Origin of the sequence: Ideonella flava, assembly GCF_051857595.1 — a bacterium.
GTDB lineage: Bacteria > Pseudomonadota > Gammaproteobacteria > Burkholderiales > Burkholderiaceae_C > Ideonella.
In genome coordinates, this window is sequence record NZ_JBPZHD010000002.1 from 109,117 (window position 1) to 166,787 (window position 57,671).

Below are 57,671 nucleotides of genomic sequence, written 5' to 3' on the forward strand. Positions count from 1 at the left end.
CTCGGCGACGTCCGGGTTGCGCTTCTGCGGCATGATCGACGAGCCGGTGCAGTAGCGGTCCGACAGGTCGATGAAGCTGAAGTTCTGGCTCATCCACAGCACGATCTCTTCGGCCAGGCGCGAGACGTGCACCATGACCAGCGAGGCGAAGGCGGTGAACTCGATCGCGAAGTCGCGGTCGCTCACCGCATCCAGCGAGTTCTGGCAAACGCCGTCGAAGCCCAGCGCCTGGGCCACGCTTTCGCGGTCCAGCGGGTAGCTGGTGCCGGCCAGGGCGGCGGCGCCCAGTGGCAGGCGGTTGACGCGCTTGCGCACGTCGGCCAGCCGCTCGCCGTCACGGGCGAACATCTCCACGTAGGCCAGCAGGTGGTGCGCGAAGCTGACCGGCTGCGCGACCTGCATGTGGGTGAAGCCGGGCATCACCGTCTCGGTGTGGTGCGAAGCCACCGAGATCAGCGCGCGCTGCATGTCGGCCAGCAGGGTCGCGATGGCATCGATCTCGCCGCGCAGCCACAGGCGCACGTCGGTGGCGACCTGGTCGTTGCGCGAGCGGCCGGTGTGCAGGCGCTTGCCGGCATCGCCCACCAGCTGGGTCAGCCGGGCCTCGATGTTCAGGTGGACGTCCTCGAGCTCGTCCTTCCAGACGAACTCGCCGTTCTCGATCTCGCTCTTCACCTGCGCCATGCCGCGCTCGATGTCGGCCAGGTCCTGCGTGGCGATCACCCCCTGGCGCGCGAGCATCGCGGCGTGGGCCAGGCTGCCCTCGATGTCGGCCCGCCACAGGCGCTGGTCGAACGAGACACTGGCCGTGTAGCGCTTGACCAGCTCGCTCATCGGCTCCGAGAACAGGGCTGACCAAGCCTGGGACTTTTTGTCGAGTTGGGTCATTGGAGCCCCTCGTCCGATGAGTACATCGGCCGATCCCCCGAGGGGATGCCGGCCGGCTGGGGAGCGGCCCGGCGCTCGGCCGGCGTCGCGCTGATGAGCGTTGCGGTGGGCATGTGATGTTCCGTCAGGGAAACCCTGGATTCTAGAAGTCGCGGGGACGAGCGGCCTGGTCCCGCCGACGACAATGGCCGCCGTGAGACCGACGCAAGACACCGGCACCGCCAGCACGCTCTTCGATGACCTGCGCGAGGCCGTCACGGCCCCTGACCCCTCCCGGCCCGAGCCGCTGCCCCTGTGCCGCAGCGGCACGATGTTGAGGGCCCTGCTGCTGGTCGTGGTGGTGCTGGGCACGGCCCTGCTGTTCAGCGCCCACAGCTTGTTCGGCTGGCTGGAGGAGCTGGCCTCGGCCGCCACCGTGGCCGTGCCGGCCACCTTGCTGTGGGTGCTGGTGGCCTGTGCAGGGCGCCGCGTGATCGCTCGGGCCGCAGCTCCTTTGCAGGTGGGCGTGGCCGCTGCGTTCGGCGCCGCCGCCGCGCTGGCCCTGTGGTGGCCGCTGGCCTCCGTCGGCATGGCGCCTTCGCCGGCCTCCCACCCGCTGGCGCCGGCCTTGGCGGGCGCCTTGATGGCGGCGCTGGTGTTCCAGAACGAACGGTGGCGTGAACGCGCTCGCCTGCCGGCCGCGGCCGCGGCCCGCCTGGCAGACCTGCAGACCCGCATTCGCCCGCACTTCCTGTTCAACACGCTCAACACCGCGATCGCCCTGGTGCAGCTGGATCCGCAACGCGCCGAGGAGGTGCTGGAGGACCTGTCCGACCTGTTTCGCGCCGCGCTGGGCGCGCTGGACCAGGCGACCACGCTCGGCGCCGAGATCGAGTTGAGCCGGCGCTATCTCGCCATCGAGCAGCTGCGCTTTGGCCGCCGGCTCGACGTCGAATGGGATCTCGATGCCAACGCGACGGCGGCCCGGCTGCCGCCGCTGGCCCTGCAGCCGCTGATCGAGAACGCCGTGCGCCACGGCATAGAGCCGGCCGACAAGGGCGGAACGATAGAGATCCGCACCCGCCGCCGCCGCGACCGGGTGCTGATCTCGGTGACGAACACCGTCGCGTCCGGCCCCTCGAAGGCCGGCCATGGCATCGGCATTGCCAGCGTCCGCGAACGCCTGCGGCTGATGCATGATCTGGACGCCGATTTCCGCAGCGGCCTGACCGAGGACGGCCGCTACCGCGTCAGCATCGGGATACCCGTCTGAACATGGATCGACTACGCGTCCTCATCGTCGACGACGAACCGCTGGCCCGCATGCGGCTGCGGGGTCTGCTGGCCGACTGCGTCCACCCGGGCGCCACGGTGGTCGACGAAGCCGGCAGTGCCGCCGAAGCGCTGCACGCCCTGGCCCGGCTGCAGGTCGACGCGGTGCTGCTGGACATCCACATGCCGGGCATGGATGGCATGGCGTTGGCCCAGCGCCTGCGCGACCAGCCGGTCGCTCCGGCGGTGGTGCTGGTCACCGCGCACGCCGAGCATGCGCTGCAGGCCTTCGAGGTCGATGCCGTCGATTACCTGACCAAGCCGGTCCGGCGCGCGCGCCTGCAGGAGGCGCTGGTGCGCGTGGAGCAGCGCCTGGGCCGCTCGAGCTCTGTGGCCCCGCCCGTGCAGACGGTCGACGTGCCGACGCTGGTGGTGAGCGACCGCGGCCGCGTGCTGCGCATCCCCGTGTCCGAGGTGGTCTACCTGCGCGCCGAGATGAAGTACGTGACGCTGGTCACCGCCAGGCATCGCTACGTGCTCGACGACGCCTTGTCGGATCTGGAGCAGCGCCTGGGCGAGGCGGTGGTGCGCATCCACCGCAGCATGGTGGTCGCGAAGTCGGCGGTGCGGGCCCTGGAGCGCCGGGCGCCGGTCAACGGCGAGGCGGACGAAGGCGGGGAAACCTGGGCCGTGCAGGTCGAGCCCGGCGGCGAGTGGCTGCAGGTCTCGCGCCGCCAGCTGCCCCAGGTGCGCGAGGTGCTCGCGCGTGCCGGCTGAAGCCTCGCGCCGGCGGCGGCGCGCGGCCTGGGCCGCGGGCGGCGTGCTGGCGTTGGGACTCGGCTGGCTCGCCATCGTCGCGCTGCGCGATGACTCGCAGACCGCCTCGTCGGTGCCGTCCGGGCCGGGCATCGACATGGCAGCGGCAGCCCTGGGCGCCGTGGCGGCTCAGCTGGCGGCGTCGGCCGCGTCGGCTCCGGCCTCCATTCCAGCGGCGGCATCGGGCACCGCTGCCGAGCCGGTCGACGCCGCCTGCCCGCCGGCGTGGCGTGCCCTGGCCGGCCAGCCGGCCGATGCAGTGGACCGCGCCTTTCGCCGCCTGCGGCCGGCGGCGCTGGCGCACGCCTCGCGCCTGCTCATGGCTTCGTCGGATCCGTTCGAGCGTGTCTCCGGCCAACTGCTGGGCGCCCGGGCGAAAGCGCCGGACGAGGCCCCCCCGCCCGAAGCCTTTCTCAACCTGGTGAGCGAAGCGCTCGCCGGTTCGGATCTGCGGGTCGCGGGCCTGGCCGCGCAGATGTGCGCCAGCCCTTCGACCGAGCCGCCCGCCGCCTGCTCCTCCTTCACGCCGCAGCACTGGGCCGCCGCCGATCCGGACAACATCCAGCCCTGGCTGGCGCTGGCGGCGCACGCCCAGGACAGCGGTGACGTCGCCGGTGTGCGCGAGGCCATGGCGCGGGCGACGCAGGCGGGCGCGAACCGGCTGGTCAGCGCCGAGCTGCCCCGCCTGGCACGCAGCCCCGCGCTGCAGGCGCTGTCGCCGGTCGAGCGTGAAGTGCTGGTGATCGACCTGCTGGGGGTGGGCAATGCCCTGACGGCGGTCGGCTCGCTCGAGGTGTCCCGCCTGTGCCCTGCCCAGGGCATGGGCACATTGCGCGAGCAGCAGTGCGGCCTGATCGCCGAACGCCTGGTCGACCAGGGCCAGACGCTGATCGAACGCGGCATCGGCATCTCCATCGGCCGCCGGACCGGCTGGGATGCCGACCGCGTGACCGCGCTGGACGCCGAGCAGCGCGAACTGCTGGAGGCCCTGGGCGATGCGACCGGATTCATCTCGCCCTCGGAGGGGCCGATGACGCTCGCCCAGGCCTGCGAAACCTGGCGCCGTATCGATGCCGTGACCGCGCTGATCACCACCGACACCGAAATCGCGCTGGCACGCCATGCGCTGCAGCAGCAACAGGCGACTTCACCGACGGATCGGTGATCCGATGGCGGGTTTCATCGAGCGCGCGAAGCGCCGCTCGCCTCCAAGGGCGTGCGCGGATCCGGCTACGCCGGTCCGCTGCGCGGCCCCCCGGGGGGCAGCCCCCGGCAGGGGGCGTGGGGGCCCCATTCAGCCGGTGTTTCGCAGGCCAGCGGCGATGCCGTTGATGGACAGGTGGATGCCGCGCTGCAGGCGATCGTTCGCCGGGTCGCCCTCGCGGCGGCGGCGGTAGCGCCGCATCAGCTCGACCTGCAGGTGGTTCAGCGGATCCAGGTAAGGGAAGCGGTGCTCGATCGAGCGCGCCAGCGCCGGGTTGCTTTGCAGGCGCTCGGCCTCGCCGGTGATCAGCGCCAAGGCATCGTGCGTGCGGTCCCACTCGGCGCGCACGGCAGCGAAGATCCGCTTGCCCAGGCGCTTGTCCTCGACCAGCTCGACGTAGCGCGCGGCGATGCGCAGGTCGCTCTTGGCCAGCACCATGTCCAGGTTGGACAGCAGGGTGCGGAAGAAGGGCCACTGCTTGTGCATGCGCTGCAACAGCTCCAGCCGGGTCGCGCGCTCGGCGCCGTCCCCCAGGAAAGCCTCGACCGCCGAGCCGAAGCCGCACCAGCCGGGCAACGCCACGCGGCACTGGCCCCATGAGAAGCCCCAGGGGATGGCGCGCAGGTCCTCGATGGCCCGCGTGGCCTTGCGCGAGGCCGGGCGGGAGCCGATGTTGAGCTCGGCGATCTCGCGGATGGGCGTGGCGGCGAAGAAGTAGTCGGTGAAGCCATCGGTCTCGTAGACCAGGTGCCGGTAGGCCGACATGCTGGCCTGGCTCAGCGCCTCTGCCGCTTCCAGGAAGGCCCTGGGCGCGGCCTTGGTCGGATGCAGGAGGCTGGCCTCCAGCGTGGCGGCGACGAGCGTCTCGAGGTTGCGCCGGCCGATCTCCGGGTGGGCGTATTTCGAGGCGATCACTTCGCCCTGCTCGGTCAGGCGGATCTGGCCCTTCACCGTGCCCGGGGGCTGGGCCATGATGGCCTGGTAGCTCGGGCCGCCGCCTCGGCCGACCGTGCCGCCGCGGCCGTGGAACAGGCGCAACTTGATGCCGTGCTCCTCCTCCAGGGGGTCGAACATCTCGACCAGCGCGATCTCCGCGCGGTAGAGCTCCCAGTTGCTGGTGAAGAAGCCGCCGTCCTTGTTGCTGTCGGAATAGCCCAGCATCACGTCCTGCTCGCCGCCGCCGCGCGCCACCAGCGCGGTGATGCCGGGGAGGGCGTAGAACTCGCGCATGATCGATACGGCATTGCGCAGGTCGGCGATGGTCTCGAACAGCGGCACGACGATGAGGTCGGCCACGCCGTGGTCGTTCAGGGTGCCGCGCATCAGCCCGGCCTCCTTCTGCAGCAGGAGCACCTCCAGCAAGTCGCTCACCGTCTCGGTGTGCGAGATGATGTAGTGGCGGATGGCGGCCTGGCCGAAGCGCCGGCGCATCTCGGACGCCGTCTCGAAGATGGCCAGCTCGCCCTGGGCCAGGGCGGAGTAGTCGGCCCCCCGCACGCGCAGCGAACGGGCGTCGTCGAGCAGGCGCAGCAGCAGGGAGCGGCGCTCCTCCTCGCCCAGGCTCGCGTAGTCGGGCTCGACGCGCGCGATGCGCAGCAGCTCGGCCACCACGGCTTCGTGCTGGTCGGAGCTCTGGCGCAGATCGACGGTGGCCAGGTGGAAGCCGAAGACCTGGACCGCACGCTGCAGCGGCGCCAGGCGCGGCGCGACCAGCGCGTCGGCATGGTGCGATCGCAGCGAACGTTCGATGACGGCCAGGTCGGCCGCAAAGGCCTCGGCGTTGGGGTAGGGATCCTGCGGGGCGACCGCGTGGCGAAGGGCCTCGGTGCCCGTCAATTCATGCAGGGTGGCGGCCAGGCGTGCATAGACGCCGATCAGCGCGCGCCGGTACGGCTCGTCCTCGCGGTGCGGGTTCTTGTCCGGCGAGCTTTCGGCCAGGGCCTGCATCTCGGGCGTGACCGGCGCCAGCATGGCCGACATCGACATCTCGGCGCCGAGCGAGTGCACCTCGGTCAGGTAGTGGCGCAGCGCGGTTTCCGACTGGCGAGCCAGGGCCAGCCTCAGGGTCTCGGCCGTCACGTTCGGGTTGCCGTCGCGGTCGCCGCCTATCCAGTGGCCCATGCGGAAGAAGGACGGCACCGGATGGCCCTGCAGCGCCTCCTCGATCTCGCGGTACATGCGCGGGATCTGGCGCAGGAAAGTGGCGTGGTAGTAGGACAGCGCGTTCTCGATCTCGTCGGAGACCCGCAGCTTGGCGGTGCGCAGCATGCGCGTCTGCCACAGCTGGGTGACGCGGGCGCGGATCATCTGCTCGTTCTCGTGCAGGTCGCGCTCGCTCTTGAGTTCGTCGCGCTGGCCGATCAGGTTGGCGATGCTGCGCTCTGCGTCCAGGATGCTGGTGCGCTGCACCTCGGTGGGGTGGGCGGTGAGCACCGGCGAGATGTAGGCCCGCTCCAGCAGGGCCGCGACGTCGGCGCCGCGGTGGTCGGCCTTGGCCAGCCGCTCGAAGCAGTAGGCGAGCGAGCCCTCGTGCAGGTGGCCCTCGGCCTCGTGGTGGGTGCGCCGGCGCACGTGGTGGCGATCCTCGGCGATGTTGGCCAGGTGCGAGAAGTAGCTGAAGGCCCGGATGACGCTCACCGTCTGGTCGGCCGAGAGGTTCTTCAGCAGCCGGTCGAGCACGCGGCCGGCCGAGGCATCCTTCTTGAGCCGGTAGGCCACCGAGAGCTGGCGTACCCGCTCGATCAGCTCGAAGGCCTGGCGGCCCTCCTGCTCGCGGATCACGTCTCCCAGCACCCTGCCGAGTAACCGAATATCCTCTACGAGAGGCCGATTCTTCTCCGCGGCGTCGGCCGCCGAGCGTGCCGCCCCAGAGGAGGAAGGTACCTTCGCCGGGCTGCGGCGGGTGGAGGGCGCGGGGCGGGCGTCGCGAGGCATGGTGGCTCCAGGCTTCAGGTAACCAAATTACCAATGACCTATGGTATCAGTTCGGGCGCTGGCTTTCGAGGCCTGTCCCGGGGCTGGCGATAATCCTGCGCATGTCTGCCGAAGCCGCCTCCCCAGCCGCCCAGCCCATCGTCATCGCCACCCGCGAGAGCCGCCTGGCCCTGTGGCAGGCGGAGCATGTCAAGGCCCGCCTCGCTTCGGAGCTGGGCTTGGCCGCCGAGCTGCTCGGCATGACGACCCGGGGCGACCAGATCCTCGACCGCACGCTGTCCAAGGTCGGCGGCAAGGGCCTGTTCGTCAAGGAGCTGGAGTCGGCGATGGAGGCCGGCCACGCGCGCCTGGCGGTGCACTCGCTGAAGGACGTCCCGATGGACCTGCCCCCGGGCTTCGCGCTCGCCGCGATCCTGGAGCGCGAGGATCCGCGCGACGCCTTCGTCTCGACGAGGTACGAGCGACTGGCGGCGCTGCCCGAAGGCGCGGTGGTCGGCACCTCCAGCCTGCGCCGGGTGGTGCAGCTCAAGGCCCTGCGTCCTGACCTGCGCATAGAGCCCCTGCGCGGCAACCTCGACACGCGGCTGCGCAAGCTGGACGAAGGCTACTACGACGCGATCGTGCTGGCCGCCGCAGGCTTGAAGCGGCTGGGCCTGCCGCATCGCATCCGTGCGGTGTTCGAGCCCGACGAGATGATCCCGTCCGCCGGCCAGGGCGCGCTGGGCCTGGAGATCCGTTCCGACGATGCCGAGCTGGCCTCCGCCCTGGGCCGCCTGTCGCACCGCCCCACCTGGCTGGCGGCCCATGCCGAGCGCGCAGTCTCGCGCTCGCTCGGGGGCAGCTGCTCGGTTCCGCTGGCGGCCCATGCGCGCTGGGACGAGGCGGGCGGCGAGTTGCGCCTGGCCGTGGCGCTCGGCCATGGCGCGGATCCGCTGCAGCCGCTGCTGATGCTGGAGGTGCGCGGGCCAGTGGCCGACACCGAGGCCGCCGAGTCGCTGGGCCGGCATGCGGCCGCGCGCCTGGGCGAAGCCGGCGCGGCACGCTACCTGGCGGCGGCCACGGCAGGCTGATGGCGACAGGTCGGCTGGCCCTCGTCACCCGCCCGCGGGCGCAGGGGGAGGTCTGGCGGCGCCGGCTGCAGGCGCTGGGCGTCCAGGCCGACCTGCTGCCGCTCATCGACATAGCGCCGGCGCCCGATGCCCCCGGGTTGAAGCGCTGGGCCGGGACGCTGGCCGGCGGCCCCCCCGGACCCGCGGCGCTCGTGATGTTCGTCAGCCCGAACGCGGCGCAAGGGTTGTTCGACGTGCTGCCGCAGGGATGGCCATGGCCTGGCACGACCTGGGCCGGCGCGACCGGCCCGGGCACGGCTTCGGCCCTGCGTGCGGCCGGCGTGCCCGAAGAGGCCATCGTGGTGCCGGCCGCCGACTCGGCGCAGTTCGACTCGGAAGCGCTGTGGGCGCTGCTCGAGCACAGGCGTTCGTGGGCCGGCGCGCGCGCGGCCATCGTGCGAGGCGACGGGGGGCGCGACTGGCTGGCCGAGCAACTGCGCGCCGCGGGCGCCCAGGTCGAATTCGTCCAGTCCTATTCGCGCCGGCCGCCGCAGCTCGGCCCGCACGAAACACAGCTGCTGGAGCGCGCGCTGGCCGAGCCGACCGCGGTGGCGTGGCTGCTCAGCAGCTCGGAGGCGGTCGACCACTTGCGGGCGCTGGCGCCCACGGCAACCTGGGCCGGCTCGACCGCCCTGGCCTCGCATCCGCGCATCGCGAACAGCGCCCGGCAACTGGGCTTCGGGCGCGTGGTCGACGTGCGGCCCACGCCGGAGGCCGTGGCCGAGGCTCTGGCCGGGCTCTGAGTCCCGCCGTCACCGATCCTCACCATTCGGACATCGCCACTGTGGCGCGGACGCTGCGGCCGCATCGGCCCTGCGGACCCGTCGATACAATCCTTCGACACCGTGAATGCCCCTGAATTGCCCTCGCCGACCCCGGCACCGGCAGCCGCCGCACCCGCGGTGACAGCGCCCTCCGGCCCTGCTGCTTCCCCGGCCGTCGCCTCCCGCCCCACCACGCCCGATGCGCATGCCCTGCGCGGCCTCGTGCTGCCTGTGGGCGCCTTGCTGCTCACGGTCGCGTGCGTCGTGAGCCTGTCGCTCGTCTGGAGCACCCAGCAGCGCGTCAAGGCGCTGGAGCAAGAACTGGTGCGCCGCCAGCAGAACACGCAGGAGCAATCCACCGAGGCGCGCCTGCTGGCCCGCCAGGCGCACGACACCGCGGCCGACGCGGCCGGCAAGCTGGCCCTGCTGGAGGCCCGGGTGGCCGAGACCGCGCTGCAACGCAGCCAGGTCGAGGAGCTCATCCAGTCGCTGTCGCGCTCGCGTGACGAGAACGTGCTGGCGGATGTCGAGGCAGCCTTGCGCGTCGCGCAGCAACAGTCCGCCATCACCGGCAGCGCCGAGCCGCTGGTGGCGGTGCTGCGCCAGGCGGACGAAAGGCTGGCGCGCTACAACCAGCCCCGGCTGGAGCGGGTGCGCCGCGCCGTGGCGCGCGATCTCGACCGTGTCCGCGCCGTCTCCGTCGCCGACGTGCCCAGCCTGTCGATCAAGCTCGACGAGGCGGTCCGCCTGGTCGACGAACTGCCCTTGCTCGTCAACCCCGAGCGCAAGCCGGCATCGGCCGGCGGCCCCGCACGCGCCGTGGCAGCACCGGCACGAGAAGCGCAAGCCGCCTCGGCTGCCGGCTTCAGCGGCTGGCTGGGCTGGGTCGACCAGGCCTGGCAGCGCAGCGCGAGCGAAGTGTGGGCCGAGGTGCGGTCGCTGGTGCGGGTGACCCGCATCGACCAGCCCGAGGCCATGCTGGTCGCCCCCGAGCAGGCGTACTTCCTGCGCGAGAACCTCAAGCTGCGGCTGCTGAACGCCCGGCTGGCCCTGCTGTCGCGCCAGTTCGACCAGGCGCAGAACGACCTGGCCCAGGCGCAGGCGGCACTGGAGCGTTACTTCGACCGCAGTTCGCGGCGCGTGTCCGGCGCGATCGAGGTGCTGCACCAGGTGGCCGGGCAGACGCGCCAGGTGAACCTGCCGCGCCCGGACGAGACGCTGGCGGCGCTGGCCGCAGCGTCCGCTGGACGCTGAAGGGCGGTTGACGGATGCGCTCGGTCATCTGGCTGGTCCTGCTCTTCGCGGCCGCGGTCGTCGCCGCGACGGTGCTCGGGCAGAACGACGCGCTCGTGTCCCTGTTCTACGGCCAGTGGCGCGTGGACATGTCGCTCAACCTGTTCCTGCTGGTGCTGATCGGCTCGATCTTCATCGTCTTCGCGGCGATGCAGGCGACCCAGGCCTTCCTGAGCCTGCCGACGCGGGCGCGCGAGTGGCGTGAGCTCAAGCGCGAGCGTGCGGCCGGCGCCGCCTTGAGAGAGGCCCTGGCCGAGCTGTTCGCTGCTCGCTATGCGAGAGCCCAGCGGGCGGCCCAGCGGGCGCTGGATCTGCAGGCCTTGTGCGGCGTGCTGCGCAACGACCTGCAGTTCACGGTGCTGGCCGAGATGATCGCCGCCTCGGGCCTGCACCGGCTGCAGGACAAGCGCGGCCGCGACGAGCGCATGGCCGCGGCGCTGGCGATGGTGCGCGGCCGCGTCGGATCGGGCACGGCCTTCGATGGCTTGCAGCTGCTGGGCGCGGACTGGGCCCTGGAGGACAGGGATGCGGAGCGCGGCCTGGCGCTCCTGGCCGAGCTTCCCCCGGGCGTCGCCCGCCGCACGCAGGCACTGCGGCTCAAGCTGCAGGCAGCGCGGCAGCAGCGGCGCCCGCTGGACGCCTTGCAGACGGCCCGGCTGCTCGCCAAGCACCAGGGTTTCTCGGCGCCGGCTGCGCAATCCTTGCTGCGCTCGCTGGCCATCGAGGCCATCGAACAGGCGTTCGACATCGAGCAACTGCGCCGGGTCTGGTCCGAGCTAGACGCCGTCGACCGGCGCGATGCCTTCGTCGTTTCTCGCGCCGCGCGCCGTGCCCAGGCGCTGGACCACGCCGAACAAGGCCGCCAATGGCTGCAGCCGGCGTGGGATGCGATCGGGAATGCCGGCGCCGACGACCGCCGCGAACTGGCGCTCGCGCTGGTGGCCTGCGCGCCCGGCATCGGCAGCGACTGGCTGCCCCGCATCGAATCGGCGCTCGCGGTGCATGGCCACGAGCCGCCCCTGGTGGCGGCGGCCGCGATGGCCTTCGCCGATCGCCAGCTCTGGGGCAAGGCCATGCGCCTGCTCGAGCAGACAGCCACTGCGGCGTCCCTGCCGGCCCCCGTGCGCCGCCAGGCCCTGCGCTGCCTTTCCGCCATCGCCCGCGAAGAGGGCCGCAACGAGCATGCGCAGGGCTACGACCAGCGCGCGGCTGCGGTCGAGTGACCGCCGTCCGGCGCGGACGTTCGAAGCGATTTTCGCCACGCATTGCAGAATACTGAAAATCCTTGCTATACTGCGAGGCTCAGCGGCTGTAGCTCAGTTGGATAGAGTACTTGGCTACGAACCAAGGGGTCGTGGGTTCGAATCCTGCCAGCCGCACCAATCAAGACAACGGGTTAGCTCTCTCAAGGGGCTAACCCGTTTGTCTTTTCAGGCGCCAGTGGGCCACCCAGGGACCCACCCGGTGGGAGGAAGGCGAGGCATCGCCAGGGACCGCCTGGGATGACATGCCGTTGACTTTCAAAGTCACGTCCGGACGGGGTGCGGCTAGCGTTGACCGTACAACCGCGCCAGCAACCGCTCGAAGGCAGCCTGCCGCTGCGGCGAGGGGGCCAGCACCATCCCCTGCTGCTGCAGCACCTCGATCAGCTTGTTCGGCGCGATGTGCTTGTCACCGACGATCTCGACATGCCCGGCGGCGATCTAGACGCGGGTGACACGAGGATCGGCGTCGGGCACCGGGCAGCGCTGTTCGGCCAGCGAGAAGATCTCGTCGCTGTCGATGCAGCGACCATCGGCGTTGGCCCGGCATGTGCCGCGCTCGTCGGTGTCGATCTTCAGGTGCTGGCTGACGCGGTTGGACAACGTATCGGGCTCGAGGATGAAGGGCGACGAGAAAGTGATGTCGCCCCATTTCGGCCCGGTTGCTATCAGGCAGCTCAGCGGCACCTGGCCCAGTGACAACGGGTAGAGCCAGCGCCGGCCGCAGGTGCGCGCCGCCTCGATGCCCGAGAACGGGCCCGACACGGTGACCAGGCGCAGGTCGATCGGCGCGCCGGGCAGCGGCGCCGGCAGCGTGTCACCCGTGCGCCACGAGCACGGTGACGGCCAGCGGCCGCTCTTCGGCGACTGTCGAGAGCCGCACCCTCCATCGGATCGTCCCGCCATCCGACTCGGCCGAGACGAGGCGCACGCGCATCGCCTCGCCCGGATCGGCGTTGCCGAGGAAGGCGCATTCGCGTTCGCGCACGCGCAGCCCAGGCGTCAGGCGGCCCCACTGCCAGAGCGCGCGATCGACCCAGGCGCCGAAGCTGGCGAAGTACAGCAGCCCGGCGCCGTTGAAGTCGTGGCGCGGGCAGGGGTGGACGACGAGCGCGGGTAGCCCGGGCTCGGCAGCCACGTCCAACGACGCGCGCAGCGCTCGCGCGCGCTGTTGCGTCGCTGCGGCGTCGGCGTCGGGGTCGACGACGGGCAGCAGGCCTTCTATGCGCCGCACTTTGCGGTTGCTGCACGACGCCTCCCGGGCGACGAAGCTGGACAGCAGGTCCAGCACCCCGATCGGTCGCCCCTGCGTCGACAGCCGGTGCCGGCTGTGCACCTGGCTGCGGCCGGCCGCCTGCAACTCCGTCGCGATTGCGAGGCGCCGTCCCTCCTGCGCCGTTTCCAGCCGGGCGTGCGACAGGCGCAGATAGCCGAAGGCGGCATAGACCCGGTTGCCCCGCGTGTCGCGCCAGTCGGCCGGGCGCCGGCCGATCAGCCGCGCCAGCGCTTGCCAGTGCCGGTCGCCGCAGGTCTTCTGCAGCCAGTTCTCAGACAGGCCGCAGGCATCCAGTTGCGGCATGCCGAGCAGCAGGCTGGTGCGGCTGCGCTGGGCGCTTGCGCTGGGTGGCGTCGTGGCCAGCGGCACCTCCGTCGACAGGGGAGCGAAGCGGTCCCAACCCATCGTCGTCAGGCGGGCGCCGCCACGCAGGGCTCGGCAAGCTCGGCGCGGCCAGGCGCGGCCCGGCGCTGCACGATGGTGTCGACCAGGTGCCGCGCATCGTCGGCGACGCCGAGGAAGCGGCCCGAGCCCCAGGTGTTCAGCCAGGGCAGGCCGAGAAAATAGAGTCCGCTCACCGGCGAGACGCCGCGCTTGAAGGTCGGATGCCCGCGGCCGTCGAACGCCGGCAGGTCGATCCAGCGGTAGTCGGCGCGCAAGCCGATCGCCCACACGATGCTGGTGATGCCGGCCGCCTCCAGGTCGAGGGACGTCGGATCCTGCGCCGGCGCCCAGGCCTTCTCGAACGGCGCTTCCGCCGGGGCATCGATGCCCGCGCGGGCGATGTAGGCATCGATGTCGCGGCGGATGCCGCAGTAGACCTCGTCGGCGTCGTCCAGGTTCTTCGTCAGGTCGGGCACGAAGCGCACCGTGTTGCCTTGCGCATCGGCGAAGGAACCGTACAGCTTCACGCCCTTCAGCGCGAACCGGCGCAGGTCGATCTCGTGCCCGCCGTCGCGGCCGGACATGTAGTGGTTGGTCTTGTGGCGTGCCTCGTCGCGCAGCGGATGGCGGTCGACGGTCAGCTCGTAGAAGCCCAGTTCGTGCAGCCACTCGGTGGATTCCCGGCCGCGGTACATGCGTGGCGATCGCGGCGCGGAGCCCACCGCGAGATGCACCTGCCGCCCGGCGATGAACAGGTCCTCCATGATCTGCACGCCAGACTGGCCCGAGCCGACCACCAGCACCGCGCCCGGCGGCAGCTGATCCGGGTTGCGGTAGTCCACCGAGTGCCGCTGCGTGACGGCCGTTGAGAGCCCGTGTGCGCCGGGCGGCACGATCGGGATGTCGTAGCCGCCGGTGGCGACGATGACGTGGTCGGCGCGGCAGCGGCCGACCGAGGTCTCGACGTCGAAGGCGCCGCTCGCGTCGCGCGACAGCCGCGTCACGGCGACGCCCTCGAGCACCGGCGGGCGGATCTTCGCCGCGAAGGCCTCGAGGTAGGCGACGATCTCGTCCTTCAGCATGTAACCCTTGGGATCCGGCCCGGCATAGGGAAAGTCGGGCAGCCGGCACTGCCAGTTCGGCGTGACGAGGCAGAAGCTGTCCCAGCGGTCCTGGCGCCACGATTGAGCGATGCGCCGCTTCTCGAGCAGCACGTGCGCGATGCCCGCCTGCTGCAGGTAGTGGCTGGCGGACAGGCCGGCCTGCCCGGCGCCGATCACGACGACGGGGTAGTGCTCGGCGAGCGTCTGGGCTGGGGTCATGGTGGAGCTCCGTGGCAATGGGGGTGGGGAGGGGCTCAGTCGGCGGCGCTGAAGCCGGTGACCTGCACCAGTGCATCGGGCTGGCCGGCGAAGGCACGGGACAGGTTCTCGAGCACGGCCAGCTGGTCGTTGGCGCGCGAGCAGACGAAGCCGTACTTCGCCTGCACCCGCTCGTTCGCAATCGCCGTGGCCTCGCGCACGCGGCGCATGAACTCGGGCAGCGGCAGCGCGCGGTCCTGCGGCAGCAGTTCCTGCACGATGAGCGACGGGCTGTAGCAGACGGTCTCGCGCGCGTCGGGCCAGCGGACGGTGTAGTGGATGGCAGGCATGGGTTTCTCTCGTCAGGCGGGGATTCGATGGGCGGCGAGCACCTGGGCATACCAGGCCTCGTGGCGGGTGGCGCTGCGGCGCCAGTCGTGGCGCCGGCACACCTCGGGCGGCTCCTCCACGTGCGGGATGCGAATCGCGTCGGCCAGCCCGCGCGCGATCGACCCGACGTCGAGCGGGTCGCACCAGGCCACCTGGGCGCAGCCCCGCAGGTGCTCGGTGAAAGGCGGGCGCTCCGACACCAGCACCGGCGTGCCGCAGGCCAGTGCCTCCAGTGCGACCAGCCCGAAGCCCTCGACCAACGACGGCATCGCCACGGCGCGAGCGCCACGCAGCAGCTCGGGCACCCGCGCGTCGTCGATCGGGCCGAGGCGCTCGACCGTGCTGCCCGGCCCTTCGGACAGGCCGCAGCGTGCCAGCGTCTCATGCCATTCGCTCAGCGCGCCGCGATGGTCCAGCAGGCTCGCGCCTCCGGCGACCACCAGGCGCAGCGTGCGCGCATGAGGATCGTCGCGGCGCAACGCCGCGAAGGCGTCGAGCAGGCGCGGTGTGTTCTTGCGCGCCTCGACGCCGCCCAGTGCGAGCACGTAGTCGCCAGCGGCATCGGGCCGGTGGCCGCGGGGCGTGAAGCGCTGCAGGTCTACGCCGTTGAGGAGCCGCTCGGCCGGCCGGCGCAGGACCTGCTCGAAGTGGCGCTGCCACAAATCGCTGACGCAGCCGACCGCATGGCTCGCCTGCCAGCCGCGGGCCTGCCAGACGCCGAGTTCGGGCGCGTCGAAGTCGTCGAGGTGGTGGACCGTGCGGACCCAGGGGGCCGAAACGACGCCGCGTGTGCTCAGTTCGGCCAGCGCGTTGCCGTTCAGGCTGTCCTGCGCATGCAGCAGCTCGAAGCGGCCGGCTGCTAGCGCCGCAGGCAGCGCGTCCACCAGCGCGCCGATGCGCTGGCGCACCTGCTCGACCAGCGGGCCGCTCGGCGTCGCCATGGGCAGCAGCACCGTGGCGGCCCGCGTCTGGCGGAACAGCGACTGGCCCGGCTGGACCGGCGCCAGCACCGTCACCGCATGGCCACGCTCGACCAACGCATCGGCCAGCGCGAGGGTGTGCACGACGCCGCCGCGTGGCAGCACCGAATGGGTCAGCAGCGCGAGGCGGGTCATCTCCCGGGCTCCCGCGCCGCGCCGGTGATGAAGCCGGCGTCGGCGAAGTCCCACAGAAGCTGCCGCTCGTCGCCGGCGCCGTCGCCGACGCTGACCTGGCTGCCGGCCACGATCTCGCCGATGTCGGCGCAGGCGATGTCACGGGCAGCGAAACGCGCTCGGACCGCGCCAGCTCGCCCGGCGGGCACCGCGAGCAGGTAGCCGAAGCTGGGGAACGCGCACAGCCAGCGCAGCAGGGCATCGCCGTCGCCGTCGACGGTCGCCGCAGGCCTCGGCAGCCGCGACAGGTCGACCCTGGCGCCCACGCCGGAGCACTCGCACAGCATCAGCAGCGTGCCCAGGACGCCAGCCATGCTGATGTCCTTGCCGGCGCCCAGCAGACCTTGCTCGGCCAGCTCCGGCAACAGCGCCAGGTCGTCGCGCAGCCGCTGCGGCGGCGCCTCGGTGGAGGCGTTCCAGAAGGGGAAAGGGTCCATCCAGCGCCCGCGCAGATCGACCGCCATCAGCAGTCGGTCGCCCGGCAGCGCCGCGAAGCTGCTGATCAGCGCATTCGCGCGCCCGAGCACCGCCACCGCCAGTTGGGCCTGCGCCGCACGCAGGTTGGTGTGGCCGCCGACCAGCGGCACGCCGTAGCGCGCAGCCGCCGCCTGCATGCCGTCGATCACTTCGGCCGCGACCGCGGCCTCGGCGCTCCACAAGGCATCGACCACCGCGATCGGCCGGCCGCCCATGGCCGCGATGTCCGACAGGTTGACCATCACCGCGCTGTAGCCGGCGAACCAGGGCATCGCCTGCACGAAGTCGGCGACCAGGCCTTCGATCGCCAGCAGCAGGTGGCCGCTGCCGCCCGGCTCGGGCAGCACCGCGCAGTCGTCGCCGTTGGGCAGGCTGGTGCCGGTGGTCTGCGGGCCGAGCCTGCCGAGCACCGCGCCTATGTCGCGCTTGTGCGCGAAGCCGCGGCTCGCGCGCAGCGCGTCGCAGAGGGCCTGGAGGTCGGTGCTCACGACGGCTTGTCCGGCGTCAGCACGAAGCCGGTGTACGGCGTGTGGCAGGGCGGGTAGGCCGCCAGAGTCGCGCTCATCAGGGCGTGCGGCCGGCCGTGCAGTTCCATGCGGTCGTGCGTATGCCAGTGCAGCCGCTCGAACAGCGGCACGTTCTGCGCCTGCACGTGGGCGAGAAACTCGCGGCAGCCGAGCGCATGCGCGCTGCTGACCGCCAGCCGGATGAGTGCGCTGCCGAGCTGCGCCTGGCCGCGCCAGTGGCGCCGTATCGCCAACCGCGAGCCCCACCACAGGCCGGACGCCGCTTCGTGGATGCGCACGGTGCCGACCAGCTCGTCGTACTGCCCAGCCTGGCAGCTCAGCGCGGCCAGCGTTCGGACCTGCGCGCCGTGGCGGTCGATCTCGTCGACGTCCGAGCCTGAGGCGCCGCCGAACAGCCCCTGCTCGACGCAGAAGACCTGGTGCCGCAAGGCCTGGGCCTCGCGCAGCATCCACGCCCCGTCCGCCCAGCAGATGCGGAATTCGGCAGGCGTGAAGCCTTGCGGCAGCTCGCAGAACGTTTCGGCGTGAAGTGCGTGGAGGGTCGTCATCGCGTGTGCTCCCGCAAGCGTCAGGCGGCCAGCGGCGTCTCGTAGCGCGACAGCGTCGAGCACGCAGCGCACTTGCCGCAGCCGGCCTTGATGTCGGCGGCACGCAGGCCGGCCTGGGCCACCATGTCGCCGAGCGGCTCCAGCACGCTGCGCATGAAGCCGGCGTCGGGAGCGGGATGGCTTTCCAGCGGCGTGCCGCTGATCGGCACGAAGGGCACGACGAAGGGGTAGACGCCCAGCTCCAGCAGGCGCCGGCTGGTCGCGAGGATCAGCGCGGCGCTGTCGCCCAGCCCGGCCAGGAGGTAGGTGCTGACCTGGCCGCGGCCGAACACCGCGACGGCGGCCTCGAAGGCCTGCCAGTAGCGCGCCATCGGCACCTCGTTCTTGCCGGGCAGCACGCGCTGGCGCAGTTCGTCGCCGATGACCTCGAGGTGCATGCCCAGCGTGTCGATGCCGGCGTCCTTCATGCGCTGGAACCAGGCATCGCTGTCCGGCGGCTCGCACTGGCCCTGCAGCGGCAGGTCGACGGCCGCCTTGATCGCGGCGGCGCTCTCGCACAGCAGTGCCGCGCCGCGGTCGGGCGTGGGCGGGGTGCCCGTGGTGAGCACCATGTGCCTGACGCCGTCGAGCTCGACCGCGGCCTGGGCCACCTCGGCAAGCTGTGCCGGCGTCTTGCGCTCGATCGTGCGGCCGGCTGCGAGCGACTGGCCGATCGCGCAGAAGCGGCAGGCCTTGCGCCGGCTTTCGTAGCGGATGCAGGTCTGCAGCACCGTGGTGGCGAGCACGTCGGTGCCGTGCAGCGTGGCGATGTGCGAATAGGGCACGCCGTCGGCGGTGGAGCGTGAGTAGAAGCGCGGCGTCTTGTTCAGCGTCACCTGCGCGATCGGGATGGCGTTGCGGCGCAGCGTGGCGCGTCCGTCGCCGCCCGGCGTGTCGAGCACGAAGGGCGAATCGAAGGCCGCCGCCGTGTGCACCGGGATCATCAGCGTCACGCCGTCCACCGTCACGGCCTGGTGGTCCGACGGGCCGGCGCCGCCGCGGCGGCTGCCGGACGCGGCTCTCGGGTCGGCCACGCGCATGCCGCGCGTCTGGAGTTCGGTGAGCAGTTCGCGTGGGGCTTGCATGGGGGCTCCTGGTTCAGGCGGCCGGCTCGGCCGGTTCTTCTGCGGCGGCCGGCGGCGGCTTCATCGGCGTGGTGAAGGTGGCGGCCTCGCGGCGGATCGCCAGCGACAGCAGCTCGGGCCGAGCGTAGTGGCCGACCGAATCCATCATGCGTTTGCGCTTGGCGATCAGCGCCATGTCGAGGTCGGCGACGACCAGGCCCTCGCCCTCGGTCAGCGGCTCGGCGAGGTACCTGCCTTCGGGCGAGACGATGGCGCTGTGGCAGCCGCCGCGCAGTGCGCCCTGCAGCTTCTCGTCCGCCGTGACGCTGCGGATCTGCGCGTCGGTCAGCCAGCCCGTCGCGTTGACGACGAAGCAGCCCGATTCGAGCGCGTGGTGGCGGATCGTCACGCCCATCTGGTCGGCGAAGATCGGGCCCACCAGCGAGCCCGGGAACTGCGCGCAGTGGATCTGCTCGTGTTCGGCCATCAGCGCGTAGCGCGCCAACGGGTTGTAGTGCTCCCAGCAGGCGAGCGCGCCGACGCGACCGACCCGGGTGTCGACCGCGACGAGGCCGGAGCCGTCGCCCTGGCCCCAGACCATGCGCTCGTGGTAGGTGGGCGTGATCTTGCGGCGCTTGAGCTTGAGCGTGCCGTCGGCGTCGAAGACCAGCTGCGTGTTGTAGAGGCTGCCGTGGTCGCGCTCGTTGACGCCCAGCACCACCACCATGCCGTGTTCGCGCGCGGCGGCGCCCACGGCGTCGGTGACCGGGCCCGGCACGGCGGGCGCGCGTTCCATCAGCAGCAGGTGCGGTGTGCCCTGCTGCACCGGCGGCAGCACGAAGCTGAAGTACGGGTAGTAGGGGACGAAGGTCTCGGGGAAGACGATCAGCTCGACACCGCGTCGCGCGGCATCGCGCATCGTCTCCAGCACGCGGGCCAGCGTGCCGTCGGCGGAGTCCAGGTCCGGCGCGATCTGCGCCGCGGCGACGCGAACCATGGCGCTACAGCGTCCAGGTGTCGAGGATGAATGCGCCCTGCTTGCGGTGCAGCAGCACGATGTCGAGCACGTCGAGCGGATTGATCGGGCGGATCCCTTCGATCAGCGCGCCTTCGCCATGGCCGTACAGCGCCTGCAGCGCGAAGCGGCAGGCGTAGACCTTGCCGCCTTCGGCGATGAACTTGGCGATCTGCTCGTTGAAGTTCTGGTGGCCCGGGAAGGCCGCGTCGCCCAGCTTCGGGAAGCCGCGCTTGACGCCCAGCGTCACCCCCGGGCCGTAGAGCAGGATCGAGGTCTCGAAACCCTTGCGCTGCAGCCGGGTGGCCTGCAGCAGGTTGACGAAGCCGATCGAGCCTTCGAAGGCCACGGTGTGGAAGGTGACCAGCGCCTTCTCGCCGGGCTCGGCCTTCACGTCCTCGAAGACCTTCTCTTCATAGTCGACCAGGAAATCGCCCTTCTGGGCGGCGGGATGGGTGACCTTGGGCATGGCAGTCCTCTGCGGTGGTTGAGCGTCGCGTGGCCGCCTCGTCGGCGTTCACGGCCTGTCTCGTTGCGAAGCCCGTGCCACGCTTGGCGCCGGCCGTGCAACCAAGGTGCGATCAATCGAGGCAGCGCGAGAGGGAAGCGGGCAGGTCCGCAGCCGTCGCGTTCGGCACCGCGCCAGGCGCGAAATCCAATCAATGCACCCAATCAATGGGGCGGGGGCACCATTGCAAGGCGCCCCAGGCGCCTCCACGGGGCCCGCAGCTTGCTAGTGTTGGCGTCAGCACAAGGCGACCCGCATGACCTTTGATCACTGGAAGCGCCGTCTGGCGCAGGGCGGGATCCCGGCCTACCAGCTCATCCCCGAGCTGATCGCCGACGACCTGCGGCTCGGCCGGCTCGCGCCGCGGCAGCGGCTGCCGCCGCTGCGCGACCTGGCGCGCGACCTGACGCTCGACTACACGACCGTCGTGCGCGGCATCGCGCTGGCGCGCGAGCGTGGCCTGATCGCCTCGCGCCCGGGGCTGGGCACCTTCACCCGCGGCTCGTTCATCGGCTTGCCGCTGCGCGCGGGCACCGGAGCCGAGATGACCATGAACCTGCCGCCCGAGCTGAACGACCATCCCGTGCTGGAGGAGCTGAGGCAGGAGGCGGTCACGCTGATCCAGTCGGCGCACGTGCCGGACCTGATGCGCTACCAGGATTTCGGCGGCACGCCCCATGACCGCGCCGTCGCGGCGCAGTGGCTCGCGCAGTGGCTGCCTGAGGCGCCGGTCGAGCGGGTGCTGATCGCACCGGGCATCCACGCGATCCTGCTCGCCCTGGTGTCGCTGCTCGTGCGGCCGGGCCAGAGCCTGGCGGTGGAACGCCTGGCCTATCCGGGCATCAAGGCGATCGCCGCGCAGCTGGGCCTGCAGCTCCAGCCGCTGGACATCGATGCACAGGGGCTGGACCCGGAGGCGTTCGAGCACGCGTGCAAATCCATGGCCATCGGGGCGCTGTACCTGTGCCCGAACCTGCACAACCCGACGACGGCGACGCTGCCGATCCGCCGCCGCGAACGCATCGCCGACATCGCGCTGCGCTACAGCGTCCCCATCATCGAGGACGACGCCTACGGCATGCTGCCTCCCGCCATCCCGCCGCCGCTGGGCGAGCTGGCGCCAGGCTTGACGTACTACCTCAGCGGGCTGTCGAAGTGGCTGGGCGCCGGGCTGCGCACCGCCTATGTCGTTTCACCCAACGCCGCGGCACACCAGCGCGTGGCGGGTGCGCTGCGCGCGACCACGGTGATGGCGTCGCCCTGGACGAACGCCCTGGTCACCCGGTGGCTGGAGCAGGGGCTGGGCGAACGCGTGCTGGTGGCGCTGCGCGAGGAGTGTCGCGCGCGCGCAGCCCTCGTGCGGGAGCACCTGGGGCCCGTGGGCGTGCGCACGCAGCCGTACGGATTCCATGCCTGGTTGCCCGTGCCGGACTGCGAGGAAGGCTGCACCGGCGTCGCGGGCCGCCTGCAACAGTGGGGCGTGGCCGCGGTGTCCGCGACGGCCTTCTCGACCGATCGCGACCCGCCGGCGGGCTTGCGACTGTGCCTGGGCGGGGCCCTGACCCGCGACGATTGCGTGCGTGCGCTGCAGGCGGTCGCGCAGGTCGTGGGCGACAGCGCCGTGTCCTCGTAGCCAAGCCCCGTGATTCTTCAATCGACGATCGCCTGCATGGCAGTGTTGTGGATGACCCTCCCTCGCGATGACCGCGAGGGCAGGCGCCAGCCGCCCGCCGACCCTGCGTCTGCAGGCGGGACATGAAACCGTCCATGCGTTCGAGGTGATCGGTCGACATGCCCGGCGAGGGTGGCGTTCAGGGGCGCGCTTGTACATTTCGTCCCTCCACAATAGTCATTCGTTCGGAGGGTCGGCGATGCCGAGAGCAGAACCCATGCGAGGGAGATCCTTCGTGAACGCGCTGGTCAGCGGCCTCTGCCTCCTTGGGGCGGTTTCCGCCGAAGCCCAGGAGCCCGCCCGCACGGATTCGCAGCGCATAGAGGTAGTCGCCAGGAAAGGCGAGGTCTCCAAGTGGATTCGCGGCGAGAGCCAGCACCTTGTCGCGTACTCCGACGCCCGGGAGGAAGACCTCACCAGCCTGCTGGAAAACCTGGAGAAGCTGGACCACCTGCTGCGTGTCTACACCGAGCGCGACGGCGCTGCCGACCGGCCGGAGCCGAAGCTGACGCTGTACTTCCAGTCCCGGCCGTCGGACCTGGGCAGGATCGACGACGGCCTGCCGGCCGACGCTGTCGGCCTCTACAGCAGCTGCGCCGCGGGCGTGCATGGCTTCGGCGTGTACCTGGAACGGATCACCGGCCTGCGTGACGAGCAACTGGAGAAGTCCGCGCTGAACGACACGCTGTCGTATGCCTTCGAGGCGTATGCGCGGCACTTCCTCCATCGCCATACCGACATTCGAACCCCTGCGTGGTTCATCGCCGGCTTCGCGCAGTACTTCTCCAGCGTGCGGTTCTCCGGAGAACAGATGGTGGTGGGCCGGATGCCCGGTCCCATCGCCGAGTACCTGAGGTTCCTCGGCGAGGGAAGAAGGTACAGCCTCGAATACGAAGACGTGCTGGAGAACCGGGTCGCCAATGCCCGCAACTACGCCGGCGACGCCGGCGTGCGCCTGGAGTTCGAGGCGAAGTCCTGGCTGTTGACGCACTACGCGCTGTCGTCCGAGGACAGGCGCAAGCGCCTGAGCCGGTACCTCGCGCTGGTTGGCGGGGACGTCGGCCCGACGGTGGCCTTCGAACGTGCATTCGATCTGAAGGCCTCCGACATCGGCAAGCTGATGTGGCGCTACGGCCGAGGGGTGGAGGTGCTGCGGGTGGCCTACCCGTCTGTTCCTGCTGCGCGGGTGCGGCTGCGCAGCTTGCCGCGAGCGACGGATGAACTCATCGTGACGGATGCCGCCCTGAAGGCGTGTCCGAGCCGGCAGGCCGGAGGGCTGCTGCTGAAGCAGGTCACCGAGCTGGCGGCACGATTCCCGCAGGACGAGCTGGCCCGCCTCGCCTCGAGCCGTGCGCGCATCGCCTGGGGAGATCCCCGAGAGGCCCTGCCCTCGCTGGAGGCCGTGCTGCAGAAGGACGCCGCCAACTTCGAGGCCCGGTATCTGCTCGGCATGGCGCACCTGCGTCTCTCCGAGCGCGAGGAGGACGTGGCAAGGCGCGACCATCTGCGGGCCGCGCAACAACATCTGCAGACTGCGCGGGCCCTGGATCCCCGATCGGTCGAAGCCGCCTTCGCCGCCTTCCAGGCCGAGCTGGCCGGCGGCGGCGAGCCCGGCAGCGCTGCACTGCAGGGCTTCGTTTCGGCCTGGCAGGCCGCGCGCGAAGCTGACACTCTCGCCCCATCCGCGGCGCTGGCGATCGCCTACGGCGGCGACGCCGACGAGGCGGACCGGACGCTCGGCTTGCTGGCGCAGAGCGCCGGCGACGAGCGGATGGCCCTGTGGGCGAGGCGCTGGCAGGGCCGCCTCGAGGCCGGCGTGAGCCGCGAAGACATCCTCGCCGAGATGCGGCTTCATCCTGCGTCCGACACGCCGTCCAAGGAATGGACGATCGACAAGCAGCGCGTGATGCAGAAGGTGGCGTACCACCAGGGCCTGGAGGCGGCGGAGCCCTTCATCAAGGACATGCAGCGCCGCAACCCGGATTCACGGGCGGCTGGCAGCCCGGAAGGCGCGCAGCAGAGATGACGGCCTGAAGGCGCCACCGTCCATGGCCTGGTCAATCTTCGGTCGGCGTCGGCACGTCCTGCTACCGCTGGGCGTGCGGGCTCAGCGAATCGACAGCAAACCGACGCGCGGCGCGGCAACGGTCCCGCGAAGGACCATTTCGGTCGGCGCAACGATGTTGCGCGGCCCCTGGTACAGCGAGCCCTGCCGATGCCCCTCCACGCAGGCGAGCAGGACCTCGACCGCCTGCCGGCCGATTTCCAGCAGCGGCTGGCGCACGGTCGCCAGCTGCGCGCTGCGCGCCAGCGCGGTGTCGTCGAACCCGGCCACCGAGACGTCGTCCGGTACGCGAAGGCCATGCTGGCGCAGCGTCTCGATGCAGCCGAAGGCCATGGCGTCGCTGCCGGCGAACACGGCGGTGGGCAGGGGCTGCGTGCGGTGCCGCTCCAGCCAGGCTTGAAGGGAGCGGCGGCCGCCTTCGAAGATGAACTCGTCGCGGGTGACGCCGTCTTGCAGGGGCTCGATGCCGGCCTCGTGGTGGGCCCTCAGGTAGCCTTCGACGCGCCTCGCGGCGCCAATGGACTGGAGCGGGCCGCCCACGTGAAGAATGTGCCGGTGCCCCAGCGCCAGCAGGTGCCGCACCATGGCGAAGGCGCCCACCTCCTCGTCGGACTCGACGTTGACGACATCCGCGTGCCGGCGATTGGAGTGGATGGTGACGACCGGCGTGTGCTGCGGCAGGAAGTCGTCGGGGGCCTCCTGCAGCATGGGCGCGAGCAGGATGAGACCGTCGATGCGGCCGTCGCAAAGGCGCGCGATGCGCCGTGGCTCGCTCCAGCCCTCGACCGGGAAGACGGTGGTGTTCTGCCCGGCGGCCACCGCTGCCTGCAGGACGCCGTTGAAGACTTCGAGGAAGTACTGGTTCGGCTCCGGACCGAGCAGCGTGGCAGCGATGCCGAGGGTGTTGGTGCGACGGCTCGCCAGGGCCCTGGCGGTCTCGTCCGCGCGATAGCCCAGGCGCTGCGCCGCCTCGACGACCCGTTGCCGGGTCTCTTCCGAGATCCTGGACGTGGTGCGGGAACCGTTCAGCACCGCGGACGCCGCCATCGCGGACACACCCGCCTCCCGGCCGACATCGGCGAGGGTGGCGGCCTTGCGGCGGCGGGAGTCCGGGGTCATCGACGGCCGCCGCCCCTGCGGCCATCCCCCGGCCCCCGGCTCGGCTTCATCCGCGGTAGAGAACCCCACGGCCACCGCCGCTGATGTAGACGCGCCCCTCGACGTCGTGATCGGCCGCCATGGTCCCGATGCCGCCGTACTGGTGCTGGTCGTCGTTGATACGCGTCCAGGTTTCGCCTGCGTCGTCGGAGCGGTAGACCCCCCACACGCCGCTCACCGTGCCGACCATGTACACGGCGGCGGAATAGGACGCACCGGGCGCCGGCTTGCCGAGCGCCACCACGGTGGCACCGAAGAGGACGGGGTATTTCCACGGTTCATTGTCGCCCCACACCGACTGCATCGAGGTCAGCTTCGTCCAGGTGACGCCTGAATCCACCGAGTGGTAGAGGCTGTTGCCGTCGGCGATCCAGACGTCGCCCTCGACGTACGGATTCACCACCAGTCCCGTCGTCTGGTAGTTGTTGCAGCGCAGGCTGTCCAGGGCGGGCGAGGTGCTTTGCGTGAAGCTGTGGCCGCCGTCGGTGGAGTAGTAGAACTTGCCCGTCGTGTTGGTCCACCAGGCACCGCCGGAGTCGTAGGCATAGACCTTCGCCGGATTCTGGCGGTCGGCCGCGAGCCGATAACTGCGGTTGACGCCGACCCAGGAAAGAGACGACAGGTTCGTGGGCGTCCAGGTCTTGCCGTTGTCGGTCGAGTGGTACGGCACCGAGTTGGCGGGCGCCCAGACGGCGTGGTCCGGCTGGGTCACGGCGATGTTCGATTCGCCGCTCTGGTTGGACAGGGCATCGGGATGGTTCGTCTCGAAGGCGGCCCAGGTCACGCCCGAGTCGGTCGAGTAGACGCCGGCGACGGTGCTGCCCCAGGTGGTCGCGCCCACCGCAGCGATGTACGAAGGGGTGGACCACGCCATGTCGGCGCACTGGCCGGATCCGAAGGACAGGTTGCCCCGCGGCCCCAGGGTCGGCGCCTGGTCCAGCGACGTGTGCACCAGCATGCCGACGTCCATGGAGCTGTTGAGCAGCAGGTACGGCGAGCCGGCCGGAGGCGTGATCATGCTGACGTTGGCCGTCTCCTCGATGCCCTCGACGAGGAAGACCCAGCTCGGGTCGGCCGACGAGGCATCGCGCGTCTCCCAGACGCCGCCGCCGCTCACGTGCAGGATGTGGTCCCGGTCGAACGGGTCGATCTCGACGTCGTCCACCCATCCGGAGAAGCCGCCGTCGGGCGCGTGCGGCTTCATGGCCGCGATCTCGCGCCAGGTGGCGCCGGCATCGTCCGACAGCTGGACCACCGGCTGGCCCTGCCAGTTGCCCCAGGTGTTGGTGACGCCCAGGGCGATGCGGGTCGTGGCGCCGCTGCCGTGGACCGACACGCCACCGAAGCCGAAGCTCGTCCACTGGTCCGGGTCGAAGCTCCTGAGTAGCGTCCAGGTGGTGCCGTCGAACCTGTAGAACCGGGCCGGGCCGTTGGCGCCCGGGCCGGGGCCCTGCGTGAACGCGACGTAGAACATGCCGTCGTCGGCGCGCACCATGTGCGGGATGTGGAAGCCGGACACCGGCGTTTGGATCCCGGTCCAGCTCTTGCCGCCGTTGGTGGACTTGTAGAGGTTGAAGGCCAGGCCGGCGGCGCTGGCGTAGTCGGGTGCGACGCCCACGTAGATCGTCTTCGTCGCCTTGCCCGTGGCGCGGGTCGAGGTGTCATACACGACGAACTCGACGCCCTTGGCACTGCCGTTCGAAGCGGCGATCTGCTCCTGGGTCATCCAGGTCGACGAGAAGGAGGTGACCTGGCTCCAGGTCCGGCCGCGATCGCCGCTCCTCCACAGGCCGGCGGTGCGAGAGCCGTAGTACAGGATCTTCGGCTGGTTCGGGTCGACCATCATGCGTTCGCCGATGGCCCGCCCTTCGTTGTTCGAGCCCACCGAGAAGGGCAGCTCGACGTGATCCCAGGTCTTGCCGCGATCGGACGAGATGTACAGCCGGCCCTGGCCATCGGCCGAGTTGTACATGCCGGTGCTCAGGTACAGCAGGCTGTCGTCGTTCGGATCGAGCGCGATGCTCTCGCCGCCGTGATAGAAGCCTTCGTTCGGGCCCATCTGGTCCGTGATCGCCACCCACGAAGACTTCTTCGGGTTCCAGCGGTAGGCGCCGCCGATGTCGGTCCGCGCGTAGAGCAGATCCGGCGTCGTGGGGTGGAAGACCAGGCCCGGCACGTAGCCGCCGCCGCCGATCTTGACGCTCTTCCATGTCGACCGCGCGCCCGCGCCATCCGCTGCGTTCACGCCCATCGCGCCCATGGTGCGCGTGCCGAGTGCACCCGCCTGGCCTGCGGATTCCCCGTTGCTGCCTCCACAACCGGCCAAGGCGCCGACCAGCAGGGCGGGAAGGGAAGAAAACTGTCGCCTGTTCAACATGAGGAAGGTCTCCAACTTGGTTTTGCGGAATCAACGGAAGGCGCTGTGCGGCGTGCGAGGTTCACACGCTCCAGGTGCCGCGCGGCTCACCCGGTCGAAAGTCTCTATTTCGTGGCCGGCTCCAGGGTGACGAGCACGATGTCGTTGCTGCGCATGGGCAGCTTCCACTGCAGCTGGCCGCCCGGGCCGACGCGGACCACGCGGTCGACTTCCGGCTGGTCGGTGGTGAGGTCCTGCAGCTTGCGCAACTGCTCGGCGTTCAGCTCCTGGGGAGAGCCCATCTCGAGATAGGCGGTGTGCGCGTCATTGGCCTGGTAGCCGGTGCGGCGCACCTGCACGCGGTAGCTGCCGGGCGCGAGGTGGCGCAGGTCCAGCTGCACCGGCCTCGAGTCGATGGCGGGCACCGGCTTGCCGAAGAACACGCCGTTGCTGGTGGGCTGTTCGCGGTGCTGCCAGTCCCACGCGAGCACCGCGGTCTTGCGGCCGTCGGCCGCGGCGAGCACGGCCTTGTCGGCACTGGGGATCTCGTTGCCGCTCAAGGCGTTGAGGTACTTGTAGGCGAACCACGCCGGCTTGCGCACGCCGTCGCGGGTCATCAGGCCGAAGCCGCCGTGGAACGGCCGGTCGGGTGGACCCGGCTCCTCGAACAGGTCGCTGTACGTCCAGTAGCTCATCGCCTGCGCCAGGCCGCGCGTGCCGCGCAGCTTGGTCAGCATCCACGAGGCGCTGATGTAGCTGTCATGCACCTTGTCGCGCGGGTTGTAGCTGGTGCTCCATTCGGTGATGTACAGCGGCAGGCCGGGGAAGGCCGAGGCCTCGATCTCCTTGCGCACGCGCTGCACGTCGCCAATGATCGAGTCGGGGTTGGGCGAGAGCTTGCGGTCGGACTGGCCGTACTCGTCGAGGTAGCCTTCCTCCACGCCATAGGTGTGCGTGGTCACGAAATCCACCGGCACTCCGTTGGCCTTGGCATAGGCCAGCAGCTCGGGCACCCAGGCGGCGCCGGCGGTGGAGGGGCCACCCACCCGCAGCGCCGGATCGACGCGCTTGATCGCGCGGGCGGTGGCGGCGTAGAGCTCGAAATAGGCCTTCTGGTCGGCGCGCTCCCAGAAGCCGTCGAGGTTGGGTTCGTTCCACACTTCCAGCGGCCACTGGCGCACCTCCTGCGCGCCGTAGCGCTGGATGAGATGGCGCATGAAGGCCTCGATCAGCTCCGTCCACGGTCCCGGCCTGGGGTGCGAGGTGTTGCCCTTCCAGTAGAAGATCGTCTGCTTGGAGGTGGTCATCGCGCCCGGCGTGAAGCCCAGCTCGACGAAAGGCCTGATGCCGCGTGCGAGCAGCGCGTCGTAGAGCTTGTCTATGCCGCTGAAGTCATAGGTTATGCGTCCATCGACCTCGCGCACCGTGCCGAGCGAGTCATGGAAGATGTCGTGGAAGCGCAGGTACCGGAATCCCAGCTCGTCGACTGCGGTCTTGAGCTGCGCCAGGTTCTCGGCACGGCCGGTGGTGCCGGGGTAGTCTGCGCCGACCGAGAGGTCGAAGGAGCGGTCCACCGGCGTGGTGGCGCGGGACAGGTCCAGCTGCACGTGGCGTTGCGCGGAGCCTCCCGCGTGGGCCGTCACGGCATACATGCCCACGGCCAGTCCCAAGGTCATCGAACGAATGTTTCGCACTTCCTGCTTCCTCTAGAGCGGCATGGGTGTCGCGGCCGGCCATGGCGGCCGGACCAGCCCTCGCATGGCGGGGCGCGAGAAGTTAACGCGATCGCCTCGGCAACACCTAACGATGGCCTAACCCTCGTGCGGATGTGCGGCGTTCCAGGCACGGCGCTGCAGCCGAAAGAACTCCGTTAGCGGGCAGTTATGAGAGGCGGCGCGTATTTCCCTAGGCTGCACGGCAGGTCGTTTTGGAAGGGTCCGTCGTGTCAGTCGAGGTCGCCGGCAGTCAGCTGCTGTTGAGGGGTGTGAACCGCATGGCGGTGGTGCGCCAGCTGTGCGTGAACCCCGGCCTGTCGCGCTCGGACCTGTCGGCCTGCCTCGGCCTGACCCGCTCCACCGTCACGACGCTCGTGCGGGACTTGCTGGCTGACGGCTGGCTCGTCGAGCGCGAGGTGGTGACGACCGGCGATCCTGGCCGTCGGCCGACGCCGTTGTTCATCGATCCGCATCGCCTGCTGCTGCTCGGGGCCGAGGTCAGCGTGAAGACGCTGCGGGTGGTGGCGGTCTCGCTGGCCGGCGAGGTGCTGGGCCGGCTGGAGGTCGGCTTCGACCGGGGTGCCGGCGCCGCCGCTTGCGTGGACGGCCTGTCGCGCGCGCTGCTGGCGTTGTGCGAGGAAATCGACGAGCCGTGGCGACGGCCCATAGGCATAGGCGTGGGCCTGCCGGGCGGCGTGGACGAGGCCCGGGGCATCCTGCACTTCGCCCCCAACCTCGGTTGGCGCGACGTGCCCCTGGGCGCGCTGCTGATGAAGCGCTTGTCGCCCACGCCCTTGGCCGGCATCGCGCTGTTCGTCCAGAACGAGGCCGACGTGGCGGCCGTGGGCGAGATCGAGTTCAACGCGTCCCGGGCCACGAGTCCGCTGCTGTACCTGAGCATCAACCAGGGCCTGGGCGCCGGCATGGTGGTGCGCGACAAGCTGGTCACCGGCCATCGCGGCTTTGCCGGCGAAGTGGGGCACATCGTCCTGCAGGTCGACGGGCCGCGTTGCACCTGCGGGCGCCGCGGTTGTGCCGAAGCGCTGATCAACACGCGGGCGGCCCTGGGCACGGACGAGGCCGTGGCCGAGGCGGGGCGCTATCTGGGCGTGCTGCTGCAGAACCTCGCGACCGCCTACGACCCCGGTTGCATCGTGCTGGGAGGCGAACTTGTCGCCCTCGGCGAGCCCTTTCTCGGCTCCGCGCTGCAGACCCTGCGCGAATACGCCGACGCGGCCCGGCTGTCGGTGCCGGATGTGCGGATCACGCAGCTCGGTGCCGACGCGGTGGCCATAGGGGCGGCGGCACTCGCCCGCTATCGCCTGACGCAGCCCCACACGATCGGCGCCTCGAGGTTGGCGAGCCCCAGCGCGAAGGCACAGGTGCCGCTCCACCGTTTCCAGCGGCTGACGCCGAGGCCCTGATTCGCATCACTGGTCCCCATGAACAGCTGCTTCCACGGCATCGCCGCTATCGCATCCAAGCACCAGTACGAGCTCGGCACCGCCGGGGCGGCTGGAGGTCAACCACACGGAACAGAGATTCCACGCGGCGGCGAAGAGGGCCGTCGAGGGTGCCGCCCCGGGCGGCAGCGAATTCATCAAACACCTGAAGAGGATGGACCCATGAGGAGACAAGTGACAACGACGATCGGGCTTTCGGCCGTGGCGCTGTCCTGCGCAGCCTTCCTGGCTGCCTGCGGCGGCGGTGGAGGCGGGGGGGGCGACGAAGGCGGGGCGGTGCAGGCGGTCGATTTCGCCTTTCCCGGAGGGGAGACGGTGGCCATTCCGCCCGAGATCGCGACCGTCGAGCTGGTGGCGACTTCCAGCTCCGGCGGACCGGTGACCTTCACGTCCAACACGCCCGACACCTGTACCGTCAGCGGCAGCACGCTGTCGCTGCTGAAGGCGGGGGAGTGCTCGGTGACGGCGACGCAGGCCGGTGGCGATGGCTACGCCCCGGCCTCTTCCAGCCAGCTCTTCGTCATCCCCAAGCGTCCGCAACTGATCAGCTTCATCAACCCGGGTTGGCAACCGCTGGATTCGACTCCGGTGCCGCTGACCGCTGCGTCCAACCTGGACCGGCCCATCACCTTCTCGTCCAGCACCCCCGACGTCTGCTCGGTGAGCGGAAGCTCGATGCTCAAGCTGGCCAACGGGATGTGCGTCATCACTGCCACGCAGGACGGCGGTGACATCTACGTGACGCCGTCGGTGGAAAAGAAGATCCCGATCGGCACCGAGATGGCGCCCAAGTTGACCTTCCTGAGCGGCTACAAGGCCGACGGGTCGGCCACCGCGGAAGAGGGCTCCATCGGCACGTTCGCGGGCAGCAACCTGGATGGTTGGTGGTGTGGCGACCCGAACTGGTGTGCGCGCTCGGTGTCGGGCGACGGCAGCAGGTTCACGTTCTCCTACAAGATGCAGCCGAAGGATCCGAACCATCCCAACAACGACGGCTGGATGGGGGGCTACTGGGGCTTCAACATGCTGGCTGGCGGCCTGTCGGAGCTCGCCTCCTCGGGCGACACGAACACCGGTGTGCACATCGATGCCCAGGCGGCGTTGAAGCTCAGGCTCGCGCAGAACGCCGAGTGGTTCAACACCGGCAGCAACGGGGTGAACATCGACCTGATCCTCGGTCACTTCGCCCTGAGGGACGGCAATGCCTGCAATGTGAAGCTGAGGACGACGCTGAAGCCCTCCGCGGCGGCCGCCGCGAACTACAGCGTCAGCCTCAAGAGCTTCGCGTTTGTCAAGGATGACCGGAATCCGGACAAGCCGGACGACCCGGACAAGGTGTGCGGCCTCCTTCTGGCCTCGCTCGACGTCGCGAGCGAGTTGCAGACCTACGCGATCTCGAAGATCGAGTTCTCCGCGGTCAGCGTGAACACCACGGTGTCGAGCACCCCGATGGACTACCCGACCTATCCGACGGAGCTGACGCTCACCGGCGGCATCACCTTCCAGTGACAGCGCAAGGCTGTTCCCTGCCTCCGCCCGGCGCGGTGGCCCACCCAGGCATTCGCCAGAGGACGAGGATCATGAGGAGACATTTCAAGAGGACGGCGCTGTCCGTCGCGGCCGCGCAGTTCGCGCTGCTTTGCGGCGGCGCGCTGGCGCAGTCGGCGGCGCCGGCACCGGCGGGTGCGGCATCCGCACCGGTGACGGCCGACAAGGACGCCGAGCAGCTGCCGCAGACCGTGGTGGTGACCGGCCAGCGCGCGGCGCTGGAGACGGCCCAGAAGATCAAGCAGAACGCCGAGCAGATCGTCGACTCGGTCGTCGCCGACGAGGCCGGCAAGCTGCCGGACAAGTCCATCACCGAGGTGCTGCAACGCGTGGTGGGCGTCACGATGGACCGCAATCGCAACCGCACCGGCGGCGGAGCGCTGGGCTTCGATGTCGAGGGCTCGGGCGTCCAGATCCGCGGCCTGTCGTGGGGCTCTTCCACGCTGAACGGGCGCGAGAGCTTTTCGGCGGGCTGGCCCGGTCGCGAACTGAGCTGGGGCGAGGTGCCGCCCGAGCTGATGGCCGGCGTCGACGTGTACAAGAACCCGTCGGCCGAACTGATCGAAGGCGGCATCAGCGGGCAGATCAACCTGCGCACGCGGCTGCCCTTCGACTCCAAGGGCGAGACGGGCGCGTTCTCCGCGTCGGACAACTACAGCGAGTTCGGCGGCAAGAATTCGCCGGCCATCTCCGGCCTCTACTCCAACCGTGTCTCCACCGACCTCGGCGAGTTCGGCGCGCTGGTGGACGTGTCGTACAACAAGTCCACCTACCGGGCCGACTCGGTCGGGATCTCCGCGTACTACCCGCGCACCGACCTCATCCCGGGCCGCACGGTGTGGGCGCCGGAATCCGTCTCCTGGAACACCAACTCCGGGCAGAGCGAGCGCGCCGGCTTCTACGGCGCCTTGCAGTGGAAGAACAACGGGATGGAGTCGGCGCTGACCTACTTCGACTCGGCCTTCACTTCGGACGATGTCTCCAACGGCATCTTCGCCGACTCGGAGTTCGCCTACGGCACCAAGATCGACAACGCCAAGTACGACGACAACGGCGTCTTCCAGTCGGGCACGCTGTCCTATCCGATCGGCGGGCAGGGCGCCAACCAGTTCGCCGCCGGCGGCCTGAAGATGGGCACCGACCAGGGCTTCAGCCACACCGAGGGGCGCACCCGCGAGCTGGCCTGGAACTTCAAGTGGGCGATCAACGACCGCTGGGCGGTGCAGAACGACCTGCAGTGGGTCCATGCCACCAACAGCATGCGCGGCGGCATGATCGGCCTCGGCACCTTCGTGCCCAGCCTGGGCCTGGACGTGACCACCGAACGGCCCACCCTGACCTTCGACGAGACGGCCCGCAACTTCCTGGCCGATCCCGGCAACTACTACTGGAACTTCGTCCAACCCACGCTCAACAAGGCCGAGGCGGACCTGTATGCGTGGAAGGCCGATGCCCGGTTCAACTTCGACGACCCGGTGCTGCGCGACCTGCGCTTCGGCGTGCGCCTGACGGAGCGCTCGTCGACCCACCAGAACGCCAGCGGGAGCGGCTGGAAGTCCATCGCCGAGCCCTGGGCCGTGCAGCCCACCAAGGTGCCGGGCCAGCTCCCGGATGCCGGCGACCTGGGCTGGCAAAGGGCCAACTTCGGCTACATGAGCGACCCGCGGTACCAGGTGCCCGGCGGCGTCAACACGTTCGCGTTCCCGAACTTCTTCAATGGCCGGTCCGGCCAGCCGCCGACGATCGTGGTGCCCTCGATGGCGATGGTGCGCGACTACCCGGGCTCGTACAAGGGCTTGATGCAGATGATCGTCAAGCAGTGCGAGGACGCCAATGCGTACAAGGGCACCAGCAACGATTGCTCGACCGCGGCCGGCGACTGGACGGTCCAGAGCTTCGACGGTGACCCCAAGAACACCAGCAAGCACAGCGAGGACACGCAGGCCCTCTACGGCACGCTGCGCTTCGGTTTCGACGACTGGGAGTACCCGGTGGAAGGCAATGCGGGCGTGCGGGTGATCCGCTCGCACACGGTGGCCCATGGCTACACGGTGTTCAAGCCGGACTATGGCAACGATCCGATCCCCAGCGTTCCGCATTTCGGGACCATCGACGACCCGCTGGATGTCTCCGACAGCCACATCGACGTGATCCCCAGCCTGAACCTGAAGATGAACATCACGCCGAAGCTGCAGTCGCGGCTGGCGCTGTCCAAGGGCATGTACCGGCCGGGCTTCGAGCAGCTGCAGGAGTACATCACCCTGGAGCAGAAGGTGACGATGGACCCGACGGGCCAGCACGTCCAGCAGATCACCTACACCGGCAACAACAGCGGCAACGCCAAGCTCAAGCCGGTGAAGTCGAACAACTTCGACCTGTCGCTGGAGTGGTACCCGCGCGATGGCCAGTCGCTGACGGCGGTGGTGTTCTACAAGCAGGTCAAGGACATCATCATGTCCAACACCTACACCCGGACCATCAAGGATCTGGCCGGCAACCCGCAGGACTTCCAGATCACCGGGCCGGCCAACGCGGCCAAGCTCTGGGAGGCCGGCATCGAGCTCGCCGGCATGACCTACTTCGACAAGATCCCCGGCCTGGGCGAGATGCTGCCCGACTGGGCGAAGGGCTTCGGCATCTCGGCGAACTACACCTACCTGGACGGCAAGCAGGAGCTGTATCACCCCTTCAAGATGCCGTACTGCCCGGGTGGCAGCACGAACATCCCGGGCAATCTCTACGGTTGCGACACCAACGGCCTGCCCTTCCAGGACCTGCCGGTGCCGTACATGTCGAAGAACGCCTTCAACGTGGGCTTCATGTACGACCAGGGGCCGATCTCGGCGCGACTGGCGTACAGCTGGCGTGACCGCACCCTGCAGGCCACGAACGCCTACGGGGCGAGCGGCTGGGATGCCACGAGTGCCGATCCGGCCCGCGCGGCCGCCAATGGCGGGGTGCCGCCGAAGGACGTCGGTTGGGGTTTGCCGGTCTGGCAGGAAGCCGTGGGCCAGTGGGACGCGGGCCTGAACTACAAGGTCAACGACCACCTGTGGACGAGCTTCAACGTGAGCAACCTGACCAACGTGGTAACGAGGCAGACCCAGCAGCAGGGCATAGGCAACATGGGTCGCGCCTGGTTCGATCCGGGCCGCAGCTATCGCCTGTCCATGGGCTACTGGTTCTGACCGCCGCCGGAGCGGCCTTCCCTTGATGGGCATGCCGGGCGCGGGAAGCGGGTCGAAGCGGTTCGGTGCCGCTTCGACCCTCGCGCCCTCGGCGCCATCGACGCCTGCCGTGCCACCGCACCGGGCGGCCGCGCACATCCCGCTCACGGCGACGACGCGTTCATGTTCGTCGCCCGTTCGGCCCATGCCCCAGGACATCCCATACCCCACGACGTGAAAAACTTCAGATCCTCCCGCCCGTGGCTGCACGGCGCGCGTGCACTGGTCTCGGCCTGCGCACTGGCCTTCGCCTCCTGGACCTTCGCTGCGGCGCCCGAGGCGGTCGAAGCCCGGCTCACGTTGCAGCAGGAGGCCGCCGGCCCGCGCATCGAACCCGAGGTCTACGGCCAGTTCGCCGAGCACCTGGGCAGCGGCATCTATGGTGGCCTGTGGGTGGGCCCCAAGTCCACGATCGCGAACACGCGGGGCTGGCGCAACGACGTCGTGCAGGCCTTGCGCAAGCTCGAGGTGCCGGTCGTGCGCTGGCCCGGCGGCTGTTTCGCCGACGACTACAACTGGCGCGACGGCATAGGCGACCCGGCCAAGCGCCCCGTGCGGTTGAACCGTTGGTGGGGCGGCGTCCCGGAGAGCAACCGCGTCGGCACGCACGAGTTCATGGACCTGGTCGAGCAGCTCGGCACCGAGGCCTATGTCTCCGGGAACATGGGGTCGATGACGCCGCACGACATGAGCCACTGGGTGGAGTACATGACGGCCAGCGGCAAGTCGGCGCTGACCGACGAGCGCCGCCGCAACGGGCGCGACAAGCCGTGGAAGCTGAAGTACTTCGGCATCGGCAACGAGGCCTGGGGCTGCGGAGGCAACATGCGGCCCGAGTACCAGTCCGACCTGCACAACCAGTACGCCACCTTTCTTTCGGCGCCCGGGCTGGTGCGCGTGGCCTCCGGCGACGGCACCTCCAACGACCACTTGATCGACATCCTGATGGAGCGGTCGATCAATCATCTGGATGCGCTGACGCTGCACCACTACACCATCCCCTTCGGCTGGGAGCACAAGGGGCAGGCCACCGGCTTCGACGCCGACCGCTGGGCGAAGACGCTGCATTCGGCGCTGACCATCGAGGCGCGCATCGCCACCATCAGCGGCCTGATGGACAAGCGCGACCCCGGCCGGCGCGTGGCCTTGTTCGTCGACGAGTGGGGCACCTGGCACGACGCCGAGCCCGGCACGAATCCCGGCTTCCTCTACCAGCAGAACACGCTGCGGGACGCGCTGGTGGCCGCGCTGTCGCTCGACGTCTTCCATCGCCACACCGACCGCGTGAAGATGACCAACATCGCGCAGATGGTCAACGTGCTGCAGGCCATGGTGCTGACCGACGGGCCGCGCATGCTGCTCACGCCGACGTACCACGTGTTCGACATGTACAAGCCCTTCAAGGGCGCCACGCCGCTGAAGGCCGCACTGGACTCGCCGCGTTGGCGTCAGGGCGAGACCGAGCTGCCCTCGGTCGACTTCAGCGCCGCACGCGCGGCCGACGGCTCGACCGTTCTCGCACTCGTCAACCTCGATCCGGACCGGCCGGCCCGTGTGCAGACCAACCTGTCGGGCGCCGTCCAGGGGCGCATGCTCACCGCCGCGGCCATGGACGCGCACAACACCTTCGACCGGCCGCAGGCGCTGGTGCCGGTGCCCTATGCCGCGAAGCCCGGCGCGCCGGGCCTGGCGCTGGACCTGCCGCCGAAGTCGATCGTCGTCGTCACGGTGAAGGCGGACCGCTGATGAATCGCCTTCCCACCCTGGGCACGGCGCTGGGCTTCCTGGCCGTCGTCGCCGCGCTGACGGCCTGCGCTGTCGGCGCCGGCACCGCTGCGCTTCGGCCGGCCGGCGACGCCGTCGCCTCGACCGGCGGCATGCGCGAGCTGACCAGCGTGCAGTTGTCGAAGGAGATGGTGCCCGGCATCAACCTCGGCAACACGCTGGAGGCCATCCCGAACGAGACCGCGTGGGGCCAGCCGGTGCCCACCCAGGCGCTGATGGATGCGTACCGCGCGGCCGGATTCAAGTCGGTGCGCCTTCCGATCGCGTGGAGCCAGTACGCCGACGCGCAGCACCGCATCAGCCCGCAGTGGATGGCGCACGTGAAGGAGGTGGTGGGCTACGCGCGCAAGGCCGGCCTGTACGTGGTGATCAACGTCCACTGGGACGGTGGCTGGATGGACCACCCCACCTACGACCAGCAGGCCGCGATCAACGGCCGGCTGGCGACCTTGTGGACGCAGATCGCCACCGCGTTCAAGGACCAGGACGACCACCTGCTGTTCGCCGGCACCAACGAGGTCGGCATGCCCAACACCTCGGGCCTGCCGAAGCCCGAGTGGGCCGCGGTGCAGAACAGCTTCAACCAGACCTTCGTGGACACGGTGCGCGCCACCGGCGGCCACAACGCCAGGCGCCACCTGGTGGTGCAGGGCTACTTCACCAACATCGACAACACGGTCGCGATCAACACCGTGCCGAAGGACAGCGTGCCGAACCGGCTGTTCATGGAAGTGCATTACTACGACCCCTACAACTTCACGCTCAACGGCGACAGCCAGGTCTGGCAGTGGGGCTCGATCGCCACCGACGCCTCGGCCACCGAAACCTGGGCCAACGAGCCTTGGGCCGACTCGCAGTTCCAGAAGATGAAGACGGCCTTCGTGGACCAGGGCGTCGGCGTCATCGTGGGCGAGTACGGCGCCTACGTGAAACGCCAGTTTCCGGGCATGGCCGCGTACCGGCGCCACTGGGCGCAGGTCGTGACCCGCTCCATCGTGCAGCACGGCCTGGTGCCGATGTGGTGGGACGCCGGCGAGCTGATCGACCGCGGCACTGGAATGCAGAAGCTGCCCGACGTGATCGGCGCGATCGTCAACGCCGCGCAGTGACGGCGAGCCCTCTTGAAAGCACCCTGATGAAGCGATTCCCTCACTCGATGGGCCAGGTCCTGACCTGGCTCGCCTTCGCGCTCGTGACCGCCGTGGCGGCCTGCGGCGGCGGATCGGCGGGCGGCGGCACGACCACGCCTCCTCCCGCGCCTCCCTCCAGCGGCATGCGCGACATCACCAGCGTGCAACTTTCGCAGGAGATGTCCCCGGGCATCAACCTCGGCAACACGCTCGAAGCCATAGGCGGCGAGACGGCCTGGGGCAACCCGATGACGTCGCAGGCGACGATGGACGGCTACAAGACCGCCGGCTTCAAGTCGGTGCGCATCCCGGTGGCGTACACCCAGTACTCGGACGCCTTCAACAACATCAGCCCCAGCTGGCTGGCGCGCGTGAAGCAGGTGGTGGACTACGCCCGCAAGGCCGGCCTGTACGTGGTCATCAACATCCACTGGGACGGCGGCTGGATGAACCATCCCAGCTACGACCAGCAGGCGGCCATCAACGCCAAGCTCACGAAGTTCTGGACCCAGATCGCCACCACCTTCAAGGACTACGACGACCACCTGCTGTTCGCCGGCAGCAACGAGGTGGGCATGGACGCGCCCTGGGGCACGCCGGTGTCGGCGGAGTGGGCCAGCGTGCAGAACGGCTTCAACCAGACCTTCGTCAATGCCGTTCGCGCCACCGGGGGCAACAACGCGAAGCGCCACCTCGTCGTGCAGGCGTACTGGACGAGCATCGACTACGCGGTGACGATCAACAAGGTGCCCACCGACACGGTCGCCAACCGGCTGTTCATGGAGGTGCACTACTACGACCCGTTCAACTTCACGATCAACGGCGACAGCAAGATCTGGCAGTGGGGCTCGATCGCCGTCGATCCGCAGGCGACCGAGACCTGGGCCAACGAACCCTGGGTCGACGCGCAGTTCCAGAAGATGAAGACGGGCTATGTCGACAAGGGCGTGGCGGTCATCCTGGGCGAGTTCGGGGCCTACCAGAAGCCCAACTACCCGGGCATGAGCCAGTACGTCAACTACTGGGCCCGGTACGTCTCGCAGTCCAGCCACGCCAGGGGCGTGGTGCCGATGTGGTGGGACACCGGGGCGATCGTCGACCGCAGCACCGGCGCCGTGCGCCAGCCCGAGCTGGTCAAGGCCCTTGTCGACGGCGTGAAATGACGCCGCGCAGAGTCATGCGAACCGTCCGCGGCATCACCGCCCTGGCGGCGGGCGCCCTGGCCCTGGCCTGCGCCTCGAGCCCGGCGGCGGGAGAGGCGGGCCAGGGGGCCTCGCCGAAACGCCAGGCCGCCGACGCCCAGGCCGCGGCCCTGGTCGCGCGGATGACCCGTGACGAGAAGATCGCCCAGCTGTTGAACGTGGCGCCGGCGATCCCGCGGCTGGACATCCCCGGCTACGGCTGGTGGACCGAGTCGCTGCACGGCGCCATCGGCCCGCGGCCCACCACCAACTTCCCCGAGCCGATCGGGCTGGCCGCGACCTTCGACCCCGGCCTCGTCAAGGAGGTGGCCTCGGCGATCAGCCTGGAGGTCCGTGCGTTGCACTCGCTAGGCGCCGTCGGCCTGAACACCTGGGCGCCCAACATCAACATCTTCCGCGACCCGCGCTGGGGCCGCGGCCAGGAGACCTACGGCGAAGACCCGTACCTGACGGCGACGCTGGGCGTGGCCTTCATCACCGGCATGCAGGGCCCCGATCCCGACCTGCCCGACGTCATCGCCACGCCCAAGCACCTGGCCGTGCACAGCGGACCCGAATCGACTCGCCACGTGGCGAATGTCTTCCCGACGCCGCACGACCTGGAGGACACCTACCTGCCGGCCTTCCGCGCCGCCATCGTCGAGGCCCAGGCCGGCTCGGTCATGTGCGCCTACAACCGTGTGGATGGCCTGCCGGCCTGCGCCAGCGCCCCGCTGCTGAAGGACAGGCTGCGCGGCGACTGGGGCTTCCAGGGCTACGTGGTGTCGGACTGCGACGCCGTCACCGACATCGACGAGAACCACAAGTTCTCGCCCGACGGTGCCACCGCGGTGGCCGCGGCGCTGAAGGCCGGCGTGGACAACGAATGCCACACCGGCTACTGGTCCAAGGGGCCGGCGCTGCTCAAGCGCTACCAGGATGCGCTGGCCCGCGGCCTCATCAGCGAGGCCGACATCGACACCGCCCTGGTGCGGCTGTTCTCGGCCCGCCTGCGCACCGGTGCCTTGGGCAACAGTGCCAAGCCCGCGGTGCCGGCGTCGGCCCTCGCCTCGCCGGCCCACCAGGCGCTGGCCTTGAAGACTGCCGTCAAGAGCGTGGTGCTGCTGAAGAACGACGGCGTGTTGCCGCTCCAGGCCGGCACGCGCATCGCCGTCGTCGGTCCGCTCGCCGATTCGACTCGCGTGCTGCGCGGCAACTACTCGTCCGAGCGCACCGTGGCTGCGGTGTCCGTCCTCGATGGCCTGAAGCAGGCGATGCCGAAGGCGAGCATCACCCACGTGCCCTTCACCGCGTCGATCACCGACGGCGACCCCGTCCCGGGCACGGCTTTCGTCACGCCCGACGGCCGGCCGGGCCTGCTCGCGGCCTACCACAACGCCAAGGCCGACGGCAGCTACGAGGTCCGGCCGGTGGCCACGCGCGTCGAGACCCATGTGGTCTCCAACGCCTCGCTGCTGCCCCAGGTCAACGGGCGCCACAAGGTGGTCTGGACGGGCTTCCTGGTACCGCCGGAAAGCGGCACCTACCGCCTCGGCATGAGTGCGCTCAAGGGCGAGGTGTCCACCGATGGCGCGGGAGTGCGTGCCACGGCCTATTCGGGCTGGAACGAGCCGCCGAGGCTGAGCGATGTGGTGCTGGAGAAAGGCCGCCGATACGCGGTGCGCCTGGAGACGGAGCCCGGCGTCGGGCCGTCGCCCGGCTTGCTGTGGAAGCGGGTCACGACCCAGCTCGAGGCGGACCTGAAAGCCGCGGTCGCCCGGGCCGACGTGGTCGTCGCCGCGGTGGGCCTGACCTCCGACATCGAAGGCGAGGAGATGCCCATCGCCATCGAAGGCTTCGCGGGCGGAGACCGCACATCGCTCGAGCTCCCCGCCGACCAGCGCCGCCTGCTCGAAGCCGCCAGGGCACTGGGCAAGCCCGTGGTGGTCGTGCTGATGAACGGCGGCGCGGTCGGCCTCGCCTGGGCCAAGGAACACGCTGCGGCGGTGCTCGAGGCCTGGTACCCCGGCCAGGCGGGCGGCCAGGCGATCGGCCAGGTGCTGGCCGGCCAGGCCGACCCGGGCGGCCGCCTGCCATTGACCTTCTATCGCAGCGTCGCCGACCTGCCGGCGTTCGACGACTACACGATGAAGGGCCGTACCTACCGCTACTTCACCGGCACGCCCGTCTATCCGTTCGGATACGGCCTGAGCTTCACGCGCTTCGCCTACAGCGGCCTGCGCGTCGAGCCGATGGGTGCGGGGCCACAGAACGGACTGCGCATAACGGCCACCGTGCGCAACACCGGCCAGCGCGCGGGCGACGAGGTCGTTCAGCTCTACCTCACGCCGGCGGGCTTCGAGGGCGCGCCGCGCCTGGCGCTGCGCGGCGTGCGCCGCGTGACCCTCGCGCCGGGGCAGTCGCAGGGCGTGAGCTTCGAGCTTTCGCCGCGCGACCTGAGCTTCGTGACCGCCCGGGGCGAGCGCCGTCTGATTCCCGGCCGCTACGGGCTGAGCGTCGGTTCCGGCCAGCCCGGGACCGGCGTTGCCACCTTGTCGGCCGACTACACGATCGACACCGACATCGGGCTGCCGCCATGAGAAGCACCCGCACGGGAGATCGGGACGGATGAGTTTTTCAAGGGCTTCAACGATGGCTGGCCGTTGAAGTCCTGTTCCCCGGCGAACCATTGGGGGTTCGTGAAGCTGTCCAGCCCAAACGGAAGAACAGAGCAACGGAGACAACCGTGGAAATTCGAAAAGGCGTTCTGCTTTCATTGCTGGCATTGGGGGCGCCCACCTGGGCCCAGACCTGCCAGCCCAGTGCCGTCACCCCGTACCTCAACATCAACGGCACCACCTCGTGGGTGGTGAAGTCCTCGGCCTCGTTGAACACGGGGTCCAAGGTCGTGCTCGGGCCGCAGCCGTTCAACGGCACCTGGTCCTGGAGCGGCTGCGGCGCCTCGGGCTCGTCGCGCGAGCAGACCCTCAAGCTCACCGCCACCTGCACGGCCACGGCCACGTTCACCAACTCCTGCGGCGCCAAGACCGTGCAGCCGTACACCTTCACCGTGTGGCCGGCGCCGGAAGCCAATGCCGGGCGCTACATCATGGTCGACCAGTTCGGCTACCTGCCCAACCGGAAGAAGGTGGCCGTGCTGCGCTTCCCGATCGTCGGCTACGACCGCAACGAGTGGTACTGGCCCGGCAACACCATCCAGGTGGTGAATGCGGCCAACGGATCGGTGGTGTTCACCGGCCCGGTCGCGGAATGGCAGGGCGGCAACACCGACAGCTCCTCCGGCGATCGCACCTGGAGCCTCGATTTCAGCTCCGTCACCACGCCGGGCACCTATGAAATCGTGGACGTCGACCGCAACCTGCGTTCGGCGCGCTTCGAGATCGGCGACAACGTCTACCGCAACGTGCTGATCCAGGCGGTGCGGATGTTCTACTACCAGCGCCTCGGCCAGGCGAAGAGCGTGGCCAACGCCGGCGCCAACTGGGCCGACGGCGCCAGCAACCTGGGGGCCGGGCAGGACCCGCAGGCGCGGCGCTTCCTCGACAAGAACAACGCCTCCACCGCACGCGACCTGCGCGGCGGCTGGGCGGACGCCGGTGACTTCAACAAGTACACCAGCTGGGAGGCCGGCTATGCGCAGGAGCTGATGGACGCCTACGTCCAGAACCCCGCGGTCTTCACCGACGACTTCAACATCCCGGAGTCGTACAACGGCATCCCCGACATCCTCGACGAAGCGAAGTGGGGCCTGGACTACCTGAAGCGCCTGCAGAACAGCGACGGCTCGGTGCTGTCCATCGTCGGCGTCGGGGGCGCCAGCCCGCCATCGGCCGACACCGGCCCCAGCTACTACGGCGACGTGAACACCTCGGCCACGCTGGCGGTGGCGGCGGCCTTCGCGGAGGGCGCCAAGGTCCTGGGCAGCCTGAACAACGCGGCGCTGAACACCTATGCGGCGGATCTGCTGCAGCGCGCCAAGAACGCCTACAACTGGGCGGTGGCCAACCCCAACGTCATCTTCAGGAACAACGAGGGCGCGACCGCCGGTCTCGGCGTCGGCCAGCAGGAAACCGACGATGCCGGGCGCCAGTCCCTGCGCCTGGCGGCGGCCATCAAGCTGTTCGCCGCCACGGGTGATGCCACCTACCGCGCCTACGTCGATGCGCACTACATGGAATCGAGGATGTTCACGTACTGGGACGTGTCCGGCTTCAGCGCCGGCGATGCACGCACCATGCTGTACTACGCGGCGCTGCCCGGCGCCACGCAGTCCGTGGCCACGGACATCCGCACGCGCTTCCTCGACCTGATGGGCCGCCCCGACTACGACAACTGGGGTGCCATCGATGCGCAGAGGGATCCGTACAGGGCGCAGATCGGCAGCTACACCTGGTCCAGCAACAGCGTCAAGGCCAACGCCGGGACGCTGTACACGGAGGAGAGCTACTACGGCATCAGCCGCCACACGCCGGACCAGGATGCCAACGCCGCGGCCGACTATCTGCACTACCTGCACGGCGTGAACCCGTTCGGCAAGGTCTACCTGACCAACATGTACAGCTTCGGCGCCGAGAATTCGGTGAACCAGATCTGGCACACCTGGTTCTTCGACGGCACCGCGTGGGACAACGCCAAGACCTCGACCTACGGCCCCGCGCCGGGCTACCTGGTCGGCGGCCCGGCCTACAACGTGTGGGACTGGGACGGCGGCTGCCCCAGCGTCTCGTCGAAATGCGGCTCGACCCGGCCCACTCCGCCGTACGGCCAACCGCCGCAGAAGTCCTACCTCGACTTCAATGACGGCTGGCCGCTGAACTCCTGGTCGATCGCCGAGCCCTCCAACGGTTACCAGGTGGCCTACATCCGCCTGCTCGCCCGCTTCGTGAAGTAAGCGGACGAGGGGCCCTGGGCGCGTCCGGGCGCCCAGGGCTTGCATCACGTCCGCATCCACCGATCCACGCATGAACAGAACTGCACCCATCCTGCTCGCGCTGGGCCTGGCCCTGGCCGCTGCCGCCGGCGCGGCACCCATTCCCTACGCCCACGAACACGTGATCGCCCCAGGCGACTCCGAGGCCGTCATCGTCGAGAAGGCGGCCAAGGTCCTGCCGCGGCCGAACCAGTCGGCCTGGATGCGGCTGGAACGCACCTTCTTCCTGCACTTCGGCGTGAACACCTTCAACGAGGTGGAGTGGGGCAGCGGCCAGGAAGAGCCGGCGATCTTCAACCCGAGCGAGCTCGATGCGAAGCAGTGGCTGCGCGCCGTCAAGCAACTCGACGGCAAGATGATCGTGCTGGTGGCCAAGCACCACGACGGCTTCTCGATGTGGCCCACGCGCTATACCGCGCATTCGTCGGCGGCCAGCCCGTGGCGCGGCGGCAAGGGCGACCTGGTGCGCGAGGTGTCCGATGCGGCGCGCGCGTCCGGTGTGAAGCTGGGCATCTACCTTTCGCCTGCGGACCTCTACCAGCTCCGGACCAACCCGAAGAACCCGGCCGGCTACTACGGCAACGGCAGCCCGAAGCTGAAGTCGACCATCCCTACCGATCCGGCGGCGTTCAAGAGCGAGCCCTCGAAGGGCAGGGCGCCGACGCCGGGCTTCAAGTCCTTCAGCTACGAAGTCGACGACTACAACCGCTACTTCCTCAACCAGCTCTACGAGCTGCTGACCGAGTACGGCCCGGTGCACGAGGTCTGGTTCGACGGCGCGAACCCCGACCCCAGCGTGCAGCAAGGCTACGACTACGCCGCCTGGTACGACCTGATCCGCCGGCTGCAGCCCGACGCCGTGATCATGGGCAAGGGCCCGGACGTGCGCTGGGTCGGCTCGGAAAGCGGCTACGGCCGCACCACCGAGTGGAGCGTGATCCCGCTGCCGACCGCGCCCGAGAAGTTCGACTGGCCCGACTGGCAGGGCGGCGACCTCGGCTCGCGTGCCCAGCTCAAGCCCGGCTCCCACCTGTGGTGGTACCCGGCCGAGACCAATGTCACCATCCTCGGCAACGGCGCGTGGTTCTGGGGCCGCAGCAAGCGGCCGCGTCCGGTGACGCAGCTGGTGGACATCTTCTATGCCAGCACCGGCCGCAATGCCAACCTGATCTTCAACCTGTCGCCCGACAACCGCGGGCTGGTGCCCGACGACCAGATGACGGCGTTGGCGCAGATGTCCGAGATCGTGCACGAGACCTTCAGCCGCAACCTGGCGGCCGGTGCCCAGCTCTCGTCCGACCATGCCGCGCCCCAGCGCACGCCAGCCTCTGCGCTCGACACCAAGCTCGACACCTGGTGGGAAGCGGCCAAGGGGCGAAGCGCCGGCACCCTGACCCTGAAGCTGCCCAAGCCGCAGACCTTCGACGTGGTGTCGCTGCAGGAGGCGGTGGACCATCGTGGGCAGCGCATCGAAGCCTTCGCCATCGAGGCCTGGAAGGGCTCGGGCTGGGTGGCGGTGCAGCCGATCGGCACCGACACGCTCACCACCGTGGGCCACCGCCGGCTCATCCGCCTGGCCGAGCCGGTGACGACCGACCGTGTTCGCGTGCGCATCACGGCCTCGCGCCTGGAGCCCACGCTGGCCGAGGTGGGCCTCTACAAGCAGTCGGTCGACCTGCTGCCGCCGGCCATCGGCGACCGCGGCAGCGACGGCACGGTGAGCATCAGCCATCCGGCCGGCGGCCGCATCGTCTACACGACCGACGGCTCGGCCCCGACGCCAGCCTCCAGCGTCTACGGCGCGCCGCTGGCGCTGCCGATGAGCGGCATCGTGAAGGCCGCCCGGCTGCTGGCCGACGGCCGTCTGGGCGTGATCGGCACGCGCAATTTCGCCGGCCTGTCGCCCAAGGGGTGGAAGGTGGTGGAGGTCGACAGCGAGGAGACGGCGGGTGGCCGCAACGACGCCGCATTCGCCATCGACGGCGACTCCACCACCTACTGGCACAGCCGCTGGTCCGCGGACCTCAAGCTGCCTCACCACATCACCGTCGACATGGGCCAGCTGCACCGCATCGCCGGCTTCGTCTACCTGCCTCGGCAGGACGGGATGCTCAACGGCACGGCCGAGAACTTCCGCTTCGAGACGAGCGAAGACGGCAAGACCTGGACCACCGCCGTCGAGAAGGGCACGTTCTCCAACGTGCGCAACAACCCCGACCTGCAGGAAGTGCGCTTCCCTGCGGTGAAGGCCCGCTACTTCCGCTTCACCGCGCTGGACGAGGTTTGGCGCAACGGCTGGACCAGCGCCGCCGAGCTCTCCGTGATTCCCGCCGACCGCGATTGATACGTTCCTGGAGTTTCATGATGAACAGCAAACAACTCATCCTTCTTCCGGTGCTGCTCGCCGGTCTCGTGGGCGGCTGCGGTGGCGGCGGAGGAGGCGGCGGAGGCGGCGGAGACGGCGGAGGCGGCGGAGACGGCGGAGGCGGCGGAGGCGGGCAGACCGATGCACCGAGCATCAGTGCCGTGACCTCGACCGACTCGAGTTTCAGCGCTTCGGCCACGCCCCGGATGAACGAGCGGGCCTACTACCAGGTCACCGGCAGCCATCTGCCCAGCACCTTGACGCTGGCCGTGGCCGACTGCGCCAGCATGAAGGCGATCTCGACCAGCAGCACCGAGGCGCGCTTCCAGTGCATGCCCAGCAACACCGAAGGCACCAAGGCCATCACGGTCCAGGACACTTCGGGCGGCACGACGCTGTACAGCGGCTCGATCGCCGTGCTGGCCGCGACATCGCCGTTGCCCGTTCCCACCTACGGGTTCAACCTCGGCAACTCGCTGGAGGCCATCTGGGGGTATTCGTACCCGGGCCCGGCGGTGTACACGACCGCGGCCGACGCCGGGTTCAACGCGGTCCGCGTGCCCTGCGCCTGGGATTCGAATGCCGACCCGGTCACCCACAAGATCGCTCCGGCCTACATGGCCCAGGTCAAGCTGGCGGTGGACCGGAGCATCGCCGCGGGCATGCATGTCTTCATCAACGTCCACTGGGACGGCGGATGGCTGGACAGCCATATCGGGGACAGCGCCGACCCGGCCGTCGTCGAGAAGATCAAGTCCTACTGGACGCAGATCGCCACCGAGTTCGCGGCGTATGACAACCGCCTGCTCTTCGCCGCGGCGAACGAACCCGATATCCACAGCCTGGCCCAGATGCGCACCCTGGTGGCGTACTACCAGACCTTCGTCGACACGGTCCGTGCCGCGGGCGGCAAGAACACCAACCGCTGGCTGGTGCTGCAAGGCGGGGGTGATACCTCGTGGTTCACCACCCTGCCGTCCGACACGACCCCGGGCCGCCTGATGGTGGAGTACCACAACTACACGCCTTCCCTGTTCACCATCATCCATGATGACCAGTCGTGGGGAAAGGCGATCTGGTTCTGGGGGCCGGCCTACCACTACGCCGGGAACCCGGAGCGCAACGCCACCTTCGGCGAAGAGGGCGCCATCGACTCCGGCTTCCAGCAGCTGAAGGAGCAGTTCGTCGACAAGGGCATCCCGGTGCTGGTCGGCGAATTCCAGGCGGCCGGGACGCCGAACCTGACCGGCGATGCCAAGGCCTGGAACACGGCTTCGACGCTGTACTGGAACAAGTACCTCGTCGATTCGGCCCACGCCCACGGCCTGAGCCCGTTCTACTGGAGCACGCCCGATGCGCCGTTCGACTACGGCACCGGCGCCATCAACAACACGGAGCTCGTTTCCGTGTTGACCGGCGGCATCGCTCCTCCGCCGCCGAACGGTGCCCCCTATGCGGTGACGGGCCTGACCGCGACCGCCGCCGGCACGGGTCAGGTCAAGCTGAGCTGGAAGGCCGTCGACGGCGCCACCAGCTACAGCCTGTACCGCACTTCGCGATCCGGCTTCGAGCCCGCCACGCCGTCGGTCAGCGGCATCACCGGCACGTCCTACAACGACACCGGCCTGAATGACGGGACGACCTACTACTACCAGGTGGTGGCGGTCAACGGCTCCGGGCCGTCCGGCTTTTCGACCGAGGTCCACGCGGCCACGACTGGCGTCAATCCTGATCCCGCGAAATTCTCGTTCGAGACCGATACCCAGCCCTGGTCGGCGAGCGGCGATCAGATCGCGGGGCTCGCGACATCCACCGCACAGCACTACGCCGGCCAGCGGTCGATGGCCGTGAACTTCAACGGCACCACGGCCGGCCAATCGTCGGTGGATCTGTCTGGTGCGGTCGTGCCGGCCGGCGCCACGGTGACCTTCCACGTCTGGGTGCCGGCGGGTCACCAGGTCAGCTCCATCGAGGCCTACCTGCAGGACTACAACTGGGCCTGGACCTCCAACTGGTACGGCAGCTTCACGGCCGGCGCCTGGAACACGCTCACGGTCAAGGTGCCCTCGGACGGCACCCCGCCGTTGCAGCGGCTGGGCCTGAAGATCTCGACCGGCGCGGCCTGGACAGGCACCCTCTACGTCGACTCGATCGACTGGACCGTGCCATGAGCGTCGGCAGGCGGCTGCTGGCCCTCGTGCTGGCCCTGTGCGCTGCAGGCAGCGGCTGGGCTGGCCAACGCGAACGCTTGTCGCTGGACAGCGGCTGGCTGTTCCACCTGGGCGACGTGGCTGCGCCGGCGATCAAGGGCCATGGCATGAGCTATGGCAGCGCCAAGGCGGGCAACGCCGGCGGCGCGGCGGCGAACGACTTCGACGACTCGTCCTGGCGCCGGCTGGACCTGCCACACGACTGGGCGGTCGAGGGCCCGTTCGACAAGAACGAGAACGCGTCGCAGGGTTACCGGCCGCGGGGCATCGCCTGGTACCGGCGCTACGTGCAGCTGCAGCCCGAAGACCGCGGCCGCCACATCGAGCTGCAGTTCGACGCCATCGCCACCCACAGCACGGTCTGGGTCAACGGCATCCTGGTCAACCGCAACTGGTCGGGCTACAACGGCCGCTCCATCGACATCACGCCCCACGTCCGATACGGCGAGGACGTGAACACCATCGCCGTCCGGGTGGACGCCGATGCCCAGGAGGGCTGGTGGTACGAAGGTGCCGGCATGTACCGCCACGCCTGGCTGGTCAAGCGCGACGCGCTGCACATCGCCACCGATGGCGTGCATGCGAACCCGGTGAAGGTCCATGACCGCTGGACCGTGCCGGTGGAGGTGACGCTGGAAAGCAGCGCCAAGGCCGCACGCGAGGCGGTGGTCGAGGTCACGCTGGTCGATCCCGCCGGCGCCGTGGTGGGACGGGGCCGTGCGCCGGCGCGTGTGGCGGCCCTCGACTCGGCCGTGGCGCGACTGAAGCTCGAGGTGCCCAAGCCGAAGTTGTGGTCCCTGCAGCAGCCCCAGCTGTACCGGGTGCGCGCCGTGCTGCGCGATTCGAGTGGCGAACTCGACAGCGCCGAGCTGCACACCGGCTTTCGCACCCTTCGCTTCGATGCCGACCGCGGCTTCTTCCTCAACGGGCAGTCGGTGAAGCTGCAGGGCGTGGCGATCCACCAGGACCATGCCGGCGTCGGCGTGGCCGTGCCCGATTCGATCTGGGAGTTCCGCCTTCGCCAGTTGAAGGAGATGGGCGTCAACACGATCCGCTTCGCGCACAACGCGCCGGCCGCCGAGGTGCTGGACCTGGCGGACCGCATGGGCCTGCTCGTGATGGACGAGAACCGCAACTTCAACACCTCGCCCGAGGTCCTGGAGCAGCTGAAATGGCTGGTGCGGCGCGACCGCAACCGCCCGAGCGTGATCCTGTGGTCGATGTTCAACGAGGAGCCGCTGCAGGGCACCGAGCCCGGCTACGAAATGACGCGCCGGATGGTGGCCGAAGTGAAGAAGCTGGACCCGACGCGCCCCGTCACGGCGGCGATGCACGACGGCATCTTCGGCGACGTCAACGCCACGCAGGCGGTGGACGTGGCCGGCCTGAACTACCAGGCCTGGGCCTACGACCGCTTCCACCAGCTGAATCCCAGGCTGCCCATGTTGAGCACCGAGGACACCTCGGCCTACATGACGCGCGGGGCCTTCACGAGCGACCAGAAGGCGCAGGTCCTGAACAGCTACGACGAGGAGCCCTCGAGCTGGGGAGCCACCCACCGCAAGGCGTGGCGCGCCATTGCCGACCGGCCCTTCATGGCGGGCGGTGCGGTCTGGACCGGCCTCGACTACCGCGGCGAGCCCACGCCCTTCGAATGGCCCAGCGCCGGCTCTTTCTTCGGCGCGATGGACCTGTGTGCCTTCCCGAAGACGGCGTTCTGGATCCACCAGGCGCACTGGATCCGGGACCGCCCCATCGTCAAGCTGGTGCCGCACTGGAACTGGGCCGGGCGCGAAGGCCAGGCCGTCAAGGTGATGGTGGCGACGAATGCGCCGCGCGTGCGGCTGCTGCTCAACGGCCAGGCGGTCGGCGAACGCGATGTCGACCCGATCGACATGGTGAGCTTCGACGTTCCCTACGCACCGGGGCGGCTTGAGGCGGTGGCGCTGCGCAACGGTGCCGAGGTCGGCCGCGATGCGGTGGAAACCAGCGGCGAGCCGGCGCGGCTGGTGCTCACGCCGGACCGCAGCGCGCTGGCCGGCGATGGCCGGGACGCGGTGCCGGTGACCGTGAGCGCGGTGGATTCGAAGGGCCGGCCGGTACCCACCACCGATGCGCTGGTGCGTTTCCACGTCGAAGGGGCGGGCAGCCTCATCGGCGTGGGCAACGGCGACCCGAATTCGCACGAGTCCGAGAAGGCCGGCGAGCGCCACCTGTTCAACGGCCTGGCGCAGGTCATCCTGCAGACGCAGCGGGCCGGCCGCGGGGCACTGACGCTGCGCGCCACCTCGCCCGGCCTGCAGGATGCGGTGGTGGTGCTCGACGTGCAATCCGTGCCGCAGCCGCCGGCCGTTGCGCCGGCGCAGGCCTTCGCCAAGGTCGGCGGCTGGCGCATCTCGCCGGCCCAGGCCGAGCGACCCGACCCTCGCATGGCGCCGGGCCACGGCGACATGAACACCTGGGGCTGGGGCGAGCCGCCGGTGAAGCAGGCTCCCGAGGACCTGGCGTGGCGCGTGTACCGCGCTTCGTTCGGCCTGCGCGCCGATCGCAACGACGGTCGCGGGCAGATCGTCTTCCGCGAGATCGCCGGCCAGGCCGAGGTCTGGGCCGAGGGCCTCAAGCTGGGCGAGAAGACCGACCCAGCGCCCGGCCCGCTGACGGTGACGATCCCGCAAGGGCCGGGTTGGCGCACGCTCAACGTGCTGGTCCGTTCGCAGCGGGGGCAGGTCTCGGGTCTGCTGGGCCGCGTGGTGGTGGAGCCCGGCGTGCGCTGAGGCGCAGAAGCCCCCACGCGTGCGCCGCCGCGCACTCACCGGCGGCCGTGCGCGATGACTCCGTTGGAACTCGGTAACGACTTTCCGGCGGCTTCCGGGCAGAGTGCGCGGCAACGCCTTGGCGCTGCGGCGAGGACGGCCCGAATCGGGCACGTCGCCGCAAAGCGTCTGCAAGCCCTTCCCAGGGTGGGGCTGAAGGCGGGCCGTACGACCCGCACGAGCCGGAAGATGCGTTCTCCCCGGCTCGGCGCCAAGGCCGCCGAAGGCCGTCTCCTCGCCGCGACCGGACTCGTTGCCCTTGTGGCCGATCCGCTGATTCCATCAACCACGCCAGTCGATGCTGAACCGAATTGCCATCTTCGTTCTCGCCCTGCTCACCGCGACGGGGGCCTGGGCCGGCCCGCGCGAGCGACTTTCGCTCGACGAGGGCTGGCGCTTCCTGCAAGGCGACGTGCCGCTGCCTTCGATCAAGGGCCACGGGGCCAGCTACGCCAACGCGCAGACCGGCCAGGCCGACGGGCCGAGGAACACCGACTTCGACGATTCGCAGTGGCGACGCGTGAAGCTGCCGCACGACTGGGCGGTGGAAGGTCCGTTCGATGCCGACCAGAACCGCGGGCAGGGCTACCGGCCGCGCGGCATCGGCTGGTACCGGCGCTACTTCGCGCTGCCCACGTCGGACATCGGGCGCCACGTCGAGCTGCAGTTCGACGCCATCGCCACGCACAGCACCGTCTGGGTCAATGGCGTCGTCGTCAACCGCAACTGGTCCGGCTACAACGGCCGCTACATCGACATCACGCCCTACCTGCGCTACGGCGAGGAGGTGAACACCATCGCCGTGCGCGTCGACGCCGAGGTGATGGAAGGCTGGTGGTACGAAGGCGCCGGCATCTACCGCCACGCCTGGCTGGTCAAGCGCGACCCGGTGCACATCGCCACCGACGGCATCCACGCCAACCCCGTCCTGAAAGACAGGCGCTGGACACTGCCGGTGGCCGTCGAGGTGGAGAGCAGCGCCGAAGCGGCGCGCAACGCAGTGCTCGACGTGACCTTGCTGGACCCGGCCGGAGCCGAGGTGGCCAGGGGCCGGGCGCCGGTGCAGGTCGGCGCGCTGGGCAAGGCGAGTGCGCGGCTGGAGCTCGCGGTGCGCAACCCGCGGCTGTGGTCGGTGGACAAGCCCGAGCTGTATAGCGTGCGGGCGGTGCTGCGTGAAGGCAGCAAGGAGCTCGACAGCGCCGAGGTCCACACCGGATTCCGCACGATCCGCTTCGATGCCGAACGCGGCTTCTTCCTGAACGAGCAGCCGATGAAGCTGCAGGGCGTGGCCATCCACCAGGACCACGCCGGCGTCGGCGTGGCGGTGCCCGATTCGATCTGGGAGTACCGCCTGCGGCAGCTGAAGGCCATCGGCGTCAACGCCATCCGCTTCGCCCACAACGCACCCGCGGCCGAGGTGCTGGACCTGTGCGACCGCCTGGGCCTGCTCGTCATGGACGAGAACCGCAACTTCAACCCGTCGGCCGACTACCTGCCGCAGCTGCAATGGCTGGTGCGGCGCGACCGCAACCGCCCGAGCGTGATCCTCTGGTCGCTCTTCAACGAGGAGGCGCTGCAAGGATCGCGTGCCGGCTACGAGATCGCGCGCCGCATGGCGGCAGCGGTGAAGGCGCTCGACCCGACGCGCCCGGTCACCGGCGCCATGCACCACAGCCTGTTCAACGAGAAGAACGCCGCGCAGGTGCTGGACGTGGCCGGCATCAACTACCAGGTCTGGGAGTACGACCACTTCCACAAGGAGTTCCCGAACAAGCCGGTCTTCAGCTCCGAGGACACCTCGGCCCTCATGTCGCGTGGCGAGTACAAGACCGACTGGAACCAGCACCTGATCGCCAGCTACGACGACGACGCGGTGGGGTGGGGCAAGACGCAGCGCGAGGCGTGGAAAGAGATCAACGAGCGTCCTTTCATGGCCGGCGGCTTCGCGTGGACCGGCCTGGATTACCGGGGCGAGCCCACGCCGCACAACTGGCCCAGCGTCAGCTCGTTCTTCGGCATCCTGGACCTGTGCGCCTTCCCGAAGAACGCGGCCTGGTTCCGCCAGGCGCTGTGGCTGAAGGACCGCACGGTCGTCAAGCTGATGCCGCACTGGAACTGGCCCGGCCGTGAAGGCCAGGACGTGCTGGTGCGGGTGGCCACCAACGCGCCGCGGGTGCGCCTGCTGCTGAACGGCAAGGCCATCGGCGAGAAGGAGGTGGCCCGCTACGACATGGTCAGCTTCCAGGTGCCCTACGCCCCCGGCAAGCTGGAAGTCGTCGCCTTGCGCGACGGCACCGAGATCGGGCGGGACAGCGTCGAGACCAGTGGCGCCCCGGCGCGCCTCGTGCTGACGCCGGACCGCCAAGCGCTCGCCGGCAACGGGCAGGACGCGGTGCCGGTGACGGTGAGCGCGGTCGATGCGCAGGGCCGCCCGGTGCCCACCGCCAACCTGCTGGTGCGCTTCGAGACCGAAGGCGCCGGCGAGATCATCGGCGTCGGCAATGGCGACCCCAACTCGCACGAATCCGAGAAGGCCCCCGAGCGCAAGCTCTACAACGGCCTGGCGCAGCTCATCGTGCAAAGCCGGAGCGCGGGCCAGGGCGCGCTGAAGCTGCGCGCGAGGGCCGAGGGCCTTCAGGGCGCCGAGGTGGCGCTGAACATGCAGGCCGGGGCGATCCCTTCGCTGCCCGAGGCCCAGCCGGTGGTCAAGGTGGCGCCCTGGCGCATCTCGCCCCCGCAGGCCGGGCGGCCCGACCCCAACCTCATGCTCGCCGACAACGACATGAACAGCTGGGGCTGGGGCGAGCCGCCGCTGAGGCAGGTGCCCGAAGCATCGAACTGGCGCACCTACCGCACGCCGCTGAACCTGCGCGCCGACCGCAACGACGGCCGCGCCCGCCTGGTGTTCCGCGAGATCGCCGGCCGGGCCGAGGTGTGGATCGACGGCGTGAAGGTGGGCGAGAAGACCTCGCCCGAGCCGGGCCCGCTGGCGCTGCCGCTGGCCAAGGGCGCGCCCGGCCGCACGCTGACCGTGCTGGTCCAGTCGCAGCAGGGCCAGGCGTCGGGGCTGCTCGGCCCGGTGGTGGTGGAGCCCGGAGCGCCGTGAAGGCAAGGGCGTTGTGGCGTGCATTGGCGGTTGCGGCGTGTGCGGCAGCAGCGTGCGCGCACGCCGAGACCGTGACCGTCAGGGATGCCCGCTCCCTGGCCGCGGCGTTGCAGCAGGCGCGGGTCGATCACCGCATCCGGCGCATCGAACTCGCCACCGGCGCCTATGAACTGACGGCACCGGTCCTCATCGACGAAAGGCTGTCGGGCACGGCCGACGAGCCCTTCGAGCTGGCCGCGGCGCCCGGTGCCCAGGCCGTGTTGAAGGGTTCGACGCGCCTGCCTGCGCTGCGCTGGCAGCCGTGGAAGCCAGGCATCTGGCGCGCCCGTCACGCGGGTCCGTCGTTCCAGCGCCTGTGGCTGGGGCAGCAGATGCTGGTGCGCGCCCGATATCCGGACGAGGACCGCGCGAAGCCCGGGTTCGGCGGCGCCGCCGATGCCACGGCGCCGGAGCGCGTCGCGCGCTGGCACGACCCCGAAGGCGCTGTGCTGCATGCCTTGCACGGCAACCGCTGGGGCGGCGTGCAGGTGCCCATCCTGGGCAAGAAGGCCGATGGCAGCCTCGTCTATGGCGCGCAAGTCGGCAACAACCGCGTGATGCCCCCGAGCGAGAGCGATCGCTATGTCGAGAACGTGCTCGAGGAGCTGGACGCGCCTGGCGAATGGTTCCACGACCGGCGCCAGGGCTGGCTCTATTTCAAGCCGCTGTCCGGTGGGCGTCCGCCGGCCGGCGGTTTCCGGGCCGGCCGGCAGGAGGTGTTGGTCCGCATCGAGGGCCACGCTGCGCAGGTGCAGCACGTGCGCCTCCGCGATCTGGTGTTCCAGGACACCGAGCCCACCTTCCTCAAGGCGACGGAGCCGCTGCTGCGATCCGATTGGAAGTTCTACCGCGCGGGCGCGGTGACGATCGAGAACGCGGCCGACGTGCGGGTCGAAGGCTCGAACTTCGCCGACCTGGGCGGCCACGCGGTGGTGGTCAGCGGCCGAGCGCGGCAAGTGGTGATCTCCGGCAATCACATCCATGACATCGGCGGTTCGGGGGTGGCCTTCGTGGGCCGGCCGCAGGCCGTCCGGTCGCCGCTGTTCGAGTACCACGAGCACCTCGAACTGGCCGACATCGACCGCACGCCCGGCCCGAAGTCAGACGCCTATCCGAGGGACTCGGAAGCCGCGGACAACCTGATCCACGACATCGGCCGGATCGACAGGCAGGCCGCCGGGGTGCAGATCGCGATGGCCGCGCGAATCACGGTCGACCACAACAGCATCTACCGCGTGCCGCGGGCCGGCATCAACATCGGCGACGGCACCTGGGGCGGCCACCGCATCACCCACAACGACATCTTCGACACCGTGCTGCTGAGCGGCGACCACGGCGCCTTCAACAGCTGGGGCCGCGATCGCTACTGGCACCCGGATCGCGCCGAGATGGACCGCCGGGTGGCGGCGCATCCGGACCTGCCGACGCTCGATGCCGTCGAGCCCATCGTGATGAAGCACAACCGCCTGCGTTGCGACCACGGCTGGGACATCGACCTGGACGACGGCGCCTCGAACTACGTGATCGAGGACAACCTGCTGCTGGCCGGCGGCCTGAAGCTGCGAGAAGGCTTCGCCCGCATCGTGCGCAACAACATCCTCGTCAACGGCAGCTTTCATCCGCATGTGTGGTTCGACGGCAGCGGCGATGTGTTCGAGTCCAACCTCGTCATGGGGCCGCACCAGCCGGTCGACATCAAGCGCTGGGGCCGCAGCGTGAACCGCAACCTGTTCGTGTCCGGGGCCGACCTGATGGACGCGCAGGCCCGCGGCACGGATGCGGATTCCGTGGCGGGCGATGCGAGCTTCGCTGCCCCGGGCCGGGGCGACTACACCGTCACCCACATGGCGCTGGCCGCCCGGATCGGCTTCGTCAACTTCGACATGGCCGACTTCGGCGTGCGGTCGGCGTGGCTGAAGGCGTTGGCATTGCGGCCGGCCTTCCCTATGCCGGCGCTGCGCATCCAGGGGATGCCACGGGAGGCCGCTGTCACGCTGCAAGGGCTCATGCTCAAGTCGGTCGAGACCCTGGGCGAGCAGTCGGCGGCCGGCCTGCCTTCCGTGGCCGGCGTGCTCGTGCTGGCCGTCGCGCCCGACAGCCCTGGCGAGGCGGCCGGCTTCAAGCCGCGCGACGCGATCGTGGGGCGGGCGGTGCAGGCGGGGGCCGAGCCCATCGCCGATGTGGCCTCGTTGCGGGCGCTGCTGTCCTCGGGACAGGCCCTCGACCTCGTCGTCGTTCGTGACCAGGCGCGGATCGCCCTGCGGTGGCCGGCCGGTGCCGGGGGCCGGCCATGACCCGCGGGATGAACCCGGCCCCAAGTGACGAGAGGCTTGGATTGGTCTGACCGGATGGGGGAGAATCCCCGTTGGCGGACGCTCCTGACCCGACGGGAGGGGCGCCGATGGGGAGATTGGTCTGACCAAAACAGAATTGAACTCGCCGGCGGGGCGACACACGATGATCTCTACGAAACGAATGGGTGCGGCGCTCCTGGTGGGCGGCCTTCCCTGCCTGGCCTTCGGGACCGAGTTCAACCTGGTGGAACAGGTGGCCGAAGGCGGCGCTGCGGTGCTCGTCACGCTGGGGCTGTCGATCCTGTTCCTGGCCGTGACGCTGGAGCGCTTGCTGCACCTGCGCACCCGCGCCGTGGTGCCGGGCGACCTGGTGGCGCGCGTGCAGCCGC

38 protein-coding genes and 1 tRNA gene (2 of these 39 only partly in view) are annotated in these 57,671 nt (G+C 69.9%); 24 read left to right on the forward strand and 15 right to left on the reverse strand.

Features of this window, described 5'->3' with window-relative positions:
• On the reverse strand, window positions 1-888 hold the 5' portion of the coding sequence (gene argH, locus ACS5PM_RS04330) for an argininosuccinate lyase (RefSeq protein WP_439385835.1). It extends 543 nt beyond the left edge of the window; only the first 888 of its 1,431 coding nucleotides appear in the window; its start codon is at window positions 886-888; its stop codon lies off the left edge, out of view.
• Between the two features lie 193 nt (window positions 889-1,081).
• Between argH and ACS5PM_RS04335 the strand changes: the two genes are divergently transcribed.
• Genes ACS5PM_RS04335 through ACS5PM_RS04345 form a run of 3 tightly spaced genes read left to right on the forward strand, consistent with a single transcriptional unit; the run spans window position 1,082 to window position 4,120 of the window.
• Entirely contained in the window at window positions 1,082-2,140 is a 1,059-nt protein-coding gene (locus tag ACS5PM_RS04335) for a sensor histidine kinase (protein WP_439385837.1), read from the forward strand.
• A 2-nt stretch (window positions 2,141-2,142) separates the two neighbouring features.
• Window positions 2,143-2,916, forward strand: coding sequence for a LytR/AlgR family response regulator transcription factor (locus ACS5PM_RS04340; protein WP_439385840.1), 774 nt, complete (start codon window positions 2,143-2,145; stop codon window positions 2,914-2,916).
• Window positions 2,906-4,120 carry a hypothetical protein gene (locus tag ACS5PM_RS04345; protein ID WP_439385842.1) on the forward strand — a complete coding sequence of 405 codons (1,215 nt, stop codon included), beginning with the start codon at window positions 2,906-2,908 and terminating at the stop codon, window positions 4,118-4,120. The genes ACS5PM_RS04340 and ACS5PM_RS04345 overlap by 11 nt, the downstream gene beginning before the upstream one ends.
• Window positions 4,121-4,249: 129 nt before the next feature.
• Here the strand turns inward: ACS5PM_RS04345 and ppc are convergent, their stop codons facing one another.
• On the reverse strand, window positions 4,250-7,093 hold the full coding sequence (gene ppc, locus ACS5PM_RS04350) for a phosphoenolpyruvate carboxylase (RefSeq protein WP_439385844.1): 2,844 nt from the start codon (window positions 7,091-7,093) through the stop codon (window positions 4,250-4,252).
• Window positions 7,094-7,194: 101 nt separating this feature from the next.
• Here ppc and hemC point away from each other — a divergent pair, with 101 nt between their 5' ends.
• The 5 genes from hemC to ACS5PM_RS04375 all read left to right on the forward strand — a co-directional run bounded on the left by hemC (window position 7,195) and on the right by ACS5PM_RS04375 (window position 11,641).
• Window positions 7,195-8,163 (forward strand): hydroxymethylbilane synthase, encoded by a 969-nt coding sequence (gene hemC, locus ACS5PM_RS04355; RefSeq protein ID WP_439385846.1) that lies wholly within the window; start codon window positions 7,195-7,197, stop codon window positions 8,161-8,163.
• Window positions 8,163-8,945: a uroporphyrinogen-III synthase gene (locus ACS5PM_RS04360; RefSeq protein WP_439385849.1), complete on the forward strand. Its 783-nt coding sequence runs from the start codon at window positions 8,163-8,165 to the stop codon at window positions 8,943-8,945. Before hemC ends, ACS5PM_RS04360 begins: the two co-directional genes overlap by 1 nt.
• Window positions 8,946-9,047: 102 nt before the next feature.
• Window positions 9,048-10,220: a uroporphyrinogen-III C-methyltransferase gene (locus ACS5PM_RS04365; protein ID WP_439385851.1), complete on the forward strand. Its 1,173-nt coding sequence runs from the start codon at window positions 9,048-9,050 to the stop codon at window positions 10,218-10,220.
• A 14-nt stretch (window positions 10,221-10,234) separates the two neighbouring features.
• Window positions 10,235-11,482, forward strand: coding sequence for a heme biosynthesis HemY N-terminal domain-containing protein (locus ACS5PM_RS04370; RefSeq protein WP_439385853.1), 1,248 nt, complete (start codon window positions 10,235-10,237; stop codon window positions 11,480-11,482).
• An 82-nt stretch (window positions 11,483-11,564) separates the two neighbouring features.
• Window positions 11,565-11,641 (forward strand) — tRNA-Arg (locus ACS5PM_RS04375).
• Window positions 11,642-11,962: 321 nt separating this feature from the next.
• On the opposite strand, the gene ACS5PM_RS04380 is transcribed toward ACS5PM_RS04375, so the two are convergent.
• From ACS5PM_RS04380 to ACS5PM_RS04425, 10 genes are read right to left on the reverse strand one after another with little or no spacing between them, the layout of a single operon-like run.
• Window positions 11,963-12,286 (reverse strand): hypothetical protein, encoded by a 324-nt coding sequence (locus ACS5PM_RS04380; protein WP_439385855.1) that lies wholly within the window; start codon window positions 12,284-12,286, stop codon window positions 11,963-11,965.
• A 52-nt stretch (window positions 12,287-12,338) separates the two neighbouring features.
• Window positions 12,339-13,202, reverse strand: a complete 864-nt coding sequence (locus ACS5PM_RS04385) for a Pnap_2097 family protein (protein ID WP_439385857.1) — start codon at window positions 13,200-13,202, stop codon at window positions 12,339-12,341.
• 5 nt (window positions 13,203-13,207) lie between these two features.
• Window positions 13,208-14,503, reverse strand: coding sequence for an MSMEG_0569 family flavin-dependent oxidoreductase (locus tag ACS5PM_RS04390; RefSeq protein WP_439385859.1), 1,296 nt, complete (start codon window positions 14,501-14,503; stop codon window positions 13,208-13,210).
• A gap of 35 nt (window positions 14,504-14,538) precedes the next feature.
• A complete protein-coding gene (locus ACS5PM_RS04395) occupies window positions 14,539-14,832 on the reverse strand; it encodes an MSMEG_0570 family nitrogen starvation response protein (protein ID WP_439385861.1) in 294 nt (97 codons plus the stop codon).
• 12 nt (window positions 14,833-14,844) lie between these two features.
• The gene (locus ACS5PM_RS04400) at window positions 14,845-15,987 is read right to left on the reverse strand and encodes an MSMEG_0565 family glycosyltransferase (RefSeq protein WP_439385863.1); all 1,143 of its coding nucleotides are present in this window, start codon (window positions 15,985-15,987) and stop codon (window positions 14,845-14,847) included.
• On the reverse strand, window positions 15,984-16,991 hold the full coding sequence (locus tag ACS5PM_RS04405; RefSeq protein ID WP_439385865.1) for a sll0787 family AIR synthase-like protein: 1,008 nt from the start codon (window positions 16,989-16,991) through the stop codon (window positions 15,984-15,986). Before ACS5PM_RS04405 ends, ACS5PM_RS04400 begins: the two co-directional genes overlap by 4 nt.
• Window positions 16,988-17,578, reverse strand: coding sequence for an MSMEG_0567/Sll0786 family nitrogen starvation N-acetyltransferase (locus tag ACS5PM_RS04410; protein WP_439385867.1), 591 nt, complete (start codon window positions 17,576-17,578; stop codon window positions 16,988-16,990). Before ACS5PM_RS04410 ends, ACS5PM_RS04405 begins: the two co-directional genes overlap by 4 nt.
• A gap of 20 nt (window positions 17,579-17,598) precedes the next feature.
• Window positions 17,599-18,702: an MSMEG_0568 family radical SAM protein gene (locus ACS5PM_RS04415; RefSeq protein WP_439385869.1), complete on the reverse strand. Its 1,104-nt coding sequence runs from the start codon at window positions 18,700-18,702 to the stop codon at window positions 17,599-17,601.
• 13 nt (window positions 18,703-18,715) lie between these two features.
• Complete coding sequence (locus tag ACS5PM_RS04420; protein WP_439385871.1) at window positions 18,716-19,678, reverse strand: Nit6803 family nitrilase; 963 nt, start codon at window positions 19,676-19,678, stop codon at window positions 18,716-18,718.
• Between the two features lie 4 nt (window positions 19,679-19,682).
• Window positions 19,683-20,165 (reverse strand): MSMEG_0572/Sll0783 family nitrogen starvation response protein, encoded by a 483-nt coding sequence (locus tag ACS5PM_RS04425; RefSeq protein ID WP_439385873.1) that lies wholly within the window; start codon window positions 20,163-20,165, stop codon window positions 19,683-19,685.
• A 295-nt stretch (window positions 20,166-20,460) separates the two neighbouring features.
• Between ACS5PM_RS04425 and ACS5PM_RS04430 the strand changes: the two genes are divergently transcribed.
• Both ACS5PM_RS04430 and ACS5PM_RS04435 read left to right on the forward strand, forming a co-directional pair.
• Window positions 20,461-21,837 (forward strand): aminotransferase-like domain-containing protein, encoded by a 1,377-nt coding sequence (locus ACS5PM_RS04430; RefSeq protein ID WP_439385875.1) that lies wholly within the window; start codon window positions 20,461-20,463, stop codon window positions 21,835-21,837.
• Between the two features lie 190 nt (window positions 21,838-22,027).
• The gene (locus ACS5PM_RS04435) at window positions 22,028-23,902 is read left to right on the forward strand and encodes a tetratricopeptide repeat protein (protein ID WP_439385877.1); all 1,875 of its coding nucleotides are present in this window, start codon (window positions 22,028-22,030) and stop codon (window positions 23,900-23,902) included.
• Between the two features lie 81 nt (window positions 23,903-23,983).
• On the opposite strand, the gene ACS5PM_RS04440 is transcribed toward ACS5PM_RS04435, so the two are convergent.
• From ACS5PM_RS04440 to ACS5PM_RS04450, 3 genes are all read right to left on the reverse strand, one after another.
• A complete protein-coding gene (locus ACS5PM_RS04440; protein WP_439385880.1) occupies window positions 23,984-25,060 on the reverse strand; it encodes a LacI family DNA-binding transcriptional regulator in 1,077 nt (358 codons plus the stop codon).
• 46 nt (window positions 25,061-25,106) lie between these two features.
• Window positions 25,107-27,476, reverse strand: a complete 2,370-nt coding sequence (locus ACS5PM_RS04445) for a VPS10 domain-containing protein (RefSeq protein ID WP_439385882.1) — start codon at window positions 27,474-27,476, stop codon at window positions 25,107-25,109.
• Between the two features lie 104 nt (window positions 27,477-27,580).
• A complete protein-coding gene (locus tag ACS5PM_RS04450; RefSeq protein ID WP_439385884.1) occupies window positions 27,581-29,131 on the reverse strand; it encodes a GH39 family glycosyl hydrolase in 1,551 nt (516 codons plus the stop codon).
• 266 nt (window positions 29,132-29,397) lie between these two features.
• Here ACS5PM_RS04450 and ACS5PM_RS04455 point away from each other — a divergent pair, with 266 nt between their 5' ends.
• From ACS5PM_RS04455 to ACS5PM_RS04520, 14 genes are all read left to right on the forward strand, one after another.
• On the forward strand, window positions 29,398-30,594 hold the full coding sequence (locus ACS5PM_RS04455; protein ID WP_439385886.1) for an ROK family transcriptional regulator: 1,197 nt from the start codon (window positions 29,398-29,400) through the stop codon (window positions 30,592-30,594).
• Window positions 30,595-30,807: 213 nt separating this feature from the next.
• Entirely contained in the window at window positions 30,808-32,142 is a 1,335-nt protein-coding gene (locus ACS5PM_RS04460; RefSeq protein WP_439385888.1) for a hypothetical protein, read from the forward strand.
• Between the two features lie 71 nt (window positions 32,143-32,213).
• Window positions 32,214-35,369: a TonB-dependent receptor gene (locus ACS5PM_RS04465; protein ID WP_439385890.1), complete on the forward strand. Its 3,156-nt coding sequence runs from the start codon at window positions 32,214-32,216 to the stop codon at window positions 35,367-35,369.
• A gap of 213 nt (window positions 35,370-35,582) precedes the next feature.
• Window positions 35,583-37,154 (forward strand): alpha-N-arabinofuranosidase, encoded by a 1,572-nt coding sequence (locus tag ACS5PM_RS04470; RefSeq protein ID WP_439385892.1) that lies wholly within the window; start codon window positions 35,583-35,585, stop codon window positions 37,152-37,154.
• Complete coding sequence (locus tag ACS5PM_RS04475; protein WP_439385894.1) at window positions 37,154-38,302, forward strand: glycoside hydrolase family 5 protein; 1,149 nt, start codon at window positions 37,154-37,156, stop codon at window positions 38,300-38,302. The genes ACS5PM_RS04470 and ACS5PM_RS04475 overlap by 1 nt, the downstream gene beginning before the upstream one ends.
• A gap of 26 nt (window positions 38,303-38,328) precedes the next feature.
• Window positions 38,329-39,486, forward strand: a complete 1,158-nt coding sequence (locus ACS5PM_RS04480) for a glycoside hydrolase family 5 protein (RefSeq protein WP_439385897.1) — start codon at window positions 38,329-38,331, stop codon at window positions 39,484-39,486.
• Between the two features lie 14 nt (window positions 39,487-39,500).
• Window positions 39,501-42,104, forward strand: coding sequence for a glycoside hydrolase family 3 C-terminal domain-containing protein (locus ACS5PM_RS04485; protein ID WP_439385899.1), 2,604 nt, complete (start codon window positions 39,501-39,503; stop codon window positions 42,102-42,104).
• Window positions 42,105-42,250: 146 nt separating this feature from the next.
• Window positions 42,251-44,416 carry a glycoside hydrolase family 9 protein gene (locus ACS5PM_RS04490; protein WP_439385902.1) on the forward strand — a complete coding sequence of 722 codons (2,166 nt, stop codon included), beginning with the start codon at window positions 42,251-42,253 and terminating at the stop codon, window positions 44,414-44,416.
• A gap of 70 nt (window positions 44,417-44,486) precedes the next feature.
• The gene (locus ACS5PM_RS04495) at window positions 44,487-46,799 is read left to right on the forward strand and encodes a discoidin domain-containing protein (protein WP_439385904.1); all 2,313 of its coding nucleotides are present in this window, start codon (window positions 44,487-44,489) and stop codon (window positions 46,797-46,799) included.
• 20 nt (window positions 46,800-46,819) lie between these two features.
• A complete protein-coding gene (locus ACS5PM_RS04500; RefSeq protein ID WP_439385906.1) occupies window positions 46,820-48,991 on the forward strand; it encodes a glycoside hydrolase family 5 protein in 2,172 nt (723 codons plus the stop codon).
• The gene (gene galA, locus ACS5PM_RS04505; RefSeq protein WP_439385908.1) at window positions 48,988-51,804 is read left to right on the forward strand and encodes a beta-galactosidase GalA; all 2,817 of its coding nucleotides are present in this window, start codon (window positions 48,988-48,990) and stop codon (window positions 51,802-51,804) included. The genes ACS5PM_RS04500 and galA (ACS5PM_RS04505) overlap by 4 nt, the downstream gene beginning before the upstream one ends.
• Window positions 51,805-52,141: 337 nt before the next feature.
• Window positions 52,142-54,949 (forward strand): beta-galactosidase GalA, encoded by a 2,808-nt coding sequence (gene galA / locus ACS5PM_RS04510; protein ID WP_439385911.1) that lies wholly within the window; start codon window positions 52,142-52,144, stop codon window positions 54,947-54,949.
• Between the two features lie 71 nt (window positions 54,950-55,020).
• Entirely contained in the window at window positions 55,021-57,282 is a 2,262-nt protein-coding gene (locus ACS5PM_RS04515) for a right-handed parallel beta-helix repeat-containing protein (protein ID WP_439385913.1), read from the forward strand.
• Between the two features lie 181 nt (window positions 57,283-57,463).
• On the forward strand, window positions 57,464-57,671 hold the 5' portion of the coding sequence (locus tag ACS5PM_RS04520; RefSeq protein ID WP_439385915.1) for a MotA/TolQ/ExbB proton channel family protein. The gene runs 500 nt beyond the window's last position; the window shows 208 of its 708 coding nt (coding positions 1-208); the start codon lies at window positions 57,464-57,466; its stop codon lies off the right edge, out of view.

Excerpts from the sequence above, each read along its gene's own strand:
- ACS5PM_RS04340 (WP_439385840.1), top strand. The coding sequence starts at position 2,143 with ATGGATCGACTACGCGTCCTCATCGTCGACGACGAACCGCTGGCCCGC.
- ppc (WP_439385844.1), bottom strand. The coding sequence starts at position 7,093 with ATGCCTCGCGACGCCCGCCCCGCGCCCTCCACCCGCCGCAGCCCGGCG.
- hemC (WP_439385846.1), top strand. The coding sequence starts at position 7,195 with ATGTCTGCCGAAGCCGCCTCCCCAGCCGCCCAGCCCATCGTCATCGCC.
- ACS5PM_RS04360 (WP_439385849.1), top strand. The coding sequence starts at position 8,163 with ATGGCGACAGGTCGGCTGGCCCTCGTCACCCGCCCGCGGGCGCAGGGG.
- ACS5PM_RS04370 (WP_439385853.1), top strand. The coding sequence starts at position 10,235 with ATGCGCTCGGTCATCTGGCTGGTCCTGCTCTTCGCGGCCGCGGTCGTC.
- ACS5PM_RS04385 (WP_439385857.1), bottom strand. The coding sequence starts at position 13,202 with ATGGGTTGGGACCGCTTCGCTCCCCTGTCGACGGAGGTGCCGCTGGCC.
- ACS5PM_RS04390 (WP_439385859.1), bottom strand. The coding sequence starts at position 14,503 with ATGACCCCAGCCCAGACGCTCGCCGAGCACTACCCCGTCGTCGTGATC.
- ACS5PM_RS04395 (WP_439385861.1), bottom strand. The coding sequence starts at position 14,832 with ATGCCTGCCATCCACTACACCGTCCGCTGGCCCGACGCGCGCGAGACC.
- ACS5PM_RS04400 (WP_439385863.1), bottom strand. The coding sequence starts at position 15,987 with ATGACCCGCCTCGCGCTGCTGACCCATTCGGTGCTGCCACGCGGCGGC.
- ACS5PM_RS04410 (WP_439385867.1), bottom strand. The coding sequence starts at position 17,578 with ATGACGACCCTCCACGCACTTCACGCCGAAACGTTCTGCGAGCTGCCG.
- ACS5PM_RS04415 (WP_439385869.1), bottom strand. The coding sequence starts at position 18,702 with ATGCAAGCCCCACGCGAACTGCTCACCGAACTCCAGACGCGCGGCATG.
- ACS5PM_RS04420 (WP_439385871.1), bottom strand. The coding sequence starts at position 19,678 with ATGGTTCGCGTCGCCGCGGCGCAGATCGCGCCGGACCTGGACTCCGCC.
- ACS5PM_RS04425 (WP_439385873.1), bottom strand. The coding sequence starts at position 20,165 with ATGCCCAAGGTCACCCATCCCGCCGCCCAGAAGGGCGATTTCCTGGTC.
- ACS5PM_RS04430 (WP_439385875.1), top strand. The coding sequence starts at position 20,461 with ATGACCTTTGATCACTGGAAGCGCCGTCTGGCGCAGGGCGGGATCCCG.
- ACS5PM_RS04440 (WP_439385880.1), bottom strand. The coding sequence starts at position 25,060 with ATGACCCCGGACTCCCGCCGCCGCAAGGCCGCCACCCTCGCCGATGTC.
- ACS5PM_RS04445 (WP_439385882.1), bottom strand. The coding sequence starts at position 27,476 with ATGTTGAACAGGCGACAGTTTTCTTCCCTTCCCGCCCTGCTGGTCGGC.
- ACS5PM_RS04450 (WP_439385884.1), bottom strand. The coding sequence starts at position 29,131 with ATGACCTTGGGACTGGCCGTGGGCATGTATGCCGTGACGGCCCACGCG.
- ACS5PM_RS04465 (WP_439385890.1), top strand. The coding sequence starts at position 32,214 with ATGAGGAGACATTTCAAGAGGACGGCGCTGTCCGTCGCGGCCGCGCAG.
- ACS5PM_RS04475 (WP_439385894.1), top strand. The coding sequence starts at position 37,154 with ATGAATCGCCTTCCCACCCTGGGCACGGCGCTGGGCTTCCTGGCCGTC.
- ACS5PM_RS04480 (WP_439385897.1), top strand. The coding sequence starts at position 38,329 with ATGAAGCGATTCCCTCACTCGATGGGCCAGGTCCTGACCTGGCTCGCC.
- ACS5PM_RS04485 (WP_439385899.1), top strand. The coding sequence starts at position 39,501 with ATGCGAACCGTCCGCGGCATCACCGCCCTGGCGGCGGGCGCCCTGGCC.
- ACS5PM_RS04495 (WP_439385904.1), top strand. The coding sequence starts at position 44,487 with ATGAACAGAACTGCACCCATCCTGCTCGCGCTGGGCCTGGCCCTGGCC.
- ACS5PM_RS04500 (WP_439385906.1), top strand. The coding sequence starts at position 46,820 with ATGAACAGCAAACAACTCATCCTTCTTCCGGTGCTGCTCGCCGGTCTC.
- galA (WP_439385908.1), top strand. The coding sequence starts at position 48,988 with ATGAGCGTCGGCAGGCGGCTGCTGGCCCTCGTGCTGGCCCTGTGCGCT.
- galA (WP_439385911.1), top strand. The coding sequence starts at position 52,142 with ATGCTGAACCGAATTGCCATCTTCGTTCTCGCCCTGCTCACCGCGACG.